Annotated in this window: 57 protein-coding genes and 2 pseudogenes (1 of these 59 only partly in view); 26 read left to right on the top strand and 33 right to left on the bottom strand. The window is 67.0% G+C overall.

What is annotated here, in order from left to right; all coding sequences use genetic code 11:
• Nucleotides 1-268 precede the first annotated feature (268 nt).
• From J2W23_RS08090 to J2W23_RS08065, 6 genes and pseudogenes are all read right to left on the bottom strand, one after another.
• Nucleotides 269-653 (bottom strand): annotated as a pseudogene (locus J2W23_RS08090) (DUF4150 domain-containing protein).
• Nucleotides 654-673: 20 nt separating this feature from the next.
• Complete coding sequence (locus J2W23_RS08085; protein WP_307648339.1) at nt 674-1,123, bottom strand: DUF3540 domain-containing protein; 450 nt, start codon at nt 1,121-1,123, stop codon at nt 674-676.
• 114 nt (nt 1,124-1,237) lie between these two features.
• Entirely contained in the window at nt 1,238-2,014 is a 777-nt protein-coding gene (locus J2W23_RS08080) for a YoaK family protein (RefSeq protein ID WP_176656525.1), read from the bottom strand.
• A 134-nt stretch (nt 2,015-2,148) separates the two neighbouring features.
• Nucleotides 2,149-2,346, bottom strand: a pseudogene (locus J2W23_RS08075) (universal stress protein); the annotation flags it as partial.
• A 156-nt stretch (nt 2,347-2,502) separates the two neighbouring features.
• On the bottom strand, nt 2,503-2,751 hold the full coding sequence (locus J2W23_RS08070; RefSeq protein WP_307648338.1) for a hypothetical protein: 249 nt from the start codon (nt 2,749-2,751) through the stop codon (nt 2,503-2,505).
• A gap of 3 nt (nt 2,752-2,754) precedes the next feature.
• A complete protein-coding gene (locus J2W23_RS08065) occupies nt 2,755-3,042 on the bottom strand; it encodes a hypothetical protein (RefSeq protein ID WP_307648337.1) in 288 nt (95 codons plus the stop codon).
• A 605-nt stretch (nt 3,043-3,647) separates the two neighbouring features.
• Between J2W23_RS08065 and J2W23_RS08060 the strand changes: the two genes are divergently transcribed.
• The 3 genes from J2W23_RS08060 to J2W23_RS08050 all read left to right on the top strand — a co-directional run bounded on the left by J2W23_RS08060 (nt 3,648) and on the right by J2W23_RS08050 (nt 5,619).
• Entirely contained in the window at nt 3,648-4,367 is a 720-nt protein-coding gene (locus J2W23_RS08060; protein WP_307648336.1) for a hypothetical protein, read from the top strand.
• Between the two features lie 62 nt (nt 4,368-4,429).
• A complete protein-coding gene (locus J2W23_RS08055) occupies nt 4,430-4,903 on the top strand; it encodes a hypothetical protein (RefSeq protein WP_176656597.1) in 474 nt (157 codons plus the stop codon).
• Nucleotides 4,904-4,974: 71 nt separating this feature from the next.
• Entirely contained in the window at nt 4,975-5,619 is a 645-nt protein-coding gene (locus tag J2W23_RS08050; RefSeq protein WP_307648335.1) for an SMI1/KNR4 family protein, read from the top strand.
• Nucleotides 5,620-6,148: 529 nt separating this feature from the next.
• On the opposite strand, the gene J2W23_RS08045 is transcribed toward J2W23_RS08050, so the two are convergent.
• Entirely contained in the window at nt 6,149-6,394 is a 246-nt protein-coding gene (locus tag J2W23_RS08045; protein ID WP_307648334.1) for a hypothetical protein, read from the bottom strand.
• Between the two features lie 384 nt (nt 6,395-6,778).
• On the opposite strand from J2W23_RS08045, the gene J2W23_RS08040 reads away from it, so the two are divergent.
• Both J2W23_RS08040 and J2W23_RS08035 read left to right on the top strand, forming a co-directional pair.
• On the top strand, nt 6,779-7,774 hold the full coding sequence (locus J2W23_RS08040; protein WP_307648333.1) for a Bug family tripartite tricarboxylate transporter substrate binding protein: 996 nt from the start codon (nt 6,779-6,781) through the stop codon (nt 7,772-7,774).
• 20 nt (nt 7,775-7,794) lie between these two features.
• On the top strand, nt 7,795-8,778 hold the full coding sequence (locus J2W23_RS08035) for a D-2-hydroxyacid dehydrogenase family protein (protein WP_307648505.1): 984 nt from the start codon (nt 7,795-7,797) through the stop codon (nt 8,776-8,778).
• Nucleotides 8,779-8,800: 22 nt separating this feature from the next.
• Here J2W23_RS08035 and J2W23_RS08030 read toward each other — a convergent pair whose 3' ends face one another.
• Genes J2W23_RS08030 through J2W23_RS08020 form a run of 3 tightly spaced genes read right to left on the bottom strand, consistent with a single transcriptional unit; the run spans nt 8,801 to nt 12,713 of the window.
• The gene (locus tag J2W23_RS08030) at nt 8,801-10,912 is read right to left on the bottom strand and encodes an acetate--CoA ligase family protein (RefSeq protein WP_307648332.1); all 2,112 of its coding nucleotides are present in this window, start codon (nt 10,910-10,912) and stop codon (nt 8,801-8,803) included.
• Complete coding sequence (locus J2W23_RS08025) at nt 10,909-11,721, bottom strand: enoyl-CoA hydratase/isomerase family protein (RefSeq protein WP_307648331.1); 813 nt, start codon at nt 11,719-11,721, stop codon at nt 10,909-10,911. Before J2W23_RS08025 ends, J2W23_RS08030 begins: the two co-directional genes overlap by 4 nt.
• An 11-nt stretch (nt 11,722-11,732) precedes the next feature.
• Complete coding sequence (locus J2W23_RS08020) at nt 11,733-12,713, bottom strand: tripartite tricarboxylate transporter substrate binding protein (protein ID WP_307648330.1); 981 nt, start codon at nt 12,711-12,713, stop codon at nt 11,733-11,735.
• A gap of 135 nt (nt 12,714-12,848) precedes the next feature.
• On the opposite strand from J2W23_RS08020, the gene J2W23_RS08015 reads away from it, so the two are divergent.
• A complete protein-coding gene (locus J2W23_RS08015; RefSeq protein WP_307648329.1) occupies nt 12,849-13,619 on the top strand; it encodes an IclR family transcriptional regulator in 771 nt (256 codons plus the stop codon).
• Nucleotides 13,620-13,635: 16 nt separating this feature from the next.
• Here the strand turns inward: J2W23_RS08015 and J2W23_RS08010 are convergent, their stop codons facing one another.
• Together J2W23_RS08010 and J2W23_RS08005 are read right to left on the bottom strand one after the other, a co-directional pair.
• Nucleotides 13,636-14,781: an ABC transporter substrate-binding protein gene (locus J2W23_RS08010; RefSeq protein ID WP_307648328.1), complete on the bottom strand. Its 1,146-nt coding sequence runs from the start codon at nt 14,779-14,781 to the stop codon at nt 13,636-13,638.
• A 115-nt stretch (nt 14,782-14,896) separates the two neighbouring features.
• Nucleotides 14,897-15,790, bottom strand: a complete 894-nt coding sequence (locus J2W23_RS08005; RefSeq protein ID WP_307648327.1) for an amidohydrolase family protein — start codon at nt 15,788-15,790, stop codon at nt 14,897-14,899.
• A 79-nt stretch (nt 15,791-15,869) separates the two neighbouring features.
• Between J2W23_RS08005 and J2W23_RS08000 the strand changes: the two genes are divergently transcribed.
• The gene (locus tag J2W23_RS08000) at nt 15,870-17,573 is read left to right on the top strand and encodes a M14 family zinc carboxypeptidase (RefSeq protein WP_307648326.1); all 1,704 of its coding nucleotides are present in this window, start codon (nt 15,870-15,872) and stop codon (nt 17,571-17,573) included.
• Between the two features lie 12 nt (nt 17,574-17,585).
• Here J2W23_RS08000 and J2W23_RS07995 read toward each other — a convergent pair whose 3' ends face one another.
• Both J2W23_RS07995 and J2W23_RS07990 read right to left on the bottom strand, forming a co-directional pair.
• Nucleotides 17,586-17,831 carry a putative hemolysin gene (locus tag J2W23_RS07995; protein WP_176656607.1) on the bottom strand — a complete coding sequence of 82 codons (246 nt, stop codon included), beginning with the start codon at nt 17,829-17,831 and terminating at the stop codon, nt 17,586-17,588.
• Entirely contained in the window at nt 17,828-19,534 is a 1,707-nt protein-coding gene (locus J2W23_RS07990; RefSeq protein WP_307648325.1) for a hypothetical protein, read from the bottom strand. Before J2W23_RS07990 ends, J2W23_RS07995 begins: the two co-directional genes overlap by 4 nt.
• Before the next feature lie 246 nt (nt 19,535-19,780).
• Here J2W23_RS07990 and J2W23_RS07985 point away from each other — a divergent pair, with 246 nt between their 5' ends.
• Nucleotides 19,781-20,011, top strand: a complete 231-nt coding sequence (locus tag J2W23_RS07985) for a hypothetical protein (protein WP_176656609.1) — start codon at nt 19,781-19,783, stop codon at nt 20,009-20,011.
• A 171-nt stretch (nt 20,012-20,182) separates the two neighbouring features.
• A complete protein-coding gene (locus J2W23_RS07980) occupies nt 20,183-21,232 on the top strand; it encodes an alpha/beta hydrolase (protein ID WP_307648324.1) in 1,050 nt (349 codons plus the stop codon).
• Between the two features lie 9 nt (nt 21,233-21,241).
• Here the strand turns inward: J2W23_RS07980 and J2W23_RS07975 are convergent, their stop codons facing one another.
• The 5 genes from J2W23_RS07975 to J2W23_RS07955 form a co-directional block, all read right to left on the bottom strand.
• A complete protein-coding gene (locus tag J2W23_RS07975; RefSeq protein ID WP_176656611.1) occupies nt 21,242-22,198 on the bottom strand; it encodes a S1C family serine protease in 957 nt (318 codons plus the stop codon).
• Nucleotides 22,199-22,270: 72 nt separating this feature from the next.
• Nucleotides 22,271-24,493 (bottom strand): hypothetical protein, encoded by a 2,223-nt coding sequence (locus J2W23_RS07970; RefSeq protein WP_307648323.1) that lies wholly within the window; start codon nt 24,491-24,493, stop codon nt 22,271-22,273.
• Complete coding sequence (locus J2W23_RS07965; RefSeq protein WP_307648322.1) at nt 24,493-24,993, bottom strand: pyridoxamine 5'-phosphate oxidase family protein; 501 nt, start codon at nt 24,991-24,993, stop codon at nt 24,493-24,495. Before J2W23_RS07965 ends, J2W23_RS07970 begins: the two co-directional genes overlap by 1 nt.
• Before the next feature lie 135 nt (nt 24,994-25,128).
• The gene (locus J2W23_RS07960) at nt 25,129-25,623 is read right to left on the bottom strand and encodes a hemerythrin domain-containing protein (protein ID WP_176656614.1); all 495 of its coding nucleotides are present in this window, start codon (nt 25,621-25,623) and stop codon (nt 25,129-25,131) included.
• 105 nt (nt 25,624-25,728) lie between these two features.
• Entirely contained in the window at nt 25,729-25,962 is a 234-nt protein-coding gene (locus J2W23_RS07955; RefSeq protein WP_176656615.1) for a hypothetical protein, read from the bottom strand.
• 157 nt (nt 25,963-26,119) lie between these two features.
• On the opposite strand from J2W23_RS07955, the gene J2W23_RS07950 reads away from it, so the two are divergent.
• Nucleotides 26,120-26,392 (top strand): hypothetical protein, encoded by a 273-nt coding sequence (locus tag J2W23_RS07950; protein WP_176656616.1) that lies wholly within the window; start codon nt 26,120-26,122, stop codon nt 26,390-26,392.
• Between the two features lie 85 nt (nt 26,393-26,477).
• Here J2W23_RS07950 and J2W23_RS07945 read toward each other — a convergent pair whose 3' ends face one another.
• Genes J2W23_RS07945 through J2W23_RS07935 form a run of 3 tightly spaced genes read right to left on the bottom strand, consistent with a single transcriptional unit; the run spans nt 26,478 to nt 29,383 of the window.
• Nucleotides 26,478-28,283 (bottom strand): ABC transporter ATP-binding protein, encoded by a 1,806-nt coding sequence (locus J2W23_RS07945; protein ID WP_307648321.1) that lies wholly within the window; start codon nt 28,281-28,283, stop codon nt 26,478-26,480.
• 6 nt (nt 28,284-28,289) lie between these two features.
• Nucleotides 28,290-28,937, bottom strand: coding sequence for a DNA oxidative demethylase AlkB (gene alkB / locus J2W23_RS07940; RefSeq protein WP_307648320.1), 648 nt, complete (start codon nt 28,935-28,937; stop codon nt 28,290-28,292).
• Nucleotides 28,938-28,975: 38 nt separating this feature from the next.
• Nucleotides 28,976-29,383 (bottom strand): hypothetical protein, encoded by a 408-nt coding sequence (locus J2W23_RS07935; RefSeq protein WP_176656619.1) that lies wholly within the window; start codon nt 29,381-29,383, stop codon nt 28,976-28,978.
• 275 nt (nt 29,384-29,658) lie between these two features.
• Between J2W23_RS07935 and J2W23_RS07930 the strand changes: the two genes are divergently transcribed.
• Together J2W23_RS07930 and J2W23_RS07925 are read left to right on the top strand one after the other, a co-directional pair.
• Nucleotides 29,659-29,928, top strand: coding sequence for a hypothetical protein (locus J2W23_RS07930; RefSeq protein WP_307648319.1), 270 nt, complete (start codon nt 29,659-29,661; stop codon nt 29,926-29,928).
• A gap of 116 nt (nt 29,929-30,044) precedes the next feature.
• Nucleotides 30,045-31,673 carry a phospholipase D family protein gene (locus tag J2W23_RS07925; protein WP_176656621.1) on the top strand — a complete coding sequence of 543 codons (1,629 nt, stop codon included), beginning with the start codon at nt 30,045-30,047 and terminating at the stop codon, nt 31,671-31,673.
• Here the strand turns inward: J2W23_RS07925 and J2W23_RS07920 are convergent.
• The 5 genes from J2W23_RS07920 to J2W23_RS07900 all read right to left on the bottom strand — a co-directional run bounded on the left by J2W23_RS07920 (nt 31,670) and on the right by J2W23_RS07900 (nt 34,458).
• Nucleotides 31,670-31,939: a hypothetical protein gene (locus tag J2W23_RS07920; RefSeq protein ID WP_176656089.1), complete on the bottom strand. Its 270-nt coding sequence runs from the start codon at nt 31,937-31,939 to the stop codon at nt 31,670-31,672. The genes J2W23_RS07925 and J2W23_RS07920 overlap by 4 nt on opposite strands.
• Before the next feature lie 116 nt (nt 31,940-32,055).
• The gene (locus J2W23_RS07915) at nt 32,056-32,559 is read right to left on the bottom strand and encodes a murein hydrolase activator EnvC family protein (protein WP_176656622.1); all 504 of its coding nucleotides are present in this window, start codon (nt 32,557-32,559) and stop codon (nt 32,056-32,058) included.
• A 125-nt stretch (nt 32,560-32,684) separates the two neighbouring features.
• Nucleotides 32,685-33,173, bottom strand: a complete 489-nt coding sequence (locus J2W23_RS07910; protein WP_176656623.1) for a CreA family protein — start codon at nt 33,171-33,173, stop codon at nt 32,685-32,687.
• A gap of 14 nt (nt 33,174-33,187) precedes the next feature.
• Nucleotides 33,188-33,739 carry an NUDIX hydrolase gene (locus J2W23_RS07905; RefSeq protein ID WP_176656624.1) on the bottom strand — a complete coding sequence of 184 codons (552 nt, stop codon included), beginning with the start codon at nt 33,737-33,739 and terminating at the stop codon, nt 33,188-33,190.
• A 17-nt stretch (nt 33,740-33,756) separates the two neighbouring features.
• On the bottom strand, nt 33,757-34,458 hold the full coding sequence (locus J2W23_RS07900; RefSeq protein WP_176656625.1) for a fumarylacetoacetate hydrolase family protein: 702 nt from the start codon (nt 34,456-34,458) through the stop codon (nt 33,757-33,759).
• Nucleotides 34,459-34,602: 144 nt separating this feature from the next.
• Here J2W23_RS07900 and J2W23_RS07895 point away from each other — a divergent pair, with 144 nt between their 5' ends.
• The 3 genes from J2W23_RS07895 to pgeF are packed head-to-tail and all read left to right on the top strand — an operon-like array spanning nt 34,603 to nt 37,008.
• Entirely contained in the window at nt 34,603-35,520 is a 918-nt protein-coding gene (locus tag J2W23_RS07895) for a tetratricopeptide repeat protein (protein WP_307648318.1), read from the top strand.
• Nucleotides 35,521-35,574: 54 nt separating this feature from the next.
• Nucleotides 35,575-36,213: a maleylacetoacetate isomerase gene (gene maiA / locus J2W23_RS07890; protein WP_176656627.1), complete on the top strand. Its 639-nt coding sequence runs from the start codon at nt 35,575-35,577 to the stop codon at nt 36,211-36,213.
• Entirely contained in the window at nt 36,214-37,008 is a 795-nt protein-coding gene (gene pgeF, locus J2W23_RS07885; RefSeq protein ID WP_307648317.1) for a peptidoglycan editing factor PgeF, read from the top strand.
• Here the strand turns inward: pgeF and J2W23_RS07880 are convergent.
• Complete coding sequence (locus J2W23_RS07880; protein WP_307648504.1) at nt 36,940-37,263, bottom strand: hypothetical protein; 324 nt, start codon at nt 37,261-37,263, stop codon at nt 36,940-36,942. The genes pgeF and J2W23_RS07880 overlap by 69 nt on opposite strands.
• 113 nt (nt 37,264-37,376) lie before the next feature.
• Between J2W23_RS07880 and phaC the strand changes: the two genes are divergently transcribed.
• Both phaC and J2W23_RS07870 read left to right on the top strand, forming a co-directional pair.
• Complete coding sequence (phaC, locus tag J2W23_RS07875) at nt 37,377-39,146, top strand: class I poly(R)-hydroxyalkanoic acid synthase (RefSeq protein WP_307648316.1); 1,770 nt, start codon at nt 37,377-37,379, stop codon at nt 39,144-39,146.
• Nucleotides 39,147-39,199: 53 nt separating this feature from the next.
• Entirely contained in the window at nt 39,200-40,378 is a 1,179-nt protein-coding gene (locus tag J2W23_RS07870; protein WP_176656629.1) for an acetyl-CoA C-acetyltransferase, read from the top strand.
• A 131-nt stretch (nt 40,379-40,509) separates the two neighbouring features.
• Here J2W23_RS07870 and J2W23_RS07865 read toward each other — a convergent pair whose 3' ends face one another.
• A complete protein-coding gene (locus J2W23_RS07865) occupies nt 40,510-41,142 on the bottom strand; it encodes a glutathione S-transferase family protein (RefSeq protein ID WP_176656630.1) in 633 nt (210 codons plus the stop codon).
• A gap of 28 nt (nt 41,143-41,170) precedes the next feature.
• Between J2W23_RS07865 and yghU the strand changes: the two genes are divergently transcribed.
• Complete coding sequence (yghU, locus tag J2W23_RS07860; protein ID WP_307648315.1) at nt 41,171-42,049, top strand: glutathione-dependent disulfide-bond oxidoreductase; 879 nt, start codon at nt 41,171-41,173, stop codon at nt 42,047-42,049.
• 213 nt (nt 42,050-42,262) lie between these two features.
• Here yghU and J2W23_RS07855 read toward each other — a convergent pair whose 3' ends face one another.
• A complete protein-coding gene (locus J2W23_RS07855; RefSeq protein ID WP_307648314.1) occupies nt 42,263-43,183 on the bottom strand; it encodes a LysR family transcriptional regulator in 921 nt (306 codons plus the stop codon).
• A gap of 106 nt (nt 43,184-43,289) precedes the next feature.
• Here J2W23_RS07855 and J2W23_RS07850 point away from each other — a divergent pair, with 106 nt between their 5' ends.
• From J2W23_RS07850 to J2W23_RS07830, 5 genes are all read left to right on the top strand, one after another.
• The gene (locus J2W23_RS07850; RefSeq protein ID WP_307648313.1) at nt 43,290-44,267 is read left to right on the top strand and encodes a tripartite tricarboxylate transporter substrate binding protein; all 978 of its coding nucleotides are present in this window, start codon (nt 43,290-43,292) and stop codon (nt 44,265-44,267) included.
• 15 nt (nt 44,268-44,282) lie between these two features.
• Nucleotides 44,283-45,173, top strand: coding sequence for an FAS1-like dehydratase domain-containing protein (locus J2W23_RS07845; RefSeq protein ID WP_307648312.1), 891 nt, complete (start codon nt 44,283-44,285; stop codon nt 45,171-45,173).
• A 16-nt stretch (nt 45,174-45,189) separates the two neighbouring features.
• Nucleotides 45,190-46,371 carry a CaiB/BaiF CoA transferase family protein gene (locus J2W23_RS07840; protein ID WP_307648311.1) on the top strand — a complete coding sequence of 394 codons (1,182 nt, stop codon included), beginning with the start codon at nt 45,190-45,192 and terminating at the stop codon, nt 46,369-46,371.
• Nucleotides 46,368-47,228, top strand: a complete 861-nt coding sequence (locus tag J2W23_RS07835) for an HpcH/HpaI aldolase/citrate lyase family protein (RefSeq protein WP_307648310.1) — start codon at nt 46,368-46,370, stop codon at nt 47,226-47,228. The genes J2W23_RS07840 and J2W23_RS07835 overlap by 4 nt, the downstream gene beginning before the upstream one ends.
• A 107-nt stretch (nt 47,229-47,335) precedes the next feature.
• A complete protein-coding gene (locus J2W23_RS07830) occupies nt 47,336-48,277 on the top strand; it encodes a tripartite tricarboxylate transporter substrate-binding protein (RefSeq protein WP_218104413.1) in 942 nt (313 codons plus the stop codon).
• A 22-nt stretch (nt 48,278-48,299) separates the two neighbouring features.
• Here J2W23_RS07830 and J2W23_RS07825 read toward each other — a convergent pair whose 3' ends face one another.
• The gene (locus J2W23_RS07825) at nt 48,300-49,163 is read right to left on the bottom strand and encodes a LysR substrate-binding domain-containing protein (RefSeq protein ID WP_307648308.1); all 864 of its coding nucleotides are present in this window, start codon (nt 49,161-49,163) and stop codon (nt 48,300-48,302) included.
• Between the two features lie 104 nt (nt 49,164-49,267).
• Here J2W23_RS07825 and J2W23_RS07820 point away from each other — a divergent pair, with 104 nt between their 5' ends.
• Entirely contained in the window at nt 49,268-50,149 is an 882-nt protein-coding gene (locus tag J2W23_RS07820; protein ID WP_307648307.1) for a DMT family transporter, read from the top strand.
• Between the two features lie 26 nt (nt 50,150-50,175).
• On the opposite strand, the gene J2W23_RS07815 is transcribed toward J2W23_RS07820, so the two are convergent.
• Together J2W23_RS07815 and J2W23_RS07810 are read right to left on the bottom strand one after the other, a co-directional pair.
• The gene (locus tag J2W23_RS07815; protein ID WP_307648306.1) at nt 50,176-50,697 is read right to left on the bottom strand and encodes a CinA family protein; all 522 of its coding nucleotides are present in this window, start codon (nt 50,695-50,697) and stop codon (nt 50,176-50,178) included.
• Nucleotides 50,694-51,344, bottom strand: coding sequence for a DJ-1/PfpI family protein (locus J2W23_RS07810; RefSeq protein WP_307648305.1), 651 nt, complete (start codon nt 51,342-51,344; stop codon nt 50,694-50,696). Before J2W23_RS07810 ends, J2W23_RS07815 begins: the two co-directional genes overlap by 4 nt.
• 194 nt (nt 51,345-51,538) lie before the next feature.
• Here J2W23_RS07810 and phbB point away from each other — a divergent pair, with 194 nt between their 5' ends.
• Nucleotides 51,539-52,276 carry an acetoacetyl-CoA reductase gene (phbB, locus tag J2W23_RS07805; protein WP_176656640.1) on the top strand — a complete coding sequence of 246 codons (738 nt, stop codon included), beginning with the start codon at nt 51,539-51,541 and terminating at the stop codon, nt 52,274-52,276.
• A 126-nt stretch (nt 52,277-52,402) separates the two neighbouring features.
• Nucleotides 52,403-53,715, top strand: partial view of a dicarboxylate/amino acid:cation symporter gene (locus J2W23_RS07800; protein WP_176656641.1) — the 5' portion only. It continues 31 nt past the right edge of the window; only the first 1,313 of its 1,344 coding nucleotides appear in the window; it begins with the start codon at nt 52,403-52,405; its stop codon lies beyond the right edge, outside the window.

Raw genomic sequence — 53,715 nt, 5'->3', positions numbered from 1 at the left:
AGCGATACAAGATTCGGCTGAACATCCCAGTCAGCGTCTGGAAGCCGATGGGCTCTTGGCCTTTCGCCCAAGTGGCTGGGCTGACGCCATCGCAATTGAACCGGAATGAGATCTCGGACCTCGACAGATGAGGTGTACAACGATCAAGGCCCGCCGGTGTGCCACCGCCATCGAGAGTGCCTTTGGCAATACTGCTGCGAGCCAGGTCTTCAGCGCATTGGAAATGCGTCGCGACCTTTTGGCTCAGACCTGGGCCGGAGTCGATGCCTCAGGGTGCCAACACCAGCACCTTGAACTGACTCGGCACCATTCGCATACCGACGATGTTGCAGCGGTTTTGCACGGCAAGGCTGGTCATGCGGGTGCAGGGCGTGCCCTTCAGCAGCACGGTGAAGGCGCCGGTGATATGGCGAGGGGCCCATCACCGTTTGCAACACCACTCCCATCAGCACGCCCGCGTTGTCGCCGTTGGTAATTGGCGTGGTGGTGGCCATGTTGTGGACCGGCGTGCCGCTGTAGAGGATGTTCCAGGCGTTGGGAAGCGCCGTCGGCCCGAGCGCGAAGTTGGGGTAGGGGATGGGAAGTGCGGGCGGCGTCTTGCAGACGTCGGGAAAGGCGAGGCCCACGCCCATCGTCTGTGCATTGGCAAACATGGCAAAGCTCCTGTTCTCGATCAACCCATGTGAATCTGTTCGGCGTCCACCTTCACCAGCACCTTGCTGGTGACGAAGGTGTTCTTCGCATGCAAGCGCATGCTCTCGGAGGCCTGCATATCGATCTGGCCCGCCCGCACCTGCTCGACCTCCTCGGTGAGGCGAAAGCTCGAGCGGGTGAGCACGCTCAGTCGATCGAGCACGGTCTCCAGTGTCCGGCCCACGAAGCGCGCGACCAGCGTGGTCATGCGCACTTCGGCGCCCCGGTAGTCCATCTGTGCGATGTCGACTTGCGCCTTTTCGGCCTGGAGTGCCAGGGCGGGCGCTTCCAGCGCGAGGGTGCCGCGTCGCGAGCGAATGTGTGGGTCCGGAAGCGATCGCCCGGTGGCGATGTCATGTGCAGCAACTGCAGGAATCTCGGCACCAGCATAGGCAGCGCGAGGTGGCGCGGCTTGATTTCTCGCAAGCAAGGGGGCGATGTCCCTTTCAGGCGTGCAAGGCCTGCGAGAGCCGCTCGGCGCAGCGCCTTTCGGGATCCGGTGTGCCCTGCCAGCGCAGGCATGAGGCAGCGAGGCTGCCTCCGATCAACCGTGTTGCTGGCTCTTCGTGAACCGCGGCGGCAGCAGACCAGAACGCCGAAGATCGCGGAGCAATGGGGGGACCGACAGCGCCAGCAGCAGCGCTGCAAGCGGCACAACGCACACGAACCCTGCGTACTTGAACCCGAGCGCGCCCATGACGCCACCAAGCACGAACATGCCGATCAATCCGGCGGCCCTTCGCATGCGCGTGTGGTCATGGCGGACCGCAGAGCCTGGCGCCCGCTTCCGGTTCCAGTAGAGCAGCTTGCCGATCTCCATTCCCAGGTCCGTGATGTTCCCCGTCATGTGCGTGGTCCGTATGCTGCCCCCGGAAGTCTTGGAGGCGACCGCGTTCTGCAAACCCATGATGAAGGACAGCAGTAGCACTGTGAGCGGCACGGCGAAGGGTGTGGCCCAAGTGAGCGTCACGGCCCCCATCAGGCCAAAGGGAAACATGAGCGCGGCTTCGAGCAGCAACGGCAGCGCAAAGACGCTGTGCAGGTGATGCTGGCGAGCCCAGTTCACCAGCACAGCGCACACGGATGCACCAGAGAGAAATGCCAGCACGGCGCCGAGCGCGTTGAGCAGCAGCTTCGAGTTGCCCAGCACCAGCCCGTCCGCCAACTGAGATGCGAAGCCCGTCATGTGCGAGGTGTACATATGGAGCAGCAGGAAGCCGCCCGCATTCACCGCGCCGGCATTGAAGGCCAAGAGCAGGCCGAGCACCATGTTCGTCGAGGCCGCCCGGTGTCGGCTGGTCAGGAAGCGCAGTCTTCGCATGGGGGCTGTTCCTTGAGAGGCGGGCCCATTTTCGCCGCGCGAGCGACAGCTCGATCCGCGGCAGATCCGCCGTCGAAGCGCGCAGCGTTGCTGCAAGGGCAATGCTCCGGCGGGGCCGGAGCGTGCGGCCGTTTTTACCGCAGAACCAGCACCGGCAGGGCCGAATGCGTCAGAACATGCTGGGTCTCGCTCCCCAGCAGCAGCCGCTTGATGCCCTTGCGGCCATGCGAGGCCATCACGATCAGGTCGCTCTTGTGTTTCTTGGCTGCCGAGATGATCGACTCCGCCACAAGGTCCGAATTGGCCGTTGCCGTCTTGATCCGCACGCCGTTCTCCTTGGCGCATGAGACGGTCAGTTCCAGATTCGAGGGCAGGGGAGGCCGCAGGCCGCTGCCATTATGCGGACGGCGCGCATCAGGCGGCTGCGCCGGACCGTGCCCCCACCGTGGCCGTGCGATGGCGTTCGATGTGGTGTCGCCAGGGGCCCTTCATCGGGCATCTTTCAGGCCAAGCAGCGCCAGCACCGATGGCAAGGCCGATCGGTCGAGGGCGAGCAGGTTGTCGTCGAAGGCTTTGTAGAAACCGCATTCGATCGCCGTGGCCCCCAGCGCAACGGCCAACATGACGGCAACGATGCAGACATTGACGACGTCGAACGAGCGCTCGCCCGGCGGCTTGCCGGAGGACGGTGGCTGCGCGGCAGGGATGCTCCCCGGATCGTCGTCGGAACTTGGCATGGGCTATCTCCGTGATGAATCTGCAAGGCGGCGGCCGACCGCTGCACGGATTTGCATGATCCCCATGGCAGATTTGTTTTTGCTTAAGAGCGATCTTTTTTCATTGGCAATGTCGGAGGGCCTGGCTCTTGCAATCCGCATCCTCTGCACTGCAAGGGTTGCAAGCAATACCAGCGGCACAAAGGAAGTCGTGCGCAGACTCGCAACCTTCAATGCGGCCCAAGCCTCGCGAGTGAAATGAAAAATCGTCTTGGTTGCGGGCGCAAGTTGCTTCGTATCCAGGTCGTTCATAAAGCGTTCAGGTAGGCCATGCACATTGGGCCGGACATGACTATCTTGAACAATCGGACGGGCGCCCGTGCGGAGGGCCCCGTCCTCTCTCGCAGAGGCCCAGGGCCGGAGAATCAGTTTGTTCATCTGCGACCCACGCTGCGCAAACGTGAGTTGACGGTCCTGAGTGCTGTTTCCGCACTGCCTCAGGAAATTCGCAGTCCCACGGCCGTGGCGACCGCGCTCGTGCGCCAGGGAATAGACATTCCATATTCATCGCTTGTCGCGATCATGCGGCGTCTGGAGCGCAAGGGTGCCATCCGTCTGGAGCGGAAAAGATCCTGAGCAGCGCACGGGCGTGAGCAAGCCGGGCATCGTCGGTGCGCAGCTGTTCGTCCCATGAAGCGCTCCCGTCAGGACTTCAACCCCAAACCGCGCTTAGAGCTCGTGGGCATCGCCGCGGAAAAGTTAAACCTTTCGTACGGCGTCCATTTTTTACTCTCAGAATGAGACACCTACAGCTGCGCCGAGCGTCTTGAAACGCGCATTGCGCTGCTATGGTGCGCGGGGCAGTTTTTTCCATTGCTCGCACTGCCCGTCGTCCTTGCGCCGGGTGCGACATCCCTATGAGCCACGCCAAAGTCTTTCCCCGCCATTCCTTCTATTGCGTGCTCGCCGGCATTGCGGCCCTCTATGTCTTCTGCGCCATGATGCTGGTGCCGGCCAAGGTCTACATCCTTCCGTACCTCATCACGCCGGACTTCATTCACCACAGGGGCGCGATCGTCGTGCTCTTCCTGGCCGTTCCCGCCGCGATCTATCTGATCTGCTGGCAGGGCAGCGACTTCTTCGCATGGCTGCGCATGCCGGCGCAGTTGTCCGTGGGCGGGCATGGCCTTCGGCTTGGCGACCGCACACTCGCCTTCGCGGACGTCACGCGCTTTCGCCATCGCCATAACCGCAACCATGTGCTGCTCGACACCCGCGACGGAAGGTCGCTGCGCCTGCGCCTGAACCTGTGGGACGCACCGGACGCCTTGCTCGCCGAAGTGGAAGAGGCCGTCGGCGCCACGTTGGCGCACGATGTCGAGCGCCGCCTGCATGCCGGCGAGACGGTGAAGTTCGGCGCGCTCGGCCTGCAGGCTGAAGGCCTGGTGCACAAGGGCCAGCTGATTGCGTGGTCGAGCATCGACACCATCCGCACGCAGTCCGACGAAGAGGACATGGAGGTGGACGAACACCTGGTCATCGTCGCGCACGGCAAGTCCCGAAAGATCGACCGTTCGAAGATCGACAACGAGCCCGTGCTGATGGCCTGCCTGATGCAGCGGCTGCCGGCGCACTGAGTTTTTTCTTTCCCTCCCTCCTCTTTTCTTTCACTCCAATACGCGCACAGCGCACCAGACCCATGGAAATCTACAGCTCCGCCGCCCAGCAAGAAAAGACCCGCCAGGACCGCCCCGTGTTCTATTCCCGCACGCGCCTGATCGCCGGCACCGCGCTCTGGGCCGTGGTGACGGTGGTGCTGGCGGTGCTGTGCATCCGCGCGCAGGACAAGAACATCGGCATCCTCATCGCTGCCTGCTTCGGGTTGCTCACGGCATGGCTCACGTTCAAGTGCCTCAACACGCTGCGCAACATCGACCAGCCCGCGTTCATCGTCGGCCACCAGGGCCTGACCTTCGAGAAAGGCATGCTGCTGCCGTGGGACAACATCGTCGAGAACACCTGGGTCAACCAGAACTACATGGGCATCCCCATCGGCAGGCAGATCCAGATCAAGACCGACCTGCCCAAGCCGCGGGCGCGGGTGCTGCGCCGTGCCACAGGTCTGGAGATTTCGGGGGACGAGTACCTGGCCCTGTGCGACGCCTATCGTTGAGGCGGCACGCAGAACGATGAATCCCATGTCTCGCCACGCATGGATGCCGAGCGAACAATTCAAGCTTCACGATGATGATTGAGTCAACCGAATCGTCCGCTCCGTGGCCGCCCGACGGCTGTCCGCCGCTGATGTGGCCGGAACTGTCCAATCCGACGGCGCGCGGCCGCTGGTACGCCGACGTGATCGGTGCATACGCCGCCCTGTGGCAAGGCCATGTGAGCCAGGCATCGATCGCGCCCTCGAGCGACGCCGATCTGGATGCGCTGGAAGCACGTCTGGGCTGCCGCTTGCCCGCACCGCTGGGCGAATACCACCGCCAGTTCGGCGCACTGTCTCTGGCAGAGACCCTGTGCAGCGTCGAGATCGGCGACACGCCGATTCAGGCATTGCGCAAGGCCTACCCCGGCATCGTCGACATTGCCGAAGATCTGCCCGACGGCGATGTCCTTCTCGCGCTGGCCGACGAGATGGTTGCCTTCGGCGACTACCTCGGCAACGGCAACATGTTCTGCTTTCACCGGCAGAGTGGCGAGGTCTACTACTTCGACCACGACGATGGCGAGCCGTTGACGCGGTTCTTCGCTTCCGTCTCCGACTATCTCGACGCGCTGATGATTCGCTGCCTTGCGGAAATTCACGATGACGATGCGAGCGGGGAAGCGCTGCTGACGCACCGTTTCGGCGAGTCTCTTGTGCGGAAGTGGCTGTATTGAGTCGGAGCGCCCAACCGGGCTACGTCTTTGACGGAAGCTTTCGGTTGTGAGTTCACGCAAGCGACCAGAGCAGTGAGGCCTGAGGCCGGCTACTTGCGCCGATTCAGCCAATAGCGGATCAGCCCAAGCACGCACAAGCCAACAAGCCAGCCCAGAACGGTCGGATTGATGAAATCGAGGTTCAAGTGGATTCCTTACTCCGCATGGATGCGTTTGAAATTCATGTGAGGTAGCTAGGCATTCGGATTGCCTGGTGCGGCGGCGCCAGAAGAGCAGCCGCGATGGAAGAATCGAGCTTGACACAAGGCAAGGAGAGATGAATCCAATGACCTACGGCACGCAAGCTCACCCTGGATCTCAAGCTCGGATCCGCTCCGTGTCGCAGTGGTGTTCGGCGTTGACGAGTTCTCTCTCGGTGGCAGAGTTCGTCCCTCGATGACACGCTCGGCCTGCGCATGTAAAACATCACTCCGCCGGCGACGAGGCTCTGGCGAAAGCCGGTGGAAGAAATTACCCGTTGCTTTCCGATCTATTGAGAAATAAATGCATTCTCTTGCGCCGAAAACTGCGGCGCAGGCGATCGGGTTGAACTCGCGGAGCCCACAAGCTGCAAATCCCGCGGGTCGCAGGGCGCCGAAATCGACCTGCCATCGAACCGCACCCGGATGTGCGAATAGTTTGCGCTGGCCACGGTGCCGAACCGGCCCTCGCAAATGACGCGATCACCCCGCTGGAACGATGCGCCGAACCGATCCCTGATGTCTTTGAAGCTCATACCTGGCCTGTGGAAATGGAATCGCCATGGTCGGGGCGACCAGCGAATTTTTCTGTCGGGTGCCTGATGTCGCGAACTGTAGGACAGGTCAGTCGCCACGCGAGAGACAGCACCGACCGGGCAAGAAAAAGCCCGCACGAGGCGGGCAAGGGTAGCCCTGAGAAGGGGAGGAGGGAGAAAACAAGGGGCTACCGAAGTGAAGTCTAACGTACTAATTGACGTTGTGGTGCATCGCGCTCGAACCGGATTGAAAGCAGGTCTTTCAATTCCAAGGAGTGGAATCAACGGGATGCGGCCGGGTCGCCTCCGGCCTAAGCTGGTGCATTGAAAAGCCAAAGATGCTCATCGCATGCAGCGATGCATCCACAAGCCAAGGAGACCCGCGTGCCCCCAACCTTCGCCCCTTCCCGGCGCCACTTCAACGCCATGGGAGGCGCGCTCGCGCTCACGGCGTTGGCCCCGCGCGCCTGGGCCGACAACAACACCTTTCCTTCGAAGCAGATCCGCATCGTCGTGCCGTTCTCGCCCGGCGGCCCCACCGACCTCATGGCGCGCGCGATCGGCAAGATCATGTCGACCCACCTGGGCCAGCCCGTGATCATCGACAACAAGCCCGGTGGTGGCGGCGTCATCGGCATGAGCGAGGTGAAGCACCAGCCGGCCGATGGCTACACGCTGGTCTTTCCGTCGATCCTGGCGGTGACCAATCCGGCGCTGATGCCCGGCTATCCCTTCGACACCCTGCGCGATTTCTCGCCGTTGACCGTGGTGGGTTTCGTGCCCCATGCCGTGGTGGTGCGAACCGATTTCCCCGCGCCTGATCTGCAGGCACTGGTGGCGAGTGCGAAAGCCAGGCCGGAGGGCCTGTCGTACGGCTCGTCCGGCAACGGCACCTCGGCGCACCTGGGCGCGGCGCTGTTCGCACGGCGTGCCGGGATGCGCGCGACGCACGTGCCCTATCGCGGCGCCGGCCCCGCGGTGCAGGACCTCCTGGGCGGGCAGATCCAGTTCATGTTTCTCGACATGAGCAGCGCCTTGCCGTTCATCCAGGCCGGCAAGCTGCGTGCGCTCGCGGTCGCGACGGCCACGCGCTTCGAGGGGCTGCCTGCCGTGCGAACCGTGGCCGAGCAGGGCTATCCGGGCTTCGAGGTGCACGGCTGGTACGGCCTGTTGCTCAAGGCCGGCACGCCGGCGGCCGTGACGCAGCGCCTCTACACCGAGGTCAAGCGCGCCCTCGACACCAAGGAAGTGCGCGATCTCTTCAAGGCCCAGGGCATCGCCCCCGGCGGCATGCCGCCCGAGCAGTTCACGACGCTCGTGCGCAACGACCTGGCGATGTGGAAGCGCACGGTCGAAGAACTTCACATCACGCTGCAATGAGAGAAAAGGAACACCTGCGCATGCGCATCGCCATCCCCGACGACTACCAGGACTGCGTTCGCGGCCTCGACTGCTTCGCGAAGCTCGATGCCCACGAGACGCGCATCTTCAACGACACGGTCAAGGGCATCGGCGCGCTGGCCGAGCGCTTCGCCGATGCCGAGGCCATCGTGCTGACGCGCGAGCGCACGCGCATCGACGCGGCGCTGCTCGACCGCCTGCCCAGGCTCCGGCTGATCAGCCAGACCGGCAAGCTGGCAGGTCACGTCGACCTGGCGGCGTGCACCGCGCGCGGCGTGCTCGTGGCCGAGGGCAGCGGGGCGGGGTCCGCCACCGCGGAGCTGAGCTGGGCGCTCGCGCTCGCAAGCCGCCGGCACCTGGTCGACGAAGCCAACCGCATGCGCCAGGGGCTCTGGCAGGGACACCTCGGCCAGCAACTGGGCGGACAGCGCCTCGGTGTCTGGAGCTACGGCCGCATCGGCCGGCAGGTGGCCGCCTACGGCCGCGTGTTCGGCATGAAGGTCTGGGTCTGGGGACGCGAGGCATCGACCGCCGCGGCACGTGCCGAGGGGTTCGAGGTGGCGCCGTCGCGCCAAGCCTTCTTTGCCGAGAGCGACGTGATCAGCCTGCATGTGCGGCTCACGGCGGACACGCACGGACTGGTCACGGCCGACGACCTGGCCCGCATGAAGCGCTCGGCGCTGCTGGTCAACACCAGCCGCGCCGAGCTGGTGGCCGAGGGCGCGCTCGAGCAGGCGCTGCGCGCGGGCCATCCGGGGTTCGCCGCGGTCGACGTGTACGAGCAGGAGCCGGTCATGGCCCAGGACCATCCGCTCCTCGCATTGCCCAACGTGCTGTGCACGCCGCACATCGGCTATGTCGAGAAGGACAACTACGAGCGCTATTTCGGCATCGCCTTCGACAACATCAACGCGTTCGCCGAAGGGCGGCTCACCGAGGTCGTGAACCCCGAAGCGCTGGAGGCTGCGCGCCGCAGGGCCTGATCCGGCGGGCGGCGCGCCCGGGTCACCCGCGTGCGAGCACCGCCACCCCGTCCGCCGCACGCACGCCTTCTCCCTTCGGCAGCACGAACACCGGATTGATCTCCGCCTCGACGAGCCGCTCGCCGAGCGCGTCGATCATTCGCGAAAACGCGACGATCGCCGACACCAGCGCATCGACATCGGCCAGCTTGCGCCCCCGGAACCCGTCGAGCAGCGGCCAGGTGCGCAGCGCGTGCACGAGCGACAGCGCTTCGTCGCGGCTCAATCCACCGGGCGGCACCATGCGCAGCGCCGTGTCCTTGAGCAGTTCGGCCGTGACGCCGCCCATGCCCAGCAGCACGGCCGAGCCCAGCGGGTCGCGATGGCAGCCGAGGATCAGTTCCACGCCGCCTTCGACCATCTCCTGCACCAGGAACTGCTCGGGCCGCACGCCGGCCCGTTCGCTCACCTCGGCGGCCATGCGCTCGAGCCGTTCGCCGACGCGGTCGGGCGCGACGCCGACGGCCACGCCGCCGACATCGCTCTTGTGCGTGATCTCGGACGACAGGATCTTGAGCACGACCTTGCCTGCGCCCAGTTCACGCGCCGCCGCGACCGCCTCCTCGGCATTGCCGACGATGCGCTCGCGCACACACGGCACGCCGAAGCGCGTGAAGAGATTCTTCGCCTCGGCTTCGTTCAACGGTCCATCGGGCAGGTCGTCGATGCGGGCGGTAACGGCCGTATCGGCGCCTCGCGCCACGGGCTCTTTCCACCGCGTTGTTTCCAGCATCGCCGCGAGCGCGCTCGTGCAGCTTTCGGGCGCCATGAAGGCGGGCACACCGCGCCGGTTCAGCAAGCTCGCGATGCCGGGCGCATGCGGGCTCACGAACACGACCAGCGGCTTGTCGCTGCCCGGCAGGCTGTCGTGGATGGCGCTGGCCATCAGGTCGGGCATCGCAAGGCCCGAGGAACCGACGATCACCGCCACCGCGTCGTAGCTCGGGCTCGCCAGCAGCGAGGTGATCGCGCCGCGCAGCAGCGCCGGCTGCAGGCCGGCCAGCGTGACGTCGATCGGGTTGCGGTCCAGCACCCCGTGGTCGCCGGACTGCAGTGCCCGCAGCGCAGCGGCCGTCGCTTCGTCGGGCGCCGGCGTCTCGAAGCCCGCGGTGCCGAGGCTGTCGGCCACCAGCGTTCCCGCACCGCCGGTCGATGTGAGCACCGCGACGCGGCGGCCCGCAAGGCGCCGGCCGGTGACCAGCGCGGCGGGCAGGTCGAGCAGGTCGGAAAACGTCTGCGCGCGGACGACGCCGACTTCGCGGAACAGCGCGTCGTACATGCGGTCTGCGCCTGCGAGCGCGCCGGTGTGCGAGACGGCCGCGGCCGCGCCCGATTCGGAACGCCCGACCTTGAACACGACGACCGGCTTGCCCTTGCGCGCGGCCTTGAGCGCCGCGGCCTTGAATTTCGCGGGGTTGCGCACGCCTTCCATGTAGAGCGCGATCACCGAGGTCGCCTCGTCGTCCGCCAGGTGGTCGATGAAGTCGGCCATGTCCAGGTCGGCTTCGTTGCTCGTGGAGATCAGCTTCGACAGCCCGATGCCCCGCGCCGCCGCGCGCGAGAGCAGCGCGCCCAGGATGCCGCCGCTCTGCGACACGACGCCGATGCTGCCGGCCTCGAAGTCCTGCATCTCCAGCGCGCCCGTGGCCGAGAGCGTGATGCGGTCCGTGAGGTTGACCAGCCCGATGGTGTTGGGACCCAGGATGCGCATGCCGCCCGCGGCCTCCAGCAACTGCTGCTGGCGGCGCGCGCCTTCCGCGCCGACCTCGGTGTAGCCGCTGGCCAGCACGATGGCTGCCGCCGTGCCGCGCGCGGCCAGTTCGCGCACCGCCTCGTGCGCGCGCTCGGCGCCCAGCAGCACGATGCCGACATCGGGCGCCTCGGGCAGCGATTGCACGTCGGGGTAGCTCCTGAGTCCGCCGATGACGTCAGCGCGCGGATTCACCGGATAGATCGCGCCGCCGAAGCCGTGCTTCGTCAGGTAGGCGACGGGGCGGCCCGCGGTCTTCGTCGGATCGGCCGAGGCGCCGATCACGGCCACGCTGCGTGGCTTCATCAACCGTGCGATCGCGTTGTCGGGCAGGAGGGCGCTCATGCCGCCTTCTCCTTGCCCGCATTCAGGAACGCCAGCACCGCATCGCGATGCTGCTGCGTGGTGTAGCAGATGCCCTGCGCCTGGCTGCCCTTGGCGAACACCTGTTCGGCCGGCGATTCGAAGCTCTGGTTGAGGATCGACTTGCCCAGCGCGATCGCCGCCGCCGAGCCTTGCGACAGTTCGGTCGCCCATGCATGCGCGTCGGCGAGCAGGTTCTGCGCACTGGTCACGCGGTCGGCAATGCCGAGCCGCAGCGCTTCATCGGGCTCGACCTTGCGGCCGGTGAAGATCAGTTCCTTGGCGCGCGAGAGCCCCACGCGCCGCGGCAGGAAGTACATGCCGCCGCCATCCGGAATCAGGCCGCGCTTGATGTAGCTCCACGCGAAGCTGGCGGCATCGGAGGCCAGCACGAAATCGCAGGCCATCGCCATGTCCGCGCCCAGCCCGTTGGCGCCGCCGTTCACGGCCGCGATGACCGGCTTGGGCATCGTGTGCAGCAGCGACACCGAGTGGTGCACGCGCTGCTGCCGGCTCCAGCCGTTGAAGCCGACCTCGCCCGCGGGCGCGTCCATGCGCCGCTGCATGCCGGCCACGTCGCCGCCGGCGCAGAAGCCTTTGCCGGCGCCGGTCAGCACCAGCGCGCGCACCGTGTTGTCGGCGCCGATCTTCTCGAGCGCGGCGATGAAGTCGCTGCGCATGCCGTCGGTGATGGCGTTGCGTTTCTCGGGGCGGTTCAGCGTCAGGGTCGCGATGCCGGCGTTGATCTCCAGTTCGATCAGCGACGGTGCCGTGTCGGGTGTGGTGCTCATGTAAATGTTCCTCAGTCTGTGGTGATGTGGTTGTCCTTGACGACCTTGCGCCAGCGCACTTCCTCGGCGCGCACGTAGGTGTCGAGTTGGGCGGGCGCGCCGACGTCGACGGCGAGGCCCTCCGATTCGGTCTGCTTCGCGAAGGCCGGCGTCTTGACGGCCTTCTTGACCGCGGCGTTGAGCTGGTCGATCACTTCTTTCGGCGTCTTTGCCGCGACGTAGAGGCCGTACCAGCTCTCGGCCGCATAGCCGGGCACGCCGGCTTCCGCGAGCGTCGGCACGCTGGCGTAGGCAGGGGAGCGGCGCGCGGTGGTCACGCCGAGCGCGCGCATCTTGCCGCTGTCGACGAAGGGGCGCACTGCCGACGCGGTGGCGAACATCATGTCGACCTGGCCGCCCAGGAGGTCGGTCATGGCGGGGCCCGCGCCGCGGTAGGGAATGTGGGTGAGATCGACCTTGGCGAGGTTCTTGAAGAGCTCGCCCGCCAGGTGCGCCGAGGTGCCGTTGCCCTGCGACGCGAAGGTCAGCTTGCCAGGCTTCGCCTTGGCTGCGGCGATGAGGTCCGCGACGGTCTTGTAGGGGCTGTCGGTGCGCACCACCAGCACGTTGGGCGAGACGCCGATCAGCGCCACGGGTGCGAAGGCCTTGTCGGTGTCGTAGGGCATCTTCGGCTGCAGCCCGGGGTTCACCGCATGCGCGAACGTTGCCATGACCAGCGTGTAGCCGTCGGGCGCGCTCTTGGCGACGAAGTCGCTGCCGATGATCGTGCCGGCGCCCGGCTTGTTGTCGACGATGACGGGCTGGCCCAGCGCCTCGGACATGCCGACGCCGAGCGTGCGCGTGATCGCGTCGGTGCCGCCGCCGGGCGCGAAAGGCACCACGATGCGCAGCGGCTTGTCGGGAAAGGCGGCCCACGTCGCGAGCGGCGCGAGCACGGTCAGCGACAACGCGAGCGTGCCTGCCAGCGTGCGGATGGATGTGAATGTCGGCATGTCTGTCTCTCTCTTTGTAGGGGTTTGAAGCGAGCCTTCAGCTTAGGTCGCATACTCCCGCGGCGCACCGGCTCAATTCCACTCAGTGGAAATGAACGGCAGTCCGCGCCAATGAGAAATCAAGGAGACGACACCATGGCAAGCACGCTCAATCGTTCGCTCGAACGGGGCATGGAAATCCTTCGCGCCTTCCGGCCCGGCTCCGCCTTGCTGGGCAACAGCGAGATCGCCGAGCGCACCGGTCTTTCGCCTGCAACCGTGAGCCGCCTCACGCAGACGCTGGTGGTGGCGGGCATGCTGGCGCACGACCGCAGCGCGCGTGCCTACCGGTTGGCTGCGCCGGTGCTGAGCCTGGCGCACGCCATGCGCACCGGTTCGGTCGTGCTGCAGGCCGCCGCGCCGCTGATGCGCACGGTGGCCGAAAAGCTGCGCATCAATGTCGGCCTGGCGGTGGCCGACCGGTCGGAGATGGTCTACCTGGAATCGATCCGCTACAACCGCCGCGCGTCGCTGCGCAACGTGGTGAGCGGGCAGCGCGTGCCGATCGAGTTGACCTCGTTGGGACGCGCCTGGCTGGCCGTGGCGCCGGCCGACGCGCGCGAGGCGCTGTTCGCGGACTTCGCCGCGCGAAGACCCGACTGGCCCCGGCTGCGCAAGGACATCGACAAGGCCATCGAGAGCGTCGCACAACGGGGCTGGTGCGCCGCCTCATGGCAGCCCGAGGTGGTGGCGCTGGCCGCGCCGCTGAAGCTGGAGTCCGCGTGGGGCTACGTGCTGAACGTGAGCGTGTCGTCCACGGAATCATCGAGCGACGTGGCAGCGGAACTGAGCGCGCCGCTGCTGGCGCTGGGCCAGAAGATCACTCGCGCGGTGGACACGCGGGAGCCCGCTGGCGCGACGCGCTAGCAGGCGTTGGTCAAGGTCAGCGGCGGACCTTGCCGTCTTCGGTGAGCATCGACAGCTCGACGTAGTTCGACGCCTTGTGGTCGCGCGCGCTGAAGTCGACGTGGAAGCCGCCGAAGTCGGTGTTCTGCATCGATTCGAGCCCGGCGATGAGCGAGTCGCGCGTGGCCGGCTTGCCGGCGCGCTTAAGGCCTTCGGCGAACACCTTGGCCGCCACGTAGCCTTCCATGCTCGAGTAGTTCGGCTTGGCGTCGCCGCCGGCCTTGCGCACGGCCTCCACGTACTCGCGCGAGATCGCGGTGCTCGTGGAGAACGGGGAGGGCATGACCTGGCTGATCACCACGCCGCGGGCTTCCTTGCCGAGCTCGTCGGCCAGCGCCTGCGTGCCGACGAACGACACGTTGAAGAAGGTGCCGCCGTAGCCGGCCTTGCGCGCTTCGCGGATGAACGCCGCGCACGCCTTGTAGGCGCCCACCTGGATCACGGCGGCGGGCTGGGCGGCCATGATGTCCTTCACCGCCTTGCTCACGTTGACCGAGTTGCGCTCGACGGTGCCGATGGCAACCGGCGCCAGGCCGATGGGCTTGAGCGCGCTGAGGACGCCCGAGAGTCCGGCCTGTCCGTAGGCGTCGTTCTGGTGGAACACCGCGATCTTCCGGATGCCGAGCGAGGTGAGCTGCTTGACGATCAGCGCGGTCTCGTCGTCGTACGAGGCGCGCACATGGAACACGGTCTTGCGGAACGGATCGCGCAATGCTTCCGCGCCGGTGAAGGGGCCGAAGAACGGGATCTTTGCCGCATCGACCAGCGGCATCGCAGCCATGCAGGTGGGCGTGCCGACGTAGCCGAAGAGGGCGAAGACATCGTCCTTGATGAGCTTGTCGGTGTTGGCCTTGCAGCGCTCGGGCTCATAGCCGTCGTCCAGCGTGCGCAGTTCGATGGTGCGGCCGTTGACGCCGCCGGTGGCGTTGAGCGCGTCGAAGTAGATGCGCGCGCCCTGGTTCATCTGCAGGCCCAGTTGCTCTGCGGGGCCGCTGAACGCGGCGGATTGGCCGAGCACGATGCGTGCGGGCTGGGCGAAGGCGGGGAGTGCGAGCGCGGCGCCCGCGGCGGCAAAGCGCTTGATCGCGTCTCTGCGGTGAAGGGAGGTTTTCAGGGAGGACATTGGACAGGTGTCGAGCAGTTGAAGCCTCTGCAGAACCTGACAGGACCCACTGCTCATGTAAGAAGGTGATGCGCAGTGTAACCGTGAGTTCGGGTAAACCCTTGGTTTCGTCGGACTATCGCACCCCGAACAGCCCGGCCGCATTCCCCCACGCCACACGCTGCGCCACGGCCGGAGGCAGGTCGCCGAGCCAGTTGCGGTAGCCCTGCATGGTCTCGTCGTAGGAACTCCAGCGCTGGTTGACCCAGGTGTCGGAGCCGACCAGGAAACGGTCGGGAAACGCCAGGATCAGCTCGCGCCACGGCGCGCACAGCTTGCCGCCCTCGCAGGTGAGCCCCGGGCGGTACGACAGCTCGCCCATCAGCTTCGGATAGCGCTCCAGCAGCTGCCGCACCCGCGCGACGGGCGCGCCGCCGATGCCCGTGTGCGCCCAGATCAGCCGCAGCTCGCGGCCTTGCGTGGGCGAGTGCGCCATCAGCAGGTCGACCGCCTCGTCGTCCACGTGGGCGAGCACGGCGAGTTGGCGTTGTTCGGCCAGGACCATCAACTTCCTGGCGACCGGGCCGTTGGCATTGGCGCTCTCGTAGAGGTGGAACTCGCCGATGCCGCGGTAGGGGCCGCTGGCGGTGCCGCGCGCGAGCTCGGTCTGCACCATTTCGTAGATGGTCTCGTCGCGGAACCAGTTGGTGTAGTCGGCGCGGTTGCGATAAAGGCGCACGAAGGGCACGACCGTGACGCCGGCTTCGCGCGTCTCCCGCAGCGCCGCGAGCGTGCGCGTGCCTTCGTTGGGCCGCGAGTTGCCGACGATGGCGCGCACGCCGTTGCGCTGCATGCGCGCGAGCGCGTCGGGCGGCGGAAACGGACCGCTGCTGCCGTTCCATGCCTCCTCGTTGTAGTGGAGGTGGGCGTCGAAGATCGGGCCGGTGTAGTCGGCTGCGTGCGCGGCGACGGCGAGGATCGAGCCGCAGGCCAGGAGCGCGGCGCGAACGAGGGAAGAGGAGGGAGCCATGGATGTTCCTTGCGAGATGCCCGTGGAAGACACGCGATCGTCGATGCAGAATCGGTTTCGATCAACGGAGCCTTCCCCGATGCCTGTCGAGCAACACCCCCAGTACCGCACACCCTACGAAACCGGCAACCACAACCAGACCACCACCTGGGCCGAATGCGTCGCCTTCTACGAACGGCTCGCGAAGGACTTTCCCTCGGTGCTGCGGTGGACGCAGATCGGCACCTCGGACAACGGCATTCCGATGCACGCGGGCATCGTCACCGCCGATGCGCAGTTCGACCGCGAGACCTTGCAGCGGCAAGGCCGGCCGGTCTTCTTCAACGACAACGGCATCCACCCGGGCGAGCCCGAGGGCATCGACGTCTGCATGGCGCTGGTGCGCGATTTCTGCACCGAGCCCGCGCGGCTCGCTGCGCTGGGCAATACGGTCTTCCTGTTCATTCCGGTCTACAACGTGGACGGCTGCCTCGACCGGCAAAGCACATCCCGCGTCAACCAGCTGGGCCCGGAGTCGTTCGGCTTTCGCGGCAACGCGCGGCACCTGGACCTGAACCGCGACTTCATCAAGTGCGACAGCCTCGCCGCGCAGGTGTTCAACCGCTTCTTCACCGCGTGGGACCCGGACGTGATGGTCGACACCCACACCTCCAACGGTGCCGACTACGCCTACACGATGACGCTGATCCCGACCCAGCCCGACAAGCTCGGCGGCGGCCTCGGCCAGTTCCTGCGCGGCCGCATGCTGCCGGCGATCTACGGCGGCATGGGCGAGCGCGGATGGCCCACCTGCCCGTACGTGAACTGCGTGGCCGAGACACCCGACGACGGCATTGCCGACTTCCTCGATACGCCACGCTTTTCCACCGGCTACGCGGCGCTGCATCACACCATCGGCTTCATGCCCGAGACGCACATGCTCAAGCCCTACGCCGACCGGGTCGCGGCGATGCGGACGCTGGTCGAGGTGGTGCTGGATTTCACTGTGGCGCACGCGGCGGAGATCCAGGCGCTTCGCAACGAGGCCAAGGCGGGTGCCGCACAGCAGGCGCAGTGGCCGCTGTCCTGGCGCTCCGACCAGAGCCGGCCGAACAGCTTTCGCTTCAAGGGGTACGAGGCGGTCTACTCGCCGAGCAGCCTGGGCAACTACCAGCGCCTTGCCTACGACCGCAACCAGCCTTGGGAAAAAGACATCCCGTACTTCGACCGCTTCGTGGAAGACGCCGTGGCCAGCGCGCCCAAGGCCTATCTGGTTCCGCAGGCCTGGCGCGAAGTGATCGAACGGCTGGAATGGAACGGCGTGCTGTTTCGACGGTTGGCACAGGACGAGGTCTTCGAGAGCGCCCGCGTCTATCGCATCCAGCGCGCGGCCCCACGCCCCGGCCCATACGAAGGGCACATGTTCCATGACGAAGTGCAGCTCGTTCCGCACACCGAAACCATTCACGCACGCGCCGGCGACGTGTGGATTTCGCTCGACCAGCCCAAGGCCCGCTACATCGTCGAGACGCTCGAACCCGAAGCCCACGACAGCTTCTTCCGCTGGGGCTTCTTCAACAGCGTGCTCGAAAAGAAAGAGAACTTCTCGGCCTACGTGTTCGAAGACACGGCGCACCGGATGCTGGAAGAAGAGCCGGCGCTGAAAGCCGGCTTCGAGGCATGGAAGAAGAACAACCCCGACAAGCTCTCCGACCCGCGCGAAGTGCTCGGCTACATCTTTGGGCACGGCCAGCGCCATGCGGAGCCCGGGTGGCGGCGCTACCCGGTGGCGGGGTTGAACTGACGAAGCGCCGTTCTACTTCGCGGGGTGATCCCGCCGATACAGCGCCCACTCTTCGATCTGCGTGCCATCGGGCAACTGGCAGATGCCGTACTGCCCCTTGTCGTTCGATTTCATGAGGGTCTTGCCGCCGAGCTTCTGGCAGTAGACCGACGCCGGGTTCGCCATGCCGACCCGGGGCGGCTCGGGCTGTGGCTGGGGTTGCGCGCAGGCCGTGAGAACGAGTGCGCAGAAGGGGAGCAGCAGGTACTTGGTGGTCATCGGGCCAGTGTAGGTGGCGTGGTCGTCTTCGGCTTCGACGACGGCTCCCACGAATCCGGCGTGGTCGCCACCAGCCCCTTGAAGTCTTTCCACGGCCGCGCACCCGGCACCGTGCGCCCGCCGATCACCGCCACCTTCGCATACGCCACCATGCGCTCGCGCAGGTAGCGGCGGTCGGACTCGGGCCAGGTCTCGATCGAATGCGGCCCGCGCGCCAGCACGATTTCCTTCACGCCGCGGATGCGGTTGTAGGCCGCGACGGTGCCCTCCAGCGTTTCCGCGCGGTCCCACAGGCCCTTGCCGAAGAAGGCGGAGGGCCAGCGGTCCATGCCCGCGAGCGGGGCCGAGTTCGGATAGAAAAGGATGTGGTGGTCCGCCGCCATGCCGCCCAGGAACAGGTTGCGGTCCGCGAGATCGGGCGCATCGCCCACATAGCCTGCGCCGCTCGCGAACGACGACAGCAGGATCGCGCCGCGGATGTTCCGGAGACCGCGGGGCTTGGCGCAGTTCACTTCCGGCAGGTCGAAGCTGCAGGAGGCGACGTAGTTGGTGGTCATCGCCCAGGCGGTGGACATCGAGCCGCGCGAGTAGCCGCCCAGCAGGAGCGGAATCTCGTTGGCCTTCATGCCGGCCAGCAGCCGGCCGCGCGCGGCGGTGCCTTCGAGCACTTCGCCCGAGGGCGTGAGCATGCGCAGGCCCCGGCCGTCTTCCAGCTGGCCGAGCGTGCGGAACACGTCTTCGCCTTGCTCCAGCGTGTTGGTGTCGCTGAACCCGCCCGAGATCCCTTCGCCACGCCGGTCGTAGGCCAGCACATCGAAACCCGCCTGGTTCAGCGCATGAAGGTTCTCGCGCCACCAGCGCTGGCCCATGGTCTCGGTGGTGGCGTTGGGGAACTGCACCGGCGTCGTCTTGCCCGTTTTGTCGTCGATGCGGTAGGAGACTTCGTCCGGATGCTGGATCGCCGTGAGCTGCCCGCCGCCGCCCGGCGCCATGATCGCCAACGCACGCACCTTGTGGCCCTTGCCGTCGTCCACGCCGGCGCCTTCGATGTACCAGCCGCGCAGCTTGATGTCGCCGGTCTTCTTGAGGTCGATGCGTTCGAAGGCATCGGGCGGCACGGTGAACTCCACCGTGTAGGTGCGGCCTTCCGCTTCGGCAATGCCTTCGCGGTAGGGCGCCTTCGCGAAGAAGGCGGGCCGGCGGATCTGCTTCAGGTCGACCTGCCCGTCGGGATTGATCTTCCCCGACGGATCGACCACGCCGGTGGAGCGCGTGGCGCGCTCCTTGTTCGGCGGCAGCCAGCGCTGCATCTGCGCGTTGATGCGCTTGAAGCAGGCCGCATCTTCCTTGCAGGCGCGCCAGCGGGCCTTGAGCTTGTCGTCGGTGAATTCGCTGATGTGATAGTCGCCGCCCGCGTAGCTCTTCGGCGTGGGGTTGGCCGTGAGCAGCAGCGGCACGCAGACGGTGCTGCCCGTGCCCTTGGGGCCTTGGTGCAGCAGGTAGCCGGGCAGCATCGCGTTGCGGTCGGCGCCGACCCAGGCGGTGCAGTCGGTGGGCGGCGGCGTGCTGTTGTCGGCCTGGCGCTTGGCTTCGGTGGTGCCCGTGCAGGCCGACAGCGCGAGCAGTGCACTGAGGCCCAGTGCGCTGAGGCCCAGCGTGCAGAGATTTCGTTCGAGACGGGGCGACAGGTCGTTGAGGGTCATGCGGGCGAGGGCTCGTGCAGTGAGGCGTGCCATTGTGTGCGCCGTCCGTGACGGATGCGGGGGGCCAATGGCGCTTTGTGATGCGGGAGGGCTCCTACCGCGGGCAGTGTCCGCGTGCGATGTCGAACAGCGCATGGAATGCGATTTCAGTCCGGCCGCAATCAAGCAGGTCTGCTGAATTTATTGCCGCTCTGGTAATAGTTCCTTGGGGGCGCGGGGGCATGCCACTACCCTCGACCCCCTCATATGAAAGCAACCCCCTTTGCCATCGACCTGCCGGAGCACTGGACCGGCTCCTTCAAGCTCACGCAGACACCCGCCGGGAGCTATGTCGGCATGGCAAGCCTGAGCTTCGGCGGCGATCCCCGATGGGTGCTCGTGATCACCCCGCAAAGCAGCCTGGACGCTGCCATGGAGCGCGTCAGGCTCCGGGTCGGCCACTTCATCCGCGAGCGGAACTCGAAGCCCGGCACCTGACGCCTGACGCCGAATCCCCCGGGCCTGTGCAACGCGGCCCGCAAGTTTTGTAGCCCACTGTATCTACCCGCCCGCTGCGTACACGGGCATTCAAATCCCCCGGTTCGAGGACACATCGCAGATACACCGCGCGGTTCCACTGACTCCATCGCAAACGCAATGGAGAAACCGATGTCCGAAGAAATCAACCGCCACCGCCGCATCTTTTTCGGTGCGGCAGCCGCAACGATCACCGCCGCGCAGTTCGGCGTCATGGGGAGCGCCGGCGCGCAGACCGTCGCCTCGAAGCCGGCACCGTCGCCGGGCAGGACCGGAGGCAACACCTCGTTCGCGGCCATCAAGCAGATCGATGCGGGGCTCCTGAACATCGGCTATGCCGAAGCCGGCCCGGCCGACGGCCCGGTCGCCATTCTTCTGCACGGCTGGCCCTACGACATCCACAGCTTCGTCGACGTCGCGCCCATCCTGGCTGCGGCGGGGTACCGGGTGATCGTTCCGCACCTGCGCGGCCACGGCTCCACGCGCTTTCTCTCGGACAGCACCGTGCGCAATGCCCAGCAGTCGGCGGTGGCGCTCGACATCATTGCCCTCATGGACGCGCTCAAGATCCAGAAGGCCAGCATCGCCGGCTTCGACTGGGGCGCGCGCACCGCCTGCATCCTGGCGGTGCTGTGGCCGGAGCGCTGCAAGTCGCTGGTTTCCGTAAGCGGCTACCTCATGACCAACCTGGAAGCCGGCAAGAAGCCGCTGCCGCCCAAGGCCGAGTTCGACTGGTGGTACCAGTACTACTTCACGACCGAGCGCGGCCAGGCGGGCTATGCCCAGTACCGGCGCGAGTTCGCCAAGCTCATCTGGGAGACGGCATCGCCGAAGTGGAAGTTCGATACCACCACCTTCGAGCGCAGCGCCGCGTCGTTCGACAACCCCGACCACGTCGCCATCGTGATGCACAACTACCGCTGGCGCCTGAGCCTCGCTCCGGGCGAGGCGCGGTACGACGAACTGGAGAAGCGGCTCGCCACGGCCCCGGCCATCGGCGTGCCCACGATCACGCTCGAAGGCGATGCCAATGGCGCGCCCTTCCTCGATCCGTCGAAGTACCGCAACAAGTTCACCGGCAAGTACGCGCACCGCACGCTGCAGGGCGGCATCGGCCACAACCTGCCGCAGGAGGCGCCCGAGGCCTTCGCGCAGGCGGTGATCGACGTGGACCGGTTCTGAGCGGCAGCGCTAACCGCCGGGAGACACCGTCAGATAGAACGGTGTCAGCGTTCCCGCCACCGGCCGCAAGAGCTTGAGCAGCAGCGGGCGTCCGTAGCCTTCGCCCGCCAGCCGCTTGAGCAGGTCCGACAACTGCGCGAGCGGCGTGCCGTCGCAGCCGACCAGGATGTCGCCGCTGCGCAGGCCGTCCCGCGCCGCGGCCGAGCCGGCCACCACGTCGACGACCCGCACGCCGGTCGCGACCGGCCAGTCGTTCTCGCGCACCCAGCGCCGCGGCAGCGCGACGGCCGCGCACTGCACGCCCAGCTTGCCGCGCCGCACCGCGCCATGGCGCATCAGCTCGCCGGCCACCCAGCGCGCCGTGTCGATCGCCACCGCGAAGCTCAGGCCCTGCGCCGACGGAATCACCGCCGTGTTCACGCCGATGACCTGCGAGCTGCTGTCCAGCAGCGGGCCGCCCGAGTTGCCGGGGTTCAGCGCCACGTCGGTCTGGATCACGTCCTCGATCATCCGGCCGCCGCGCGAGGGGAGGCTGCGGCCCAGCGCGCTCACGATGCCGGCGGTCACGGTGAAATCGAAGCCCAGCGGGTTGCCCACCGCCACGGCCAGCTGGCCCGGCTGCAGGCCCGCCGAACTCCCGAGCGGCAGGAACGCGCTCGGGTGCGACTCGAAGCGCAGCACCGCGATGTCGGTCGATGCGTCGATGCCGACGAGCCGGGCGGTGCTCTCGGTGCCGTCGACGAAGGCCGCGCGCAGCTCGCTCGCGCCCTCGACCACGTGTGCGTTCGTGAGCGCAAAGCCATCGGGCGTGAAGAGAAAGCCGGAGCCGCTGCCCTGGCCGCCGGCATTGCCGCGCTGCGGCTGCTTTCGGACCTTGATGTGCGCGACGGCCGCGCTGGCGGTGTGGGCCACCTGGGTGACGGTGGCGGAGTAGGAGTCGAGAAGGAATTCGTCGCGTGAGCCCATGGGAGCGCCTCTTTCGGTCGGCAAGTCCGAAAGAAATGGCGGCGCTCCCGCGCGTTTTCAACCCGCCGGGCGCTAGGACGACGGCGTCGACGGCACCGCCGCTGCTGCGGTCGGCGAGTGCTGCAGCGCGGCGGGCAGCCGGTGGTCCAGCCAGTCCATGCGCCAGGCCAGCACGACGAACGCCAGTGCCAGCACCACCGCCGCGGCGACGCCGGTGGTGCCGTGCCGTTCGCGGTACGGATCGCGCGCCACCCGCCGCGCGCCCGGCGGCACACGAGCGGTCTGAGACAGCATGCCGCCCAGCCGCACGTTGACCTTCATGCGCCCGTTGATGGCCCAGCCGCTCGCATCCAGGATGGGCCCGAGGCTGCGCTGGCGCAGCTTGAGCCAGGCGATCAGCATGCTCGGCCCGGAGATCGCCGCGACAATGCCGATGAGCGCCACCGGTATCCACTGCCCCAGGTCGACGAACTTGCCGAAGATGGCGACCAGCACCGCGCTGATGCTCCCGAGCGCGACGCCGATGGCGGCCACGGTGCCGACGTCCACGCGGCCGGCGGTGCGAGGCACTGCAGCGGGCGTCTTGGCCGCGCCCGCTGCGGCCTGGTCGGCAGTCGTGAGCCTGGACGCAAAGCTCGTCAGCGTGCCCTGGCCGGCGGCGTCGCTGGCGGCCGCGCGCTTGGCGACCTGCTCCTCGATCACCCGCACGAACTTCTTGTAGGGCGCGAAGAAGGCCTGCGCCACGCTGGTCGGGTTCTCGATCAGCTTGGTGATGGTGGCGTCCCAGTCGCGACCCTGGCGGTCGTAGAAGACGCCGTTGCGGCCCACGAACAGGAAGTCGATGTCGCCCGCGGTGAAGGCCGCGACGATGCTCATCTTCTGTCCCTGCCGCGTGCAGTCGCAGTACGCGAGGCAGGTCTTCGCCAGACCCGCCAGCACGGCGTGCCTGGCCGTGTCCTGCACCTGCACCGTGAGCTCGCAGCTGCGGCCGTCCAGGTAGAGCGTGCCGGCCTGGAAGATCGCGCCCTCGCGCCGGTAGAAGGCCTTGAACGACACGAAGTTGTTGAGCAGCACCACCAGGTCGCGCTGCAGCCGGATCAGCTTCTCCAGGTCGACGAGCAGGTTGTTGTGCGTCTCGGCGGCTTCGTCGTCATGAAGAAGCGCGAGCAGGGGCTCGCGCGTCTGCAGGAAAGCGTCGAGTTGCGTGAGCGACAGCGCGGCGGCGGCGTTGTCGGGCCGCTCGGCCATCAGCGCCTGCAGCGGTGCGAGCTGCTGCTTGACGGCCTGCCATTCCGTCTCCGAGAGTTCGTCGCGCGCGCCCAGCAGCGGCGCGACGGCACGCTCGGCGAACGCGGCGATGTCTCCGGCCCACGCGGGGTTGATGCGGTTGCCGTGCAGCGGCAGCACGCAGCGCGGCGTGACGGGTGCGAGCGGCAGGTCGGCAATCGGGTCGGCGCTCAGGTCGAGCCTGTTCGCGCCCAGCGCGTCATAGGCTTCGGGCGAGGGGTTCAGCGCCGTCATGGCCTGCGCGTCGAAGGCGGCGACGCGGCAGCGCGCGAAGTAGTCGTCGAGCTTGGCCTGCACCTTGCGCGTGGTGTCGGCGGCGGCCAGCGTGGGCTCGCCGAGCGGCATCAGCGTCTTGTCGTTCGCGTCGGCCTTGGCGTGCCAGTCGCGCGCAGCCTGCACTTCGGCAAAGAAGGCTTCAATGCGCGCGCGATCGACGCCCGGTGTTTCCTTGTGCCGGTCGGGCACGCTGCCGTGGGTGCGCATGATCTCTGCAACCGTTGCACCCAAGGCGTCGCTCTGCGCCGTCTCGGATGTGATCACGCCGTCGCCGTTGAAGCGCATCGCGGACAGCAGCTCGCCGCGGTCGGCGATGTCGGCCAGCGTGAGCGTGGCCGAATCAGGCTTGCCCTGGATCTGCAGCAGGCGGCGCGCCTCTTCGATCAGCCGCGCGCCATCGGCGTTGTCCGCGTCCAGATCGTCCAGCGTCAGCACATCGCTGCCCTCGAGCAGCACGTCCGGGTTGCGCAGCCGCGCGCACACCCATTCGCAGGCCGCGACCACTTCGGGCGGCCGCACGCGCCCGTCGCCATCGGCATCGATGAGGTCCAGCGTGCGCGCATCGAAGTCGATGCCGCGCGTCGGGCAGGCGAGGGCGACCCACAGCTTCTGGTCCAACTCGCCGAGGCGGGCGATGTCTTCGCCTGTGCGAAAGATGACCTGGTCGGCGCCCCCGACCCGGATGAATTGCCAGCGGTGCGGTGCCGGCGTCGTCGTCAGCACTGCACGCATCAGGAAACGGCGACCTTCTTGTGCTCGCCCAGGTCGGGCGTCTTGCCGGTGACGGCCGCCTTGGCCATCTTGAACAGCTGGACCATCTTGCTGTCGCCCACGTCCCAGTATTCGGCGCGCAGCACGCTCACTGCGAGGAGGCCCAGGTTGGGGTCGGTCGGACCGTCAGGGAACCAGGCCTTGGCCATCTTGGTGAAGAGCGCTTGCTTCTTCGCGGGGTCTTCCAGCAGCGCCGCATGGCCCGAGACGGAGACGTAGCTGTCATCGTCGGTGTTGGCGTAGGAGACGTTCACGGTCGGGTCGGTCACGACGTGCCGCGCGATCTCTCCATCCTTCGGGACGAAGAAATAGAGCGTCGCGTTTTCATCGACATCCTTGTTCTGCGTGGTCAGCGGGTGGCTGTGCAACTGGCCGTCGGCGTGGCGGTGCGTGAGCATGCCGAAGCGGGTGTCCTTGATCAGCTCCCAGAGCTTGCTGGTGTTTCCGGTGGTGGCGGTCATGGTGGTTCTCCTTGGTTCCTTGGTTGGGTGACGTCTGGAACCACCGTAGAGCGTCGCGCGGCGCCTGCGTGAGGACACACGGCGCGCGCCCGTGTCGTCCGGCGCCGACATCCGGGCGCCGGACGACGCCGTGGCTCAGGCTGGCTCGCCCATCAGTTCGCCCATCAGCTCTTCCTTGCGCGCCGCGAGCTGCTCGCGCATGGCCACGAGGTCCAGCCCCTTGGCGGCACGGGCCTTGGGGAACATCTCGTTGCGCTCTTCCTTCACGTGGTGGTCGATGTATTCGCCCAGCACCTTGACCTTGGCGTCGAACATGTCGTCGACGTCGGTCGCGTCCTGGATCTGCGCGATGAGATCCTTGGCCGTGGCGTGCTCGACTTCGGCTTCGTCGAGCAGGTCGGTTTCCTTGATCGCCTCGCGCACGGCGGGGTAGAAGATTTCTTCCTCGATCTGCGCATGCACGGTCAGCTCCATGCAGATCTGGTTGGCCAACTCGCGCTTCTTGTCCGTGGCGCTGGCGGCCTTGGACTCCATGAGTTCTTCGTAGGCGGTGAACATCTTCTTGACGTTCTTGTGGTCGGTGTCGAGCAGGCTGCAGGCATCGGGTTGTGCGCGCTTGGTGGTGGGCATCGTGGGCTCCTGGTGGGGTGGTGGGGAAGCCAACGATGCGCAGCGCTGCCCGGTGGCTGCGTAGGAAAAATTCGCATGCGCATGCAGGGGGCGCAGCGGCCCGGTTCACCCCTCTTCGGTCTTGAAGAGGCCCCGCACGTTCAGCGCAGCCAGGCACACCTGCAGCGCGATCAGCGCCCACGCCTGCGTGTGCACGCCCCACACCACCCACAGCACATTGCTCGCGAGGAACACCCAGAAGCCGACATTGCGGCGCCCCTTCGCGTTCGACCCCACCAGCCACGCGGCGGCGACGGAAGCGGCGAAGGCCGGCCATTGGACGAGCGAGAGGATTTCCATGATGAGCGTGCTTGTATGTGGATGTTCGCGGACCGTAGCGCAGCCCGCCACCGCCGATCCGGTGCTTCTGCCGACGCGCGACGTGGGCCGGTTCTCACACGCACCATCGCCATGGCGTCGCAGATTGAGGGCCATCACAAGGAAAGACAGGCCACCCATGGACACCACATCACCGCCGCTCGACGAGCGTCTCGTCACCTTCACCTACCGGGGCTGGATGTTCCTGTGCCGCGCGGAACGGATCGACGACCTGACCTACCACCCCGTCGTGCGCTGCCAGGGCCGATCGGACAAGCCGGAAGACATCGAGTTGCCCGACGACACGGACAACGCCTCCTACGGCACGGAAGCGGAGGCGCTGCGCCATGCCGAGCAGCAGGCGGTGCGCTGGGTGCACGACCGCACCAGCGATGGACAGGGGCAGATGTAGACGTAGCTCGAAGGCCAAGGCAAGAACTACCGCCAGATCCGCGCGCCGCCGATCGACGGCCGGTTTCCTCACACCTTCCGAGCCTTCAGGTGGGCGCCGTCATCCGCTGCAGCAGCGGCTGACGCGCCAGTACTTCGTCGCGCGGGCCGTGGTCGAGCACATGGCCGGCCTCCATCAGGAGCACCGTGTCGAAGCGGTCGAGCAGGCTCAGCCGGTGGATCGACGCGATCACGCAGGCGTTGGGGAATGCAGCGGCAATGCGTTCGAGCACGCGCGCTTCGGTGTTGGCATCGAGCGCGCTGGTCGGCTCGTCGAGCAGCAGCAGCGAACTGCCCTCGGCCGCAAGCACGCCGCGCGCGAGGCACAGGCGCTGGCGCTGTCCACCCGAGAGGTTGAAGCCGCGCTCCGACACGGCCGTGTCGAGGTCGCCGTGGTTGGCCTTCAGCACTTCGTCGAAGGTGCTGGTGTGCAGCGCGGCGAGCAGGCGCGCATCGTCCGCGGGTTGGCCGAAGGCGAGGTTCTCGCGCACGCTGGCCTCGAAGAGTTCGGTTTCCTGCGGGATCAGCGTGGCGAGGCGGCGCAGCTGTGGCCAGTCGACCGGCTGGCCGTCGAGCGTGAGCGTGCCGGCATTCGGTGCATAGAGCCCGGCCAGCACGCGCAGCAGCGTGCTCTTGCCGCCGCCGCTCGGGCCGACAAGGGCTACGCGCTGGCCGCGGCACAGGCTCAGCGCCACGTTGTGCAGGCCGCTGCGCGGCGGCTCCGTCGCGTCGGCGATGGGTTCACCGCGCGGCGCGTACTTCCACTGCAGCGCATCGACGCCCAGCTGCGCCCACGTCGCACCGGCATCGATGCGCTCGCGCTCGGGCACTTGCTCCGGCGCAGTGGAAAGCACGTCGCCCGAGGGGGCCTGCCAGATCGGCTCGGCGCTCGAATAGTCGGTGTGCATGCGCGCGAAGAAACTGAAGTTGGCCGCCACCGAAGTCACCACGCCGGCCGCCTGCTGCGCGTACTGGTAGATCATGAACACCGCGCCCAGCATCACCGCCTGCCCCGGCGTGCGCGCCTGCCAGACGTAGATGACGACGAGGCCCCAGGTGAGCGCCAGGCCCATCAGGTCGACCGCGAACCACTTGCCCTCGTTGAGTACCACGGTGCGCTTGAGCGGCAATGAGATCGCCGCCATGCGACGGCGCAGCAACAGCCGCGAGGCGCCCTGCAGCCGCAGGCCGATCACCGTCGATGCGTTGCCCAGGAAGTCGAGCAGCGCGGACACATAGCGCCGGTCGGCATCGTTCTCGGCGCGCGCGAGCTTCATCAGCGCGCGGTCGATGCGCACGATCACGAGGCCGATCAGCACATAGCCCGCGAGCGCCGTCACGCCGCTGGTGCGCGACAGCAGCGCCAGCGCCACCAGCGGCCCGACGAAGTTGACCGCATTGGTGAGCCAGATGAACTGGTTCTGCGCGAAGTCCGCGAGCGCGCGGCTGGCCTGGTGCACGCGGTGCTGCAGCTCGCCCGAATGGTGGCCGTCGTGCCAGGCCAGCGGCGCGGCGGCGATGCGCGCATAGAGCTCGTCGGCCAGCCGCTCCCGCACCTTCAGCCCGACGTTGCGCTCCAGGATGCGGCCCGGCCCGTGCAGCGCCCACGCGCCGACATACACCGCGGCCAGCGTGCCGATCCAGCGGCCGGCGCCGGTGAACTCGCTGCGCTGCAGCGCGTTGATGGCCTGCCCGGCAAGGTAGGGGAGCGTGAGGCGGATCAGTTGCGAGGAAGCCAGCAGGGCCGTGGCGCCGAGCAGTTGCCCGCGTGCACCGGCCGCGAAGTGCCAGAGTGCGGCATAGAGCGCGCGGATCGCGTTGCCGGGGTCGTTCGTCTCGGTCGTCTTCTGCATGCGTGGTCAGCCGGCCTTGCGGAATGTGAGGTTGATGCGAAGGCTGCCCAGCGCCGGGTGCGGCTGGTCCTTCAGCGGCAGCACGCCGTGGTAGCGCAGCCGGTCTTCACCACCCCAGACCACGACGTCGCCATGCTTGAGCGGGATGCGCACGGCCTTGCCGGCGCACTCGTGCCCGCCGAACAGGAACACGGCGGGCATGCCGAGCGAGACCGAGACGATGGGCGCGCCGTAGTCGTGCTCGTCCTTGTCCTGGTGCAGCGAGAGCCGCGCGCCGGGTTCGTAGCGGTTGACCAGGCAGGCATCGGGCGCGAAGCCGTCGAAACCGGCGGCCGATGCGGCCTCGCGCGCGAGGCTCGCGAACACGTCGGGCATGGCGGGCCACGGCTTGCCGGTGTCGGGGTCGGTGGGGCTGTAGCGATAGCCGCGGCGGTCGCTGGTCCAGCCCAGCGCGCCGCAGTTGGTGAGCGCGACCGACATGGTGAAGCCGCCGGGGGTGACGAGGTGGCGGAAGGGCGCGTCTTGCGCGACTGCCTTGACCGCCGAGAGCAATTCGTCGGCAAAGGGCAGGGCGAAACCGGGGAGGACGAAGGCGCCGGGTCCGAGGGGCTCGCGCGCTTCGCGGGGTGGATCGTCGAACAGGTCGAGCGTCATGTGGCCAGCCGGCCCGCTCGGGGCCGGCGCGAAAACGCTCAGCGAACCGTCGACATCACCGTCGCACGGCAGCGCGGCTGGTCGCGCGGGGCGAGCAGGTTGCAGTTGTCCAGCGCGCGCTGCTGCATGTCGCTGAGCTTCGGGCGTTCCTGCTGGTATTGGTACTGGGGCTGGCGCTGGTACTCGGGCACGTAGACCGGTGCGGGTTCCTGCCAGCGCTGGCGGCGCTCGTACTCGCGGCGCTGCTCGTATTCACGCCGCTCGTACTCGCGGCGGTCTTCGCGTTCGCGGTCGTTCCGCAGGCGCCACATGCAGGAGTTGAAGTCCATGCCCGAACGGCCACTGGCGCAGTAGCGGCGGTCGTTTTCATAAACGTAGTCGCCCTGCGCCATGGCGGGGATGGAGGTCATGAGGCCGAGGAAGGCCATGAGCGCGAGTTTTTTCATGATGATGAGTGGCCTGTTCTGTGATTGCCGTATGTCCATGCAGTGTGGGAGGTCTGCCGTGAACTGAATGTAGCCGGTCGTCCTGCATGCGCGTCAGGTCGAAGCTGCCGGCGTCTGCGCGAATGCTTCCTCAACGCCCGGGCATCGCAATCAGTCGACGCGGCCGCGCACTGGCATGAGTCTTTACCTGGCGACATCCCATGAAGAGGTGAATGAATACCAAGGGTTTCACTTATTGAAACCATCGGGCAAACGCCTAAGGTCTAACCCCAACAATGGACACCGTACGCTTCGACATTCACGTGCCTGAAGGATGGGCGTGCTGGATGGATCTCGCCCGCACGCCGCACGGCACCTATGCCGGACTCGCGGAACTGCGCCACCAGGGCATTGCGCGCTGCGCACTCGTGATCACCCGGCAGCTGTCGCGGGAGGCCGCCTTGCAGCGCGCGACGGTGCGGGCGGACCACTTCGTGCGGCAATGGGTGCCACAGCGCAGCCAGGGGGTCGACGGCTCCGGCCCCACTGTTCCCGGCGGCGCCTGAGCAACGAACGCGAAGGGCGCGATGCCCGCGCGACGGTCCCGCGCTCATGGTAGAAACCGCGAGCCGCGGATGTCCTGCATTCCGCTTCGTGCGTCTGCCACCTCTCTCTCGCTCCCATGTCCCACAACCCACCACGGGCTGAAGAAAAACCGCGCGCCCGGTGGCTGGCCTGGTTGCTTGCCGGCTTCGCCGCGCTCTGCATGGCCGGTTGCGCGGGCTTGCCCACCGACGTGCAGCGCAAGCCCTCGTCGGCCATCGCCGACGGCGCGGAGACCCTGCTCGGCCGCCTCGTGAAAGCGGCTGCGCCGCCCGGCGAGCCGCTGAGCGGATTCCGCCTGCTGCCGATGCCGCAGTTCTCGCTGCATGCGCGCATCGAACTGGCGCGCCGCGCGCAGCGCTCCATCGACGTGCAGTACTACCTCGTGCAGAACGACGAGACCGGCCGCTACCTGCTGCGCGCCCTGCGCGATGCGGCGGACCGCGGCGTGCGCGTGCGCCTCCTGGTGGACGATCTCTACACCGCGGGCGCCGACCCGCTCTTCACCAGCTTCGCCTCGCATCCGAACGTCGAGGTGCGCCTCTTCAATCCGTTCCCGGCCGGGCGCGACCGCCTCGGCACGCGCTGGGCCGCATCGCTGTTCGATTTCGACCGGGTGCACCGCCGCATGCACAACAAGCTGTACGTGGTGGACGACACCATGGCGGTCATGGGCGGACGCAACATCGCCAACGAGTATTTCCTGCGCGACGGGGGGTCGAACTTCATCGACATCGACACGCTGGTCGCCGGCGCGGTCGTGCCCCGGCTGTCGTCGCTGTTCGACATGTACTGGAACAGCCCGTACGTGTATCCGATCGAATCGCTGGTGGCCAAGGGAAGCGAATCGCCGAAGGAACTGCGTGCGCTTTTCGACCGACTCACCAGCGGGCCCGAGACGCTGCATCCCGAAGAGCCCGGCTCCACCGACCTGCTGGGCAACAACCCGCTGGCCAAGGACCTCGACGCGGGCACGCTGAAGCTCGTGTGGGCGCGTGCCGAGGCGTATGCCGACCCGCCGGCCAAGGCGCTCGCGCCGACACCGGAAGGCCGCGGCCTGCCGGCCGACGAAGCGAGCGACAGCGTGCTCTACAACGTGCGGCGGTATCTGCGCGGCGCGCAGAGCGAGATCATGCAGACCACGCCCTACCTGATTCCCGGGCGCGGCGGCATGGAGTCGATCCGCATCATCCGCGGCAACGGCGTGAGCTACAGCATCGTGACCAACTCGCTGGCCGCCACCGACGAATCGCTGGTGCACATCGGCTACCGGCGCTACCGCGCCCAGATGCTGCGGCTGGGCGTGGAGCTCTACGAGCTGAGCCCCAAGCGGGTGGAGGAGACCAGGCGCTTCGGCATGTACGGCTCGGCGAGCGGGCGGCTGCACGGCAAGTCGGCGGTGATCGATCGCAAGACGGTGTTCATCGGCTCGATGAATTTCGATCCGCGCTCGGAGCTGCACAACACCGAGATCGGCATCTTCATCTTCAGCCCGCAGATCGCGCAGCAACTCACCAGCTTGATCGGCTTCATCCGCCTGGACGGCGCCTACCAGTTGCAGCTCGGGCCCAAGGGCGGCATCGAATGGGTGAGCCCGGCGTCGGGCGACGCGGCGGACACCATCCTTCACACCGAGCCCGAAACGCATTTCTGGGCGCGCTGGAAGCTGGAACTGCTGGCGCCGCTGGTGCCCGAGAGCCTGCTTTAGCGGACCGTGGACATGACCGTCGCGCGGCAGCGGGCGCGGTCGTGACGGGTGGGAAGAATGATGCAGTTGTCGAGCGCGCGCTTTTGCATGTCGCTCAGCCTCGGAGCCTCGCGCGGCGCTTCGGGCTCGTAGTAATAGTAGGGCTGCGGCGGCGGACGGCCGTAGTAGTCGTAGTCGCGATCTCGGCTGTGGCGGGTCGTTTCACAGCCCGCGAGGCTCGTCAACGCCAGAAGACCACCACAGAAAAGAATCAGGTTCAGGCGCAAGTTCGTTCTCCATGTCGGGGGGACGGACGGCAAGACGCGCCCTGTCCCGATGGCGAGGAGCTTAGTCCCGTAGCGGACGGGCAACCTGAAGAAATGATGAATGAACGCCGGGGGCGTTACTGCTGCAGCCGCCCGTTGAGGTACGGCTCGGGGTCGACGGCGGTGCCGTTCTTGCGGATCTCGAAGTGCAGCTTCACGCGATCGGCGTCGCTGCGGCCCATCTCGGCGATCTTCTCGCCCTGGCGCACGACCGCGTTTTCCTTCACGAGGATGGTCTGCGCATGCGCGTAGGCGGTGAGGAAGGTCTCGTTGTGCTTGACGATGACCATGTTGCCGTAGGAACGCAGTTCGCTGCCCACGTACACCACGCGGCCATCGGCCGACGCGACGATCGGATCGCCGAGGTTGCCCGCGATGTCCAGCCCCTTGTTGCGCACGCCGTCGAAGCGGGCGATGGTGGTGCCGCTCGCGGGACGGATGAAGAGCGCCTGTTTCGCCGGGGGCGGCGTGACGGTCTGTCCGGGCCGTGCCGGCGGCAGGGGCGTGGTGGTGCAGGCGGCGAGGGCGGCGGCAATCACTGCTGCGGCACCCGTGCGGAAAAGAAGAGTCTGGATTTGCATGGCGCTGTTGGAACGGGTTCGTTGCGGAGGGTTCCTGCGGTCTGGCACGCCGGGCGCGCCACGCGGGCGATGCTAGCAAACTCGTACGTACCCTCCGGAAGGGCGGAACGCGCGAAGGGCTATCGCTACTTCAGCGGGATCGGCGTGCCGCGATCGATGGGCACCGCGGTCACGCTGTTCTTGGGGGAGCCGTCGATCAGCAGGTCGGAGTAGGTGAGATAGACCAGCGTGTTGCGCTTGGCATCGACCATGCGCACCACGCGCAGGCGCTTGAAGAGCACCGAGAGCCGCTCGCTGTACACCTCCTCGCGCTTGGGCAGCGGCTGCGTGACGTTCACCGGTCCGACCTGGCGGCAGGCGATGGAGGCCTCGGCCTTGTCCTCGGCCACGCCGAACGCGCCGGCGATGCCGCCGGTCTTGGCGCGCGAGACATAGCAGGTCACGCCGTTGACCTTGGGGTCGTCGTAGGCCTCTATCACGATCTTGTGGTCGGGGCCGATGAGCTTGAAGGCGGTGTCGACTTCGCCCACCGTTTCAGCCTTGGCCGCCGAGGCCGCCAGCGCAAGGCCGAGGCTGGCGCCGCAGAAGAGGATGGCGCGAAGTTGCTTGTTCATGAGGTTCGGTGGTGTCAAACGATGCTGAGTTCGTGCACGCGGTCGAAGCTGCCGCGGCGGCGGTCTGCGAAGAAGTGCTCCAGGGTTTCGCGCACGGTGCGAAAGGCGATCTCGTCCCAGGGAATTTCTTCCTCGGTGAAGAGCCTGGCCTCGATGGTCTCGTGGCCGGGATCGAACTTGTCGTCGAGCAGCCGGGCACGGTAGAACAGGTGCACCTGCCCCACGCGCACCACGCTGATCACCGAGAACAGGCCTTCGAGCTCGAAGTTCGCACCGGCCTCTTCGTCCGTTTCGCGGGCAGCGCCCTGGGCGGTGGTTTCCTCGAGTTCCATGAAGCCCGCGGGGAGCGTCCACTTGCCCCAGCGCGGTTCGATGTTGCGCTTGCACAGCAGCACCTTGTCGCCAAGGACCGGGATGGTGCCCACCACGTTCAGCGGGTTCTCGTAGTGGATCGTGTGGCAGGCCGGGCAGACGGCGCGCGGCTTGGTGTCGCCGTCGTCCGGAATGCGGTAGACCACCGCGGTGCCGCAGTTCTTGCAGTGCTTGATGGGGACGCGCAGGAGCATGGGCGGTGCTGCCGTCTTCAGGCGATCTTGACGGTGAGGGTCGGCAGGCCCGCGACCTTGCCGACCAGCGTGTCGCCCGAGACCACGGCCGCGACGCCTTCGGGCGTGCCGCTGTAGATCAGGTCGCCGGGCTGCAGCTCCCAGGCAGCCGACAGGTGCTCGATGGTTTCGGCCACGTTCCAGATCAGCTTGCTCACGGTGCTGCGCTGGCGGTCGGTGCCGTTCACCTGCAGCGAGATCTCGGCGTTCTCGGCATCGCCGGCCGCGGCCACCGGCACGATCGGGCCGATGGGCGCGCTCTGCTCGAAGCCCTTGCCGATGTCCCAGGGGCGGCCCTGTTTCTTCATTTCGCCCTGCAGGTCGCGGCGCGTCATGTCCAGGCCGACGGCGTAGCCGTAGATGTGCTTGTGCGCATCGGCGGCCAAGATGTTCTTTCCGCCGGTGCCTATGGCGACCACGAGTTCGATCTCGTGGTGCAGGTTCTTGGTGAGCGAGGGATAGGCCATGGTGCCGGTCTGGCCTTCGTCGACCACCACCAGCGCGTCGGTGGGCTTCATGAAGAAGAAGGGCGGTTCGCGGCCGGTGAAACCCATTTCCTTGGCGTGATCTTCGTAGTTGCGGCCCACGCAGTAGATGCGATGCACCGGGAAGCGGGCGGGCTGTCCGGCCACCGGAACCGAAACGGTGGCGGGCGGGGCGAAAACAAACTCGGAGGCCATTGCGACGTGTCCTTTTTCAGCGAAACGGGAGGGGAGACCGGCAGTGTGCCAGAGGCGGCACGGGGTTGCCGGAGCGCCGGACCCGGGATTTTCGGGCGGCTCACAATAGGCGCCTCGCGTTTTTCCGGATATTCCCGCCACACCATGCCCATCCGACTTGGCAAAGCCGGCAAAGCCACGGCCCTCAACGAACTCGGCCGCAGGCGCGACGACGAGGGCGACCAGGACGGCGCCCTCGAGGCGTATGCCCAGGCGAGCGCGATCCATCCCGGATGGGCGGTCCCTTGGTACAACACCGGCCTCATCCACAAGTACCGCGGCGAATGGGCCGCGTCGCTCGAGGCCAACGCGCGGGCCGTGCAATGCGATTCGGGCAACCAGGGCGCACTGTGGAACCTGGGCATCGCGGCCACCGCGCTCGGCGATTGGGCCACGGCGCGCCGGGCATGGCGCCAGTACGGCATCGGCATTCCGGACGGCGAAGGGCCGGTCGACTATTTCGTCGGGCTCACGCCGATCCGTGTGCACGGCGACGAGGGCACCGAGGTGGTGTGGGCCGACCGCATCGACCCGGCGCGCGCCATCCTGCGCAACGTGCCCACGCCCGCCTGCGGCCACCGCTATGGCGACCTGGTCCTGCACGACGGCGCGCCCAACGGCTACCGGTTGCGCGGCCAGCGCGAGATGGCGGTGTTCGACGCGCTGGAGCTGATCGCACCGTCGGAGCATTCGACCTACGAGGTCTCGGTGGAAGGCGTGACTGCGGAGGACATCGAGGCGCTCGTGCAGCGCTTCAAGGCCGCGGACGGCTTTGCGGAGAACTGGACCGACAGCATGGAGATGCTCTGCCGGGCCTGCTCCGAAGGCCGCCCCTTCGGCGAGGGCCGCCACAACCACGGTGCCGACGAGGCACCCGGCACGCTCGGGCCGTGGCGCCTTGGCATCGCCTCGCGCGAGGAGGCCGGCGCCCGCCGCATCCTCGACGAATGGAAGGCCGCGGCATCGCCGGGCGTCGTGCTGCAGGATTTCCGCTGTGTGCTGCCGGCCACCCCGCGGTCCTGAACGAATCCCCTCGCCGGCAACGGCGGCACATGGCGGCGCTATCCTTGGAAAATCATGAAGCTGCATAACTATTTCCGCTCCTCCTCCTCGTTCCGCGTGCGCATCGCCCTCAACCTGAAGGGCCTCGACTACGAGTACGTTCCCGTGCACATCGCGCGCGGCGACCATCGCACCGGCCCGTACGCCACCCTCTCGGCCGATAAGCTCGTGCCGCTGCTAGAAGACGAAGGCGAGCGCTTCTCGCAGTCGATGGCCATCATCGAATACCTGGACGAAACGCACCCCGAGCCGCCGCTGCTGCCGAGCGATCCGGTGGGTCGCGCCCATGTGCGCGCACTGGCGCAGTCCATCGCCTGCGAGATCCATCCGCTCAACAACCTGCGCGTGCTCAAGTACCTCGTGAAAGACCTGAAGCTCGACGACGCGGCCAAGAACGCCTGGTACCGCCACTGGGTGCGCGACGGCATGGAAGCCTTCGAGCGCCAGCTCGCGCTCTATCCCGGCAGCACCTTCTGCTATGGCAACACGCCGACGCTGGCCGATTGCTGCCTCGTGCCGCAGGTCTTCAACGGCCGCCGCTTCGATTGCGACTTCAGCGGCCTGCCGCGCAGCATGGCCGCCTTCGACGCCTGCATGCAGCTGGAAGCCTTCCAGCGCGCGCAGCCTTCGCAAGCCCCCGACGCGGAAGCCTGATTGAACGCCGCCGTCATCGATCCACGCTGGCTGGTGCCGGACTGGCCCGCGCCGTCGAACGTGCGGGCCGTGTGCACCACGCGCGAGGGCGGTGTTTCGCAAGGCCGCTACGAGAGCCTGAACCTCGGCGATCACGTGGGCGACCTGATCGCCGACGTGGCCGAGAACCGCCACCGGCTCGGACAGGCCATCGCCGCCCGGCCCGTTTTCCTGCAGCAGGTGCACGGCACCGGCGTCGTGACGCTCGACGCCGAACCGGAACCCGTGCGCAACGGCACGGTGGGCGATGCCTGCACGGCCACGGCGATCGGGCTGGGCTGCACCATCATGGTGGCCGACTGCTTGCCCGTGCTCTTCACCGATGAGTCGGGCCAGCGGGTGGCGGCCGCGCATGCGGGCTGGCGCGGACTTGCCGGCGGCGTGCTCGAAGAAACGGCCCGTTGCTTCGCGTCCGAGCCGCAGGCGGGACCGCCGCGCGGCGACAGCAGGGTCATTGCATGGCTCGGCCCGTGCATCGGCCCGAAGGCCTTCGAAGTCGGTGCGGAAGTCAAGGCGGCCTTCGAGGCACACGCGCCGGAAGCTGCAAACTGTTTCAAGCCTGCGGGCGCGCCCGGCAAATGGCTGGCGGACCTGCCCGCGCTCGCGCGTCAGCGGCTGCGTGCAGCCGGTGTCGATGCTGTGTATGGCAACGACGGCGGCGATGCGTGGTGCACCGTCAGCAATCCGTCATTGTTCTTTTCGCACCGGCGGGACGGCGTCAGCGGGCGCTTCGCCGCGCTGGTCTGGAAGGCCTGAGTCTTCCTTCGTTGCTGTCGCGGCCTCCGCGGCGGCGCGGCATGCCGCTTCCTGCGCATCGGCCTCGCGCTGCTTGATCGCGCGGCGCCGCCCCGGCGTCCCCATCAGGTAAACCACCAGTGCCACCGGCGCCAATCCGTACAAAAGAAATGTGAAGATGGCACCCAGCACGGTACCCGTGGTGTTGGTGGCTTCGGCCACCGCCATCATCACGGTGACGTAGAGCCAGCCGATCACGATCAGATGAATGAACACGGGAAGTTTCAGTCGGTAAGAGGAAAGAGCGGCGTTGTCGGTGCCGTGCGAATGCAGGATACTCAAAACACGCACCCATCCGGATTCGATTCAGGCGAGGACCAGGAGACATGATGAAGCAACAAGCGACGGGGGCGGATGCATTCGCGCCCTTCCAGAAGGCACTTTCCGAGGGCTGGACCCAGGCACTGGCATCGTTCCAGCAGTCCGCCGCGAAGGGGGCCTCGGCCTTCGATGTCGGCGGCAGTCCTCTGTGGCAGATACCGCAGATGCCCCAGATGCCATCAGGCGCAAAGATGCCCGATCTGCCCAAGATCGCCATCGACCCCCAGAAGCTCCAGTCCATCCAGCAGCAGTACGTCGCGGAAGCCACGGCGCTCTGGAGCCAGGGCTTCCAAGCGAAGCCCGAAGGCGACAAGCGTTTCGCCTCCGATGCATGGGGCAGCAACCCGCTCGCAGCCTTCTCGGCGGCCGTCTACCTGCTCAATGGCCGCACCATGCTGAACATGGCCGAGGCCATCGACGCCGACGAAAAGACCAAGGCGCGCCTGCGCTTCGCGGTCGAGCAATGGATGGCTGCCTCGTCGCCCAGCAACTCGCTCGCCTTCAACGCCGAGGCGCAGAAGAAGGCCATCGACACGCAGGGCGAGAGCATCGCCAAGGGCATCCAGAACCTGCTCAACGATGTGAAGCAGGGGCACCTGAGCATGACCGACGAGAGCGCCTTCGAAGTGGGGCGCAACGTGGCGACCACCGAGGGCGCGGTGGTCTTCGAGAACGAGTTCTTCCAGCTCCTCGAATACAAGCCGCTCACCGCCAAGGTGTACGAGCGGCCCTTCCTGCTGGTGCCGCCTTGCATCAACAAGTTCTACATCCTCGACCTGCAGCCCGAGAACTCGCTGATCCGCTATGCGAACGAGCAGGGCCATCGCGTGTTCGTGGTGAGCTGGCGCAACCCCGACGAGTCGCTCGCCAAGGCCACCTGGGACGACTACATCGAGAACGCCGCGATCCAGGCGATCCACACGGTGCAGGACATCAGCGGGAGCAGGCAGATCAATGTGCTGGGCTTCTGCGTGGGCGGCACCATCCTGAGCACCGCGCTGGCCGTGCTCGCGGGGCGTGGCGAGAAGCCCGCCGCGTCGGTCACGCTGCTCACTACATTCCTCGACTTCAGCGACACCGGCATCCTCGACATCTTTGTCGACGAGCCGATGGTTGCGTACCGCGAAATGCAGCTCGGCAAGGGCGGCCTGCTGCCCGGCGGCGACCTGGCTTCCACCTTCAGCTTCCTGCGCCCGAACGACCTCGTGTGGAACTACGTGGTCGGCAACTACCTGAAGGGCGAGACACCGCCGCCCTTCGACCTGCTCTACTGGAACAGCGACGCCACCAACCTGCCGGGTCCGTTCTACGCCTGGTACCTGCGCAACACGTACCACGAGAACAAGCTCGCCAAGCCCAATGCGCTCACGGTGTGCGGCCAGAAGATCGATCTCGGCAAGATCGACATTCCGGCCTACATCTACGGTTCGCGCGAAGACCACATCGTGCCGATCGGCGGCGCGTATGCCTCCACGCAGCTGCTGCCGGGCAAGAAGCGCTTCGTCATGGGGGCTTCGGGACATATCGCCGGCGTGATCAACCCGCCCGCCAAGAAAAAGCGCAGCCACTGGATTCGCGACGACGGCAAGTTCCCCAAGACCCAGGCCGAATGGCTGACCGGTGCCACCGAGCGTCCCGGCAGCTGGTGGACCGACTGGGCACAATGGCTCAAGGGCCACGCGGGCAAGCAAATCGCCGCACCCAGGACCTACGGCAACGGCAAGGCCTACAAGGCCATCGAGCCGGCACCCGGGCGCTACGTCAAGGCCAGGGCCTGACCCAAGACCTCACAACCACGACCTCGATCAACATCACTTCAACGGAGAACCTCATGGAAGACATCGTCATCGTTTCGGCCGCACGCACGCCGGTCGGCAAGTTCGGCGGCTCGCTCGCCGGCATCGCAGCCACCGAACTGGGGGCACTGGTCATCAAGGAAGTGATTGCGCGCGCCAACCTCACGGCCGAGCAGGTCGGCGAGGCCATCATGGGCCAGGTGCTGGCGGCCGGTGCGGGCCAGAACCCCGCGCGCCAGGCGTGGCTCAAGAGCGGCGGCGCCAAGGAAACCCCGGCGCTCACCATCAACGCCGTCTGCGGCTCGGGCCTGAAGGCCGTGATGCTCGCGGCGCAGGCCGTGGCCACGGGCGACAGCGAAATCGTGATCGCCGGCGGCCAGGAGAACATGAGCGCCGCGCCTCACGTGCTGCCCAACTCGCGCAACGGCCAGCGCATGGGCGACTGGAAACTGGTCGACACCATGATCGTGGACGGCCTGTGGGACGTCTACAACCAGTACCACATGGGCATCACCGCCGAGAACGTGGCCAAGAAGTACGGCATCGACCGCGCCGCGCAGGATGAACTGGCGCTCGCCAGCCAGACCAAGGCCGCCGCCGCGCAGGACGCGGGCAAGTTCAAGGACGAGATCGTCGGTGTGAGCATCCCGCAGAAGAAGGGCGACCCGATCGTCTTCAGCCAGGACGAGTTCATCAACCGCAAGACCAGCGCCGAAGGCCTGGCGGGCCTGCGCCCCGCCTTCGACAAGGCCGGCGGCGTGACCGCGGGCAATGCCTCGGGCCTGAACGACGGCGCTGCCGCCGTGATGGTGATGACGGCCAAGAAGGCCGCCGCGCTCGGCCTGAAGCCGCTCGGCCGCATCGCGAGCTACGCCACCGCCGGACTCGATCCGGCCATCATGGGCATGGGCCCGGTGCCCGCATCGACCAAGGCGCTGCAGCGCGCCGGCTGGAAGGCCGCCGATCTCGACCTGCTCGAGATCAACGAAGCCTTCGCTGCCCAGGCCTGCGCGGTGAACAAGGAAATGGGCTGGGACGTGAACAAGGTCAACGTGAACGGCGGCGCGATTGCCATCGGCCACCCCATTGGCGCGTCGGGCTGCCGCATCCTGGTGACGCTGCTGCACGAAATGCAACGCCAGAACGCCAAGAAGGGCATTGCCTCGCTGTGCATCGGCGGCGGCATGGGCGTCGCGCTGACGATCGAACGCTGAGAAGGCGCGAATAAACCTGCTGCGCACCCCGATCTCGCATCTGCGGTCCTCACCGGACCTGGGTACGGTTCCGGTCCTCGACGCGACCTTGGGGCGCTCGCAACGGTTTCTTCGCACCTTCTCCAGATCGCTCAGCGCGACATCGACGGCCGCTCGGCCATCGCCGCGCGCCAGCGCACGAGCTCGGGGTGCTGCTCCCCGGGCTTGACCCGCACGATGCGCGCGAAATCCACCGCCGCCACGGCGGTGATGTCGGCCAGGCTGAAGCGGTCGGTGGCGACGAATTCGCGGCCGGCCAGCCGGTCGTTCAACGTCTGGAAGAAATGCTGCACGCGCGCCAGCCCGCGCTGTGCCAGTTCCGGAATCTGCGCATAGTTCACCGGCCCCGGCAGCGCCCGGTCGGCCAGCGCCGGCGAGCCGTTGCGCATCGTCTCCGCGATGGCGAGCAAACCCTCGAACTCGATGCGCCAGTTCCAGCTGGCGATCTCCGCTTTTTCGGCGGGCGTGCGGCCCATCAGCGGCGGTTCGGGGTAGCGCGCTTCCAGCCAGGCCGCGATCGCGGCGTTGTCGGTCAGCAGGCCGTCTTCCTCGGTGCGCAGCGCCGGCACCGTGCATTGCGGATTGATCGCGCGGTAGGCCTCGCCCAATTGCTCACCACGAACCAGGTCGACCTGCACCGTCTCGTGGGCAATGCCCTTCTCGGCCAGCAGGATGCGCGCACGGCGCGGGCTCGGCGCCGTGGCGCAGTCATAGAGAATGATCATCGTCTGTCCAACTTTCGGAATTCATCGCATGAATGGCACGACCGCCTACACGCCGCCCACCGTCTGGTCCTGGAACAAGGAAAGCGGCGGCCGCTTCGCGAACATCAACCGTCCCATCGCAGGCGCCACTCATGAGAAAGACCTGCCGGTGGGCAAGCACCCGCTGCAACTCTATTCGCTGGCGACGCCCAACGGCGTGAAAGTGACGGTGATGCTCGAAGAGCTGCTGGCGCTGGGCCACACGGGCGCCGAGTACGACGCCTGGCTGATCCGCATCAGCGAAGGCGACCAGTTCGGCAGCGGCTTCGTGGCGGTGAACCCGAACTCCAAGATCCCCGCGCTCATGGACCGCAGCGGCACCACGCCGATCCGGGTGTTCGAGTCGGGCGCGATCCTGCAGTACCTCGCCGAGAAGTTCGGCAACGCGTTCTTTCCGACCGGGCGTGCGGCGCGCGCCGAATGCCTGTCGTGGCTGTTCTGGCAGATGGGCAGTGCGCCGTACCTGGGTGGTGGGTTCGGGCACTTCTATGCCTACGCGCCGACGAAGATCGAATACGCCATCGACCGCTTCGCGATGGAGGTGAAGCGCCAGCTCGACGTGCTCGATCGCCGTCTGGCCGAAAGCCGCTACCTGGCCGGCGACGACTACACGATTGCCGACATCGCCGTCTGGCCCTGGTACGGCGCGCTCGCCAAGGGGCAGCTCTACGAATCGGGCGAGTTCCTGCAGGTGAGCGAATACAGGAACGTGCGGCGCTGGAGCGACGAGATCGCGCAGCGCCCCGCCGCACAGCGCGGGCGCATGGTCAATCGCGCCTGGGGCCAGCCCGAGAGCCAGCTGCACGAGCGCCACGATGCCGCCGATTTCGACACCCGCACCCAGGACAAGCTCGAGACCCCGAAGTGAGCGCCGCACAGCGCTGAACGGGACGAAGGCGGCCGATCTTGTTCACCGCCTGATTTTTGAGCAAAGTGTGGAATCCCTTTATAAAACAACGAGTTAAATTCGTTTTACAAGGCTCCACATGAGTTGTCCCCAAAGTTGTGCACAGAAAATGGGGATGAGATCGCGGGCCTGAGATGCCGCCTGCAAGTTGGCGCAATACCACAGGAAAAGGCCTCAGGCGCTCGCCGAAACCGACTCTCCGGCCGCCGCGTAGTGCCGGCATAGCGTGTCCACCAGCGCCTGCGCATACACCGGCAGTGCCGCCCGGCTGCGCACCAGCAGATAGCGCTCGCGCACGCACCACGCATCGCTGAGATCGATCAGCGCGAGCTGCATGCTTTCCTGGTTGCGCCGCGCCGCCGACTCGGGCACGACGCCGATACCCACGCCGCTGCCGATCATCCGGCACATCGCGTCGAAGCTGCCCAGCTGGATGCGCAGCTTCTGGCGCTTGCCGAGGTTGTCCGTGATCTGCGCGAGAAAGGTCTGCAGCGTGCTGCCTTGCTGCATGCCGATGGCGTCTTCGTCGAGCGTCTCCGCGAATGAAATCTTCCGGCGCTTCGCGAAGCGGTGCTTGCGCGAGGTGACGAGCACCAGCCGGTCGGTGCTGAAGTGGATCGCCTCCAAACCCAGCGTGTCGACCCGGCCCGCGACGATCCCGATGTCGGCGCGGCCGTCGAGCACGCCGCGCGGGATCTGAGCATTCGGTTTTTCCTGAAGGTCGACGTTGATGCGCGGGTTGCTTGCGAGGAAACCGGGCAGGATTTCGGGCAGGAAGTCGGTCACCGCGGTGGTGTTGGCGAACACACGCAGATGGCCGCGCAGGCCGCCACCGTATTCGAGCAGGTCGTCGCGCAGCTGCTCGGTCTGGTGCAGCACCAGACGTGCATGGTGAAGAAAGGCTTCTCCCGGAGGAAGAAGACGCACGCCGCGGGCCTCGCGCTGCAGCAGTTGCAGCCCCGCCTGCGTTTCCAGCGCCTTGATGCGCGCGCTGGCCGCGGCCAGCGAAAGGTGCTGCCGCTCGGCCGCCCGCGTGAGGTTGCCGAGCTCGGCGGTGGCGACGAAAAGGCGCAGGTCGGTGAGGTCGAAAAGCATGGCGCATCGTAGCCAGGCCTTCGGAAATTCAGAAGCCTGGGTTCCGAAATCGCAGATTGCGCGCGGTGCCACGGCAAACGACCATGCGGCCATGGAGACAAAGACAATGACATTCCGCGCCCTCGCGCTTCTTTCGCTCGCGGCAGCCACGCTGATCGCCGCGGCCCCCGCAACCGCCCAGCCCTATCCCACGCGCCCCATCACGCTCGTCGTGCCGCAGGCCGCGGGCGGCACCAACGACATCGTCGGCCGCCTCGTCGGCCAGAAGCTCGGCGAGGTGATGAACAACGCCAGCGTGGTCGTCGACAACCGGCCCGGCGCGGGCGGCAACATCGGCACGCAGCTGGTCGCCAAGGGCCCGAAGGACGGCTACACGCTGCTCATGACGATCAGCAGCAGCCAGGCGATCAACCCGGCGCTCTACAAGAACCCGGGCTTCGATCCGGTGAAGGACTTCAAGCCCGTTGGCCTCATCGGCGCGGTGCCCAACGTGCTGCTGGTCAACCCTTCGTTTCCTGCCAAGGACTTCAACGAGTTCCTGAAGCTCGCACGGGCCAAGGGCGCGAACTACCAGTACGCCTCGGCCGGCAACGGCACGCTCAACCACCTGCTCGGCGAAATGCTCAACAGCATGGCGGGCATCTCGTTGCAGCACGTGCCCTACAAAGGCGTGGCGCCTGCGCTCAACGACGTGCTGGGCGGGCAACTGCCGATCGTGTTCGCGAGCCTGCCCTCGGCGCTCTCGCACATCAAGGCCGGCAAGCTGCGCGCGCTGGCCGTGAGCGGCGACAAGCGCTCGCCGGTGCTGCCCGACGTGCCCACCATCGCCGAGGCGGTGCCGGGCTACAACGGCACGCTGTGGATCGGCCTCTTCGCACCCGCGGGTGTGCCGGCCGACGTGCTCGCCACCCTGCAGGACGCCACGCGCAAGGCGCTGGCCGCGAAGGACCTGCGCGACAAGCTCGACCAGCAAGGCGTCGAGATCGCAGCGCCCACCACGCCCGACCAGTTTTCGAAACTGCTGCAGGACGATCTCGCCAAGTGGGCGCGGATCGTCAAAGCATCCGGCGCTGCGGTCGATTGATTGATTGAAGAACCCATGAATCCTGAGAATCCCACCCCTCTGATCGACGCCGACGCGCTCGCCAAGCTCCAGGCCTGGCAAGGCCGCAGCGAAACGTTGGCCGACGACATCACGGCCGCGCCGGTCCGCGCGCTCTCCGCCACGCTCGACCGCGACGATGCGCTGCCCGCATTCGGCACGCGCCTGCCCGAGCTGTGGCACTGGCTCTACTTTCTTCCGCATCACCGCCAATCGGAGATCGGCGAAGACGGCCATGCGAAACGCGGTGGGTTCCTCCCGCCCGTGCCGCTGCCTCGCCGCATGTGGGCGGGCGGGCGCTTGAATTGGGAAGCGGGCAACCCGCTGCAAGTGGGCGACAAGGTCGAGCGCACCTCGACCATCGCCTCGGTCACCCACAAGGCCGGCCGTACCGGCGAGCTGGTTTTCGTGCTGGTGCGCCACGAGGTGCGCAACGAACGCGGCCTTGCGCTGACCGAGGAGCACGACATCGTCTACCGCGCCGCCGCCGCACCCGGCGAGAAGGCGCCGCCGCCCACGCCCGCCCCGAAGGATGCCGCCTTCAGCCGCGAGATCGTGCCCGACGACGTGCTGCTGTTCCGCTACTCGGCGCTGACCTTCAACGGCCACCGCATCCACTACGACCGTCGCTACGTGACGGAAGTCGAGGGCTATCCGGGCCTGATCGTGCACGGCCCGCTGATCGCGACGCTGCTGGTCGACCTGTTGCGACGCAACGTGCCGGGCGCGCAGCTCGCGCGCTTCGAATTCCGCGCGGTGCGGCCGACCTTCGACATCGCCCCGTTCCGCGTGCACGGCAAGCCAGGCGCCGACAACAAGACCTTCAGCCTCTGGGGCGAAGACGCCGACGGCTGGCTCACGATGCAGGCCACGGCCGTGCTCGCCTGAGGAAAGACACACAGACATGACAAGACCCCTGGACGGCATCACCGTCATCTCGCTAGAACACGCCATCGCCGCGCCGTTCTGTACTCGCCAACTGGCCGACCTCGGTGCCCGCGTCATCAAGGTGGAGCGCCCCGAAGTGGGCGACTTCGCGCGCGCCTACGACGGGCGCGTGGGCGGGGAGGCCTCGCACTTCGTGTGGGTGAACCGCTCGAAGGAAAGCCTCACGCTCGACCTGAAGCAGCCCGCCGCGCTCGCGGTGCTGCAGGAACTCGTGGCCGATGCCGACGTGCTGGTGCAGAACCTCGCGCCCGGCGCGGCGGCGCGCATGGGCCTGGGCGCCGAGGTGCTGCAGGCGAAGCACCCGCGTCTCATCGTCTGCGACATCTCGGGTTATGGCGAAGACGGACCGTACCGCGACAAGAAGGCCTACGACCTGCTGATCCAGAGCGAGGCGGGTTTTCTTTCGGTCACCGGCACGCCCGAAGACCCGTGCAAGTCGGGCAACTCCATCGCCGACATCGCGGCGGGCATGTATGCCTACACCGGCATCCTCGCGGCGCTGCTCCAGCGCGGCAAGACCGGCAAGGGCTCGCACATCGACGTGTCGATGCTCGAATCGCTCGCCGAGTGGATGGGCTACCCCATGTACTACGCCTACGAGGGCGCGCCGCCGCCGCCGCGCAGCGCCGCATCGCACGCGACCATCTACCCCTACGGCCCGTTCCCCGCGGGAGACGGCGGCACGGTGATGCTGGGCCTGCAGAACGAGCGCGAGTGGCGCACCTTCTGCGAGAAGGTGCTGCTGCAGGCGGGGCTCGCGACCGATGCGCGCTTCGACAGCAACGCGCGCCGCAACGAACACCGCGAGGCGCTGCGCGCGATCATCGTGGAGACCTTCGGCGCGCTGAGCACGGCGCAGGTGCTCGAGCGGCTCGATGCCGCGCAGATCGCCAACGCACGCATGAACGACATGGCCGGGCTCTGGGCGCATCCGCAATTGCAGGCGCGCGATCGGTGGCGGCAGGTGGGCTCGCCGGCCGGTGACATTCCGGCGCTGCTGCCGGCCGGGCGGCAGAGCGCGTTCGACTACCGCATGGATGCCATTCCCGCTGTCGGCGAGCACACCGAGGCGATCCTGCGCGGGCTCGGGCGGAGCGATGTGGACATCGCGGCGCTGCGCGAGGCGAGGGCGGTTTGAACAACCCGCCGCTCGCGCTGGCGCGCACCTTTCTCTTCGTGCCCGCCGACCGGCCGGAGCGTCATGCGCGGGCGCTGGCTGCCGGTACGGGCGGTGTGATCGTCGATCTCGAAGACGCGGTGGCGCCCGAGCGCAAGGCGTCGGCGCGCGAAGGGCTCGCCGCCTCGTTCGCCGCATTGCCCGACGCCGACCGGCAACGCCTGCTGGTACGCATCAATGCCGGTGGTACGCCGTGGCACGACGACGACTGCAAGGCCGTGGCCGCGCTGGTCGCGCAAGGCCTGATTGCGGGCGTGGTGCTGCCCAAGGCCGAGCGCGCGGACGATCTGCGTCGGTTGGCCGAAGCCGTCGGCCCGAAAGGCCTGCTTGTTCCCCTGATCGAATCGGCAGCCGGTCTCGCGGCGGTCGACGAACTCGCCGCGGCCGCGCAGGTGCTTCGGCTCGCTTTCGGCAATCTCGATTTCCAGGCCGATGTCGGCCTCGCCTGCGATGCGGACGAAGCCGAGCTGGTGCCCGTGCGCCTCGCATTGCTGCTGGCCACGCGCCGCGCCGGGCTGCCCGCACCCATCGATGGCGTGACGCCCGACTGGCGCGACACCCAACGTCTCGCCGCCGATACGGCGCGCGCGCGCCGCTGCGGCTTCGGCGCGAAGCTTTGCATCCACCCCGATCAGGTCGCTCCGGTGCACGCCGTACTCGGCCCGAGCGCCGACGAACTGGCATGGGCGCGCCGCGTGATCGACGAAGTCCGGTCCGCAGGCGGCGGCGTCGTCAGCCTCGATGGCCGCATGGTCGATGCGCCGGTGGTGCGCCTCGCCGAACGCCTGCTCGCGCTCGATGCGCAGTCGCCGCCCTGATTTCCGAACAAAGAAGACAGATCCAACAACCTAGGAGACAAGAAGTGAACCTGAAGAAGAACTGGAAAACACGAACCCTGCTGGCCGCATCGCTGGGCGCCTGCCTCATGGCAGCGCAATCGCCGGCCACCGCGCAGGCCCCCTGGCCCGACAAGCCCGTCACCATGGTCGTGCCCTATTCGGCCGGCGGCCCCACCGACGTGGTGGCGCGGATGCTGGCCATTCCCATGGGCAAGTCACTGGGCCAGACGGTGATCGTCGAGAACACCGTGGGCGCGGGCGGCACCATCGCGCCGACGCGCGTGGCCAAGGCGGCGCCCAACGGCTACACCATCCTCATCCACCACATGGGCATGGCCACGGCGCCCGCGCTCTACAAGAAGCTCAACTACGACCCGCTGAAGGACTTCGAGTACATCGGCCAGGTGCTCGACGTGCCGATGACGCTGCTCTCGCGCAAGGACTTTCCCGCCAGCACCTACCCCGAGCTGCTGGCCTACGTGAAGGCCAACAAGGACAAGGTCACGCTGGCCAATGCGGGCGTGGGCGCGGTGTCGCAACTGTGCGGGCTGCTGTTCATGAACCAGATCGGCGTGCAGCTGACGACCGTGCCGTACAAGGGCGCGGGCCCGGCGCTCAACGACCTCATGGGCGGGCAGGTCGACCTCTTGTGCGACCAGACCACGCAGACCGCGCCGGTCATCAAGGACGGCAACCGCGTGAAGGTGTTCGGCGTGACCACGCCCAAGCGGCTGTCGAGCATGCCCAACATTCCGACGCTCGACGAGCAGGGCTTGAAGGGCTTCGACGTGCGCGTGTGGCACGGCGTGTACGCGCCCAAGGGCACGCCGCCAGCCGTGGTCGAGAAGCTGAACGTGGCCTTGCGCGCCGCGCTGCAGGACGACATGGTCAAGCATCGCCTGGCGGAACTCAGCTCGGAGATCGTGCCCTTGGACAAGCAGACCCCCGAGAGCCTGCGTACGCACCTGGCGGCGGAGGTGGAGAAGTGGGGGAAGGTGATCCGCGCTGCGGGGGTGCAGGCGGACTGAAGACGGATTGAAGGCCTGCTCTTCAGCGCATGTTCGGTGAGCCGGCGTCGCGGCGGATCGCCGCGACCAGGTGCGCCGCGAGCAGGGCACCTGCTTCGGTGAGTGCCGGGGCGCGGTGCAGGCGGATGTCCGCCTTGGGGAGCCGGGGCATGCCGTCTTCCTTCGACAGCGCGCGAAGTCCCTTCGGAAAGGTCCCTGCCTTGAACACGCTCACGGCCAGCCCCTGCGCCACCACGGCCTCGACGGCCGCGCTGCTGTGACTGACGAACGCGAGCCGCCAGGGCCGGTGCGCCTTGTCCAGCGCCGCCATCGCCCATTCGCGGAAGAGGCACCCCGAGGGATAGAGGGCAACGGGCAGCGGGCCCGGCCCGTCGACGACACGGTCGGGGGCGGCAGCCCATACCGCCTGCTCGTGCCGGAGGAACTCGCCATCGCCCTGGTTCTTGGGATGCATGGCGATCACGAGATCGAAATCTTCACCGAGGCGTTCGGTCATCTTCGCGGTGAGTCCGGTCTCCATGCTCACGTGGATGCGCGGATAGCGCTGGCCGAAGCTCGCGAGCAGCGCGGGCACGACACTGGTGCCGTAGTCGTCCATGATCCCGAGCCGCACCTGGCCTTCGTTCTGGTGCTGGCGGATGCGGCCGAGCGCTTCGTCGTTCAGGGCCAGGATGCGGTGCGCGTAGCCCAGCAGGGCTTCGCCACTGGGCGTCAGGGCCACCTGCGAGGTGGTTCGTGCGAACAGCGTGGTGCCGAGCAACTCCTCGAGCCGCTTGACCTGCATGCTCACGGCCGACTGCGTGCGGTTCAGTTGCGCGGCTGTCCGGGTGAACGAACGCTGCCCGGCAACGGTGACGAAGGTCTTCAGCAGTTCGGGATCAAGCATGAGGGTACTCATCGAAAAAGGTGATAAATCTCATCAGCTTTATTCGATTGTTTTATCAGTTCCCGCTATTTAGCATCGTCCTTCAACGAGATACAAGGACGCCGGTGAGTGCACTTCTTTCGGGCTTGCTGGCTGCCGTCCTGTCGAGCGCCATGGGTGGCGCGGCTGTCGGTGCGACGCGTTTCGTCGCAGGCGCGATCGATCCGCTGGCGCTGGGGTCGCTGCGTTTCGGCATCGGTTTCGCGCTGCTGTTGCCCCTTGCGATGTTCCGGCGGCAGAACTGGCCGCGGCGGCAAGCAGTGCCGAAGGTCATCGCGCTCGGGTTGCTGTTCTTCGGCGCGTTTCCGGCGTTGTTCAACCTGTCGCTTCATTTCACGACCGCCGCGCGCGGCGCGCTCGCGCTGTCGACCTTGCCGCTGCTCACCATGGCCATCGCGGCGCTGCTCGGTGTTGAGCGACTCACGGCGCGCAAGTCGGTGGGCGTCATCACGGCGATGGGCGGCGTGGGCATGGCGTTGATCACGGGCCTTTCGGCAGCGCCGCCCGGTGCATGGCGCGGCGACCTCATGATGCTGGGCGCCGCACTGTGCATGGCGTTCTACAGCGTGTGGTCGCGACCCGTGATCCGGGAGACCGGGCCCGTGCCGTTCACGCTGGTGACCATGGGCAGCGGCGCCCTGTGCCTGATCGCGATCAGCGCATGGCGCGGCGGCTACGCGCCGATGGCGCAATTCGGCAATGTCCAGTGGATGTCCATCGCCTACCTGGGCGTGTTCGGCGGCGCGGTCGGCTTCTTCCTGTGGTCGTACGCGCTCGCGAGGACCACCCCGACGCTCGTGGCCCTGTCAGTCACCGTCAACCCGATCGCCGCAGCCTTCACCGGATGGGCGCTGATGGGCGAGCCGGTGCGGTGGAGTCTCGCTGCCGGGCTGTTGATGGTGTTTGCCGGCATCGCGATTTCGAGCACGTCGCGACGTGCGTCATAGATCCTGGATGCGGTTGGCCGACTGGGTCAGGAAAGAGCGTTTTGCGCCCGCAGGGTTTCATCGAAAAGCTGGAGCAATTGCCGCGCGAACACTTCCATGTTCGCGGGGCGGTCGGTGGTCCCGTTCTCGATGGTCCGGCTCACGGTGACTGCGCCCGCGATCGCCAAGCACACGTGCCCCGGCGCATCGCCATACGGACTCCCCGACGGCCCGGCCGCACCGCTTTCGCAGATGCCCCATGTTGCGCGGTGGCTCTCGCGGATGCGGGCGGCGATGAACCGGGCGTAGGGCTCGGTCTCTCCGCGCATGTCGCCGATGTCTTCGCGCGTCAGCCCGAGCAGCGCCTTGCCGGCGCGGCGCGAATAGACGACCGCGCCGCCGAGGAAGAACGCCGACGCGCCCGGAATGGCGAGCAGGGCGGCCGAGACGAGGCCGCCCGCCGACGACTCGGCGACCGCCACCGTCTGCCGCCGTTCGCGCAGCGCCGCACCGATGCGGGCGGCGAGCACGGGCAACGGCTCCAGGTCGAGCGAAGGCGCAGCGCTCACGGCGTCTTCCGAAGCTTGCCGCCCGGCTGCCGCACATAGGCCGGCGCGCGCTCGTGGCTCGCCGTGTTGCCGTAGACCGTGTCTGCCGGGTAGTACTCGGCCTGCAGTTGCACCTTGGCGGCAGCTTCCTCGCCGGCGGTGTGCGCGATGAAGGCGAGCATCAAGTCGGTGCCGGCCGAGACGCCGGCCGAAGTCCAGGTGTCGCCGTCCTGCACGAAGCGCTGCTCGACCACCTTCACATCACCGAGTGCGCGCAGCCGATCGAGCGAACCCCAGTGCGTGGTGGCTGTCTTGCCGGAAAGGAGGCCCGCCGCATGCAGCACGAAGGCGCCGGTGCACACCGACAGCAGCGCGTTGCACCCCGGCGCCTGCCGGGCCAGGAACTGCGTCATCGCAGGGTTGTCGACCTCGCGCCGCGTGCCCATGCCGCCGGGCACGAGCAGGTAGTCGAGCTTCGGGCAGTCTGCGAACGACACATGCGGGTTGATGGAAAGCCCCTTGGCGCAGACCACCGGCCCGGTTTTCTCTGCGACGATCAGGCAGTTTTCCGGTCCTGCGGCGAGCTTGCTCCACATGGTGAGCATTTCCCAGGGGCCGACGAAATCGAGTTCCTCGACGTCGGGGAATACGATGATCCCGAAATTCATACTTTCGAACTCCTTGAGGGCAACGCGTGGGCAAGAGCGTACAGGGCGCAGCATATAGGTTGCATGTGCGCGCGGCTCCGTGACAGCTGGTTGCAAGCTTGGCTCAGTGTTTTCCTCAGAGGTCGGTGGCGTGAAAATCGCTAGAGTGAAGGCGGCCGTTCAGGCTTTTGCCAAGCAAACATCAAGGAAATTTCATGAGCAAGAAAGTTGCATATGTCACCGGGGGCATGGGTGGCATCGGAACAGCCATCTGCCAACGTCTGTACAAGGACGGGTTCACCGTGGTCGCCGGATGCGGCCCTACACGCGACCATGCCAAGTGGCTCGCCGAACAGAAAGCCGAAGGCTTCGAGTTCCACGCCTCGGTCGGCAATGTCGGCGACTGGCAATCCACCGTCGAGGCGTTCTCCGCCGCCAAGGCAGCGCATGGCCCCATCGACGTGCTGGTCAACAACGCCGGCATCACGCGCGACCGCATGTTCCTCAAGATGACCCCTGAGGACTGGAGCGCGGTGATCGAGACCAACCTCAACAGCATGTTCAACGTCACCAAGCAGGTGGTGGGCGACATGGTCGAAAAGGGCTGGGGCCGCATCATCAACATCAGTTCGGTCAATGGCGCCAAGGGCCAGGCGGGCCAGACCAACTATTCGGCGGCCAAGGCCGGCATGCACGGTTTCACGATGGCGCTGGCGCAGGAGCTGGCGAACAAGGGCGTGACGGTCAACACCGTGAGCCCGGGCTACATCGGCACCGACATGGTCAAGGCCATCCGCCAGGAAGTGCTCGACAAGATCGTGGCCACCATCCCGGTCAAGCGCCTGGGCGAGCCGAGCGAGATCGCCTCGATCATCTCGTGGCTGGCCACCGACGAAGGCGGTTACTCGACGGGGGCCGACTTCTCGGTCAACGGCGGCCTTCACATGCATTGAGCATGCTGACTGCGACCTGATCGAAAAACCCGCTTCGGCGGGTTTTTTCATTTGAAGAATGTGGCTTTTACGAATGGAAAAGACCTGATACGGACCTAAAGTTTTCAACCCTTCCGGAGGCAAGTCATGGAACACACAACAAACACATCCGCCAAGAAGCTCCCGCTCTACCGCTCCCTCTATGTGCAGGTGATCACCGCGGTGATCATCGGCGTGCTGCTGGGCTATTTCTACCCCTCGGTCGGGGAGAGCATGAAGCCGCTGGGCGACGGCTTCATCAAGCTCATCAAGATGATCATTGCGCCGATCATCTTCTGCACGGTGGTGGTGGGCATCGCCGGCATGGAAGACATGAAGAAGGTCGGCAAGACCGGCGGCCTCGCGCTCCTGTACTTCGAGATCGTGAGCTCCATCGCGCTGGTGGTCGGCCTGGTGCTGGTCAACGTGCTCAAGCCCGGCGCCGGCATGAACATCGATCCGGCCACGCTGGACACCAAGTCCATCGCCGCCTACACCGGCCCGGGCAAGATGACCGGTACGGTCGACTTCCTGCTCAACATCATTCCCAGCACCATCGTCGATGCCTTCGCCAAGGGCGAGATCCTGCAGGTGCTGCTGATCGCGGTGCTGTTCGGCTTTGCCCTGCACCGCTTCGGCGGCCGCGGCACGCTGGTGTTCGATGTGATCGAGAAGGGCTCGCACGTGCTCTTCGTGATCGTGGGCTACATCATGAAGCTCGCGCCCATCGGCGCCTTCGGCGCCATGGCCTTCACCATCGGCAAGTACGGCGTGGGCAGCCTCTTCTCGCTCGGCAAGCTGATGGGCACGTTCTATCTCACGTGCCTCCTGTTCATCTTCGTGGTGCTCGGGCTCATTGCGCGCTTCCACGGATTCAGCATCTGGAAGTTCATCAAGTACATCAAGGAAGAACTGCTGATCGTGCTGGGCACGTCCTCCAGCGAATCGGTGCTGCCGCGCATGATGGAGAAGATGGAGAACCTGGGCGCCAACAAGACCTGCGTGGGCCTGGTGATCCCGACCGGCTACTCGTTCAACCTGGACGGCACCTCGATCTATCTCACGATGGCGGCGGTGTTCATCGCGCAGGCGACCAACACGCCGATGACGCTGGTGCAGGAGATCACCTTGCTCGCGGTGCTGCTGCTCACCTCCAAGGGCGCGGCAGGCGTCACGGGCAGCGGCTTCATCGTGCTGGCGGCCACGCTCTCGGCCGTGGGCCATGTGCCGGTGGCCGGCCTTGCGCTCATCCTGGGCATCGACCGCTTCATGTCCGAGGCGCGCGCGCTGACCAACCTGATCGGCAACGGCGTGGCCACCATCGTGGTCGCCAAGTGGACCAACGAGCTCGACACCGAGCGGCTGCAGGCGGGCCTGAACAACGAGAGCTGGGTCGAATCGCAAGAGCCCGAAGTGCTGGA

This window comes from Variovorax boronicumulans (assembly GCF_030812215.1).
GTDB classification, from domain to species: Bacteria; Pseudomonadota; Gammaproteobacteria; order Burkholderiales; family Burkholderiaceae_C; genus Variovorax; species Variovorax boronicumulans_C.
Note: the sequence above shows the minus strand (reverse complement) of the source record. Positions and strands in the feature narration are given on the sequence as shown.

What these genes read in the sequence shown, in the direction of transcription:
- J2W23_RS08080 (WP_176656525.1), bottom strand. Translation starts at nt 2,014, where the DNA reads ATGCGAAGACTGCGCTTCCTGACCAGCCGACACCGGGCGGCCTCGACG.
- J2W23_RS08070 (WP_307648338.1), bottom strand. Translation starts at nt 2,751, where the DNA reads ATGCCAAGTTCCGACGACGATCCGGGGAGCATCCCTGCCGCGCAGCCA.
- J2W23_RS08065 (WP_307648337.1), bottom strand. Translation starts at nt 3,042, where the DNA reads ATGAACGACCTGGATACGAAGCAACTTGCGCCCGCAACCAAGACGATT.
- J2W23_RS08060 (WP_307648336.1), top strand. Translation starts at nt 3,648, where the DNA reads ATGAGCCACGCCAAAGTCTTTCCCCGCCATTCCTTCTATTGCGTGCTC.
- J2W23_RS08055 (WP_176656597.1), top strand. Translation starts at nt 4,430, where the DNA reads ATGGAAATCTACAGCTCCGCCGCCCAGCAAGAAAAGACCCGCCAGGAC.
- J2W23_RS08050 (WP_307648335.1), top strand. Translation starts at nt 4,975, where the DNA reads ATGATGATTGAGTCAACCGAATCGTCCGCTCCGTGGCCGCCCGACGGC.
- J2W23_RS08045 (WP_307648334.1), bottom strand. Translation starts at nt 6,394, where the DNA reads ATGAGCTTCAAAGACATCAGGGATCGGTTCGGCGCATCGTTCCAGCGG.
- J2W23_RS08035 (WP_307648505.1), top strand. Translation starts at nt 7,795, where the DNA reads ATGCGCATCGCCATCCCCGACGACTACCAGGACTGCGTTCGCGGCCTC.
- J2W23_RS08030 (WP_307648332.1), bottom strand. Translation starts at nt 10,912, where the DNA reads ATGAGCGCCCTCCTGCCCGACAACGCGATCGCACGGTTGATGAAGCCA.
- J2W23_RS08025 (WP_307648331.1), bottom strand. Translation starts at nt 11,721, where the DNA reads ATGAGCACCACACCCGACACGGCACCGTCGCTGATCGAACTGGAGATC.
- J2W23_RS08020 (WP_307648330.1), bottom strand. Translation starts at nt 12,713, where the DNA reads ATGCCGACATTCACATCCATCCGCACGCTGGCAGGCACGCTCGCGTTG.
- J2W23_RS08015 (WP_307648329.1), top strand. Translation starts at nt 12,849, where the DNA reads ATGGCAAGCACGCTCAATCGTTCGCTCGAACGGGGCATGGAAATCCTT.
- J2W23_RS08010 (WP_307648328.1), bottom strand. Translation starts at nt 14,781, where the DNA reads ATGTCCTCCCTGAAAACCTCCCTTCACCGCAGAGACGCGATCAAGCGC.
- J2W23_RS08005 (WP_307648327.1), bottom strand. Translation starts at nt 15,790, where the DNA reads ATGGCTCCCTCCTCTTCCCTCGTTCGCGCCGCGCTCCTGGCCTGCGGC.
- J2W23_RS08000 (WP_307648326.1), top strand. Translation starts at nt 15,870, where the DNA reads ATGCCTGTCGAGCAACACCCCCAGTACCGCACACCCTACGAAACCGGC.
- J2W23_RS07995 (WP_176656607.1), bottom strand. Translation starts at nt 17,831, where the DNA reads ATGACCACCAAGTACCTGCTGCTCCCCTTCTGCGCACTCGTTCTCACG.
- J2W23_RS07990 (WP_307648325.1), bottom strand. Translation starts at nt 19,534, where the DNA reads ATGACCCTCAACGACCTGTCGCCCCGTCTCGAACGAAATCTCTGCACG.
- J2W23_RS07985 (WP_176656609.1), top strand. Translation starts at nt 19,781, where the DNA reads ATGAAAGCAACCCCCTTTGCCATCGACCTGCCGGAGCACTGGACCGGC.
- J2W23_RS07980 (WP_307648324.1), top strand. Translation starts at nt 20,183, where the DNA reads ATGTCCGAAGAAATCAACCGCCACCGCCGCATCTTTTTCGGTGCGGCA.
- J2W23_RS07975 (WP_176656611.1), bottom strand. Translation starts at nt 22,198, where the DNA reads ATGGGCTCACGCGACGAATTCCTTCTCGACTCCTACTCCGCCACCGTC.
- J2W23_RS07970 (WP_307648323.1), bottom strand. Translation starts at nt 24,493, where the DNA reads ATGCGTGCAGTGCTGACGACGACGCCGGCACCGCACCGCTGGCAATTC.
- J2W23_RS07965 (WP_307648322.1), bottom strand. Translation starts at nt 24,993, where the DNA reads ATGACCGCCACCACCGGAAACACCAGCAAGCTCTGGGAGCTGATCAAG.
- J2W23_RS07960 (WP_176656614.1), bottom strand. Translation starts at nt 25,623, where the DNA reads ATGCCCACCACCAAGCGCGCACAACCCGATGCCTGCAGCCTGCTCGAC.
- J2W23_RS07955 (WP_176656615.1), bottom strand. Translation starts at nt 25,962, where the DNA reads ATGGAAATCCTCTCGCTCGTCCAATGGCCGGCCTTCGCCGCTTCCGTC.
- J2W23_RS07950 (WP_176656616.1), top strand. Translation starts at nt 26,120, where the DNA reads ATGGACACCACATCACCGCCGCTCGACGAGCGTCTCGTCACCTTCACC.
- J2W23_RS07945 (WP_307648321.1), bottom strand. Translation starts at nt 28,283, where the DNA reads ATGCAGAAGACGACCGAGACGAACGACCCCGGCAACGCGATCCGCGCG.
- alkB (WP_307648320.1), bottom strand. Translation starts at nt 28,937, where the DNA reads ATGACGCTCGACCTGTTCGACGATCCACCCCGCGAAGCGCGCGAGCCC.
- J2W23_RS07935 (WP_176656619.1), bottom strand. Translation starts at nt 29,383, where the DNA reads ATGAAAAAACTCGCGCTCATGGCCTTCCTCGGCCTCATGACCTCCATC.
- J2W23_RS07930 (WP_307648319.1), top strand. Translation starts at nt 29,659, where the DNA reads ATGGACACCGTACGCTTCGACATTCACGTGCCTGAAGGATGGGCGTGC.
- J2W23_RS07925 (WP_176656621.1), top strand. Translation starts at nt 30,045, where the DNA reads ATGTCCCACAACCCACCACGGGCTGAAGAAAAACCGCGCGCCCGGTGG.
- J2W23_RS07915 (WP_176656622.1), bottom strand. Translation starts at nt 32,559, where the DNA reads ATGCAAATCCAGACTCTTCTTTTCCGCACGGGTGCCGCAGCAGTGATT.
- J2W23_RS07910 (WP_176656623.1), bottom strand. Translation starts at nt 33,173, where the DNA reads ATGAACAAGCAACTTCGCGCCATCCTCTTCTGCGGCGCCAGCCTCGGC.
- J2W23_RS07905 (WP_176656624.1), bottom strand. Translation starts at nt 33,739, where the DNA reads ATGCTCCTGCGCGTCCCCATCAAGCACTGCAAGAACTGCGGCACCGCG.
- J2W23_RS07900 (WP_176656625.1), bottom strand. Translation starts at nt 34,458, where the DNA reads ATGGCCTCCGAGTTTGTTTTCGCCCCGCCCGCCACCGTTTCGGTTCCG.
- J2W23_RS07895 (WP_307648318.1), top strand. Translation starts at nt 34,603, where the DNA reads ATGCCCATCCGACTTGGCAAAGCCGGCAAAGCCACGGCCCTCAACGAA.
- maiA (WP_176656627.1), top strand. Translation starts at nt 35,575, where the DNA reads ATGAAGCTGCATAACTATTTCCGCTCCTCCTCCTCGTTCCGCGTGCGC.
- phaC (WP_307648316.1), top strand. Translation starts at nt 37,377, where the DNA reads ATGAAGCAACAAGCGACGGGGGCGGATGCATTCGCGCCCTTCCAGAAG.
- J2W23_RS07870 (WP_176656629.1), top strand. Translation starts at nt 39,200, where the DNA reads ATGGAAGACATCGTCATCGTTTCGGCCGCACGCACGCCGGTCGGCAAG.
- J2W23_RS07865 (WP_176656630.1), bottom strand. Translation starts at nt 41,142, where the DNA reads ATGATCATTCTCTATGACTGCGCCACGGCGCCGAGCCCGCGCCGTGCG.
- yghU (WP_307648315.1), top strand. Translation starts at nt 41,171, where the DNA reads ATGAATGGCACGACCGCCTACACGCCGCCCACCGTCTGGTCCTGGAAC.
- J2W23_RS07855 (WP_307648314.1), bottom strand. Translation starts at nt 43,183, where the DNA reads ATGCTTTTCGACCTCACCGACCTGCGCCTTTTCGTCGCCACCGCCGAG.
- J2W23_RS07850 (WP_307648313.1), top strand. Translation starts at nt 43,290, where the DNA reads ATGACATTCCGCGCCCTCGCGCTTCTTTCGCTCGCGGCAGCCACGCTG.
- J2W23_RS07845 (WP_307648312.1), top strand. Translation starts at nt 44,283, where the DNA reads ATGAATCCTGAGAATCCCACCCCTCTGATCGACGCCGACGCGCTCGCC.
- J2W23_RS07840 (WP_307648311.1), top strand. Translation starts at nt 45,190, where the DNA reads ATGACAAGACCCCTGGACGGCATCACCGTCATCTCGCTAGAACACGCC.
- J2W23_RS07830 (WP_218104413.1), top strand. Translation starts at nt 47,336, where the DNA reads ATGGCAGCGCAATCGCCGGCCACCGCGCAGGCCCCCTGGCCCGACAAG.
- J2W23_RS07825 (WP_307648308.1), bottom strand. Translation starts at nt 49,163, where the DNA reads ATGCTTGATCCCGAACTGCTGAAGACCTTCGTCACCGTTGCCGGGCAG.
- J2W23_RS07810 (WP_307648305.1), bottom strand. Translation starts at nt 51,344, where the DNA reads ATGAATTTCGGGATCATCGTATTCCCCGACGTCGAGGAACTCGATTTC.
- phbB (WP_176656640.1), top strand. Translation starts at nt 51,539, where the DNA reads ATGAGCAAGAAAGTTGCATATGTCACCGGGGGCATGGGTGGCATCGGA.